General features: G+C 60.5%; 61 protein-coding genes (2 of these 61 only partly in view). 23 read left to right on the forward strand and 38 right to left on the reverse strand.

Annotated elements, in window-relative coordinates; translation table 11 throughout:
* From murJ to MB02_RS02010, 3 genes are all read left to right on the forward strand, one after another.
* Positions 1 to 409, forward strand: the 3' end of a protein-coding gene (murJ, locus tag MB02_RS02000; protein WP_067531711.1) for a murein biosynthesis integral membrane protein MurJ. The gene continues 1,184 nt to the left of window position 1, outside the view; 409 of the gene's 1,593 nt are visible here — the last part of the coding sequence; its start codon lies off the left edge, out of view; its stop codon occupies positions 407 to 409.
* A 5-nt stretch (positions 410 to 414) separates the two neighbouring features.
* Positions 415 to 1,452, forward strand: coding sequence for a tryptophan--tRNA ligase (trpS, locus tag MB02_RS02005; RefSeq protein ID WP_067531713.1), 1,038 nt, complete (start codon positions 415 to 417; stop codon positions 1,450 to 1,452).
* A gap of 135 nt (positions 1,453 to 1,587) precedes the next feature.
* Complete coding sequence (locus tag MB02_RS02010) at positions 1,588 to 2,271, forward strand: DUF4136 domain-containing protein (RefSeq protein ID WP_067531715.1); 684 nt, start codon at positions 1,588 to 1,590, stop codon at positions 2,269 to 2,271.
* Positions 2,272 to 2,367: 96 nt separating this feature from the next.
* Here MB02_RS02010 and sthA read toward each other — a convergent pair whose 3' ends face one another.
* The 3 genes from sthA to MB02_RS02025 form a co-directional block, all read right to left on the reverse strand.
* A complete protein-coding gene (sthA, locus tag MB02_RS02015) occupies positions 2,368 to 3,762 on the reverse strand; it encodes a Si-specific NAD(P)(+) transhydrogenase (RefSeq protein ID WP_170304602.1) in 1,395 nt (464 codons plus the stop codon).
* Positions 3,763 to 3,911: 149 nt separating this feature from the next.
* Complete coding sequence (dut, locus tag MB02_RS02020; RefSeq protein WP_067531717.1) at positions 3,912 to 4,376, reverse strand: dUTP diphosphatase; 465 nt, start codon at positions 4,374 to 4,376, stop codon at positions 3,912 to 3,914.
* Positions 4,363 to 6,015: a bifunctional phosphopantothenoylcysteine decarboxylase/phosphopantothenate synthase gene (locus MB02_RS02025; RefSeq protein ID WP_067531719.1), complete on the reverse strand. Its 1,653-nt coding sequence runs from the start codon at positions 6,013 to 6,015 to the stop codon at positions 4,363 to 4,365. The genes dut and MB02_RS02025 overlap by 14 nt, the downstream gene beginning before the upstream one ends.
* Before the next feature lie 94 nt (positions 6,016 to 6,109).
* On the opposite strand from MB02_RS02025, the gene MB02_RS02030 reads away from it, so the two are divergent.
* Positions 6,110 to 6,508, forward strand: coding sequence for a DUF4345 family protein (locus MB02_RS02030; RefSeq protein ID WP_067531721.1), 399 nt, complete (start codon positions 6,110 to 6,112; stop codon positions 6,506 to 6,508).
* Positions 6,509 to 6,530: 22 nt separating this feature from the next.
* Here MB02_RS02030 and ubiB read toward each other — a convergent pair whose 3' ends face one another.
* From ubiB to MB02_RS02045, 3 genes are read right to left on the reverse strand one after another with little or no spacing between them, the layout of a single operon-like run.
* The gene (gene ubiB, locus MB02_RS02035) at positions 6,531 to 8,084 is read right to left on the reverse strand and encodes a 2-polyprenylphenol 6-hydroxylase (protein ID WP_067531723.1); all 1,554 of its coding nucleotides are present in this window, start codon (positions 8,082 to 8,084) and stop codon (positions 6,531 to 6,533) included.
* Positions 8,085 to 8,133: 49 nt separating this feature from the next.
* Positions 8,134 to 8,865 carry a class I SAM-dependent methyltransferase gene (locus tag MB02_RS02040; RefSeq protein WP_067531725.1) on the reverse strand — a complete coding sequence of 244 codons (732 nt, stop codon included), beginning with the start codon at positions 8,863 to 8,865 and terminating at the stop codon, positions 8,134 to 8,136.
* A gap of 10 nt (positions 8,866 to 8,875) precedes the next feature.
* Positions 8,876 to 9,805: a DMT family transporter gene (locus MB02_RS02045; protein ID WP_067531727.1), complete on the reverse strand. Its 930-nt coding sequence runs from the start codon at positions 9,803 to 9,805 to the stop codon at positions 8,876 to 8,878.
* A gap of 100 nt (positions 9,806 to 9,905) precedes the next feature.
* Here MB02_RS02045 and mutM point away from each other — a divergent pair, with 100 nt between their 5' ends.
* The 4 genes from mutM (at position 9,906) to MB02_RS02070 (ending at position 13,935) form a co-directional block, all read left to right on the forward strand.
* Positions 9,906 to 10,718, forward strand: coding sequence for a bifunctional DNA-formamidopyrimidine glycosylase/DNA-(apurinic or apyrimidinic site) lyase (mutM, locus tag MB02_RS02050; RefSeq protein WP_067532316.1), 813 nt, complete (start codon positions 9,906 to 9,908; stop codon positions 10,716 to 10,718).
* A gap of 142 nt (positions 10,719 to 10,860) precedes the next feature.
* A complete protein-coding gene (gene rpsT / locus MB02_RS02055; protein WP_067532319.1) occupies positions 10,861 to 11,121 on the forward strand; it encodes a 30S ribosomal protein S20 in 261 nt (86 codons plus the stop codon).
* 489 nt (positions 11,122 to 11,610) lie between these two features.
* The gene (gene dnaA / locus MB02_RS02065) at positions 11,611 to 13,053 is read left to right on the forward strand and encodes a chromosomal replication initiator protein DnaA (protein WP_067532321.1); all 1,443 of its coding nucleotides are present in this window, start codon (positions 11,611 to 11,613) and stop codon (positions 13,051 to 13,053) included.
* Positions 13,054 to 13,161: 108 nt separating this feature from the next.
* Positions 13,162 to 13,935, forward strand: a complete 774-nt coding sequence (locus MB02_RS02070) for a HesA/MoeB/ThiF family protein (RefSeq protein ID WP_067531731.1) — start codon at positions 13,162 to 13,164, stop codon at positions 13,933 to 13,935.
* A 30-nt stretch (positions 13,936 to 13,965) separates the two neighbouring features.
* On the opposite strand, the gene MB02_RS02075 is transcribed toward MB02_RS02070, so the two are convergent.
* Entirely contained in the window at positions 13,966 to 14,688 is a 723-nt protein-coding gene (locus MB02_RS02075; RefSeq protein WP_067532323.1) for an NAD-dependent deacylase, read from the reverse strand.
* Between the two features lie 120 nt (positions 14,689 to 14,808).
* On the opposite strand from MB02_RS02075, the gene dapB reads away from it, so the two are divergent.
* From dapB to MB02_RS02090, 3 genes are read left to right on the forward strand one after another with little or no spacing between them, the layout of a single operon-like run.
* A complete protein-coding gene (dapB, locus tag MB02_RS02080; protein WP_067531735.1) occupies positions 14,809 to 15,537 on the forward strand; it encodes a 4-hydroxy-tetrahydrodipicolinate reductase in 729 nt (242 codons plus the stop codon).
* Positions 15,538 to 15,550: 13 nt separating this feature from the next.
* Positions 15,551 to 16,240, forward strand: a complete 690-nt coding sequence (nth, locus tag MB02_RS02085; protein ID WP_067531738.1) for an endonuclease III — start codon at positions 15,551 to 15,553, stop codon at positions 16,238 to 16,240.
* Between the two features lie 29 nt (positions 16,241 to 16,269).
* Positions 16,270 to 16,674, forward strand: a complete 405-nt coding sequence (locus tag MB02_RS02090; RefSeq protein ID WP_067531740.1) for a hypothetical protein — start codon at positions 16,270 to 16,272, stop codon at positions 16,672 to 16,674.
* A gap of 22 nt (positions 16,675 to 16,696) precedes the next feature.
* On the opposite strand, the gene MB02_RS02095 is transcribed toward MB02_RS02090, so the two are convergent.
* From MB02_RS02095 to MB02_RS02140, 11 genes are all read right to left on the reverse strand, one after another.
* The gene (locus tag MB02_RS02095) at positions 16,697 to 18,022 is read right to left on the reverse strand and encodes a dicarboxylate/amino acid:cation symporter (protein WP_082825903.1); all 1,326 of its coding nucleotides are present in this window, start codon (positions 18,020 to 18,022) and stop codon (positions 16,697 to 16,699) included.
* Positions 18,023 to 18,139: 117 nt separating this feature from the next.
* Positions 18,140 to 19,267, reverse strand: coding sequence for a succinyl-diaminopimelate desuccinylase (dapE, locus tag MB02_RS02100; RefSeq protein WP_067531742.1), 1,128 nt, complete (start codon positions 19,265 to 19,267; stop codon positions 18,140 to 18,142).
* Positions 19,264 to 19,935 (reverse strand): glutathione S-transferase family protein, encoded by a 672-nt coding sequence (locus MB02_RS02105; protein ID WP_067531744.1) that lies wholly within the window; start codon positions 19,933 to 19,935, stop codon positions 19,264 to 19,266. The genes dapE and MB02_RS02105 overlap by 4 nt, the downstream gene beginning before the upstream one ends.
* A gap of 57 nt (positions 19,936 to 19,992) precedes the next feature.
* Positions 19,993 to 20,478 (reverse strand): nitroreductase/quinone reductase family protein, encoded by a 486-nt coding sequence (locus tag MB02_RS02110; protein ID WP_067531746.1) that lies wholly within the window; start codon positions 20,476 to 20,478, stop codon positions 19,993 to 19,995.
* A gap of 169 nt (positions 20,479 to 20,647) precedes the next feature.
* Positions 20,648 to 20,818: a general stress protein CsbD gene (locus tag MB02_RS02115; protein ID WP_067531748.1), complete on the reverse strand. Its 171-nt coding sequence runs from the start codon at positions 20,816 to 20,818 to the stop codon at positions 20,648 to 20,650.
* Positions 20,819 to 20,951: 133 nt separating this feature from the next.
* Entirely contained in the window at positions 20,952 to 21,608 is a 657-nt protein-coding gene (gene yihA, locus MB02_RS02120; protein WP_067532327.1) for a ribosome biogenesis GTP-binding protein YihA/YsxC, read from the reverse strand.
* Positions 21,609 to 21,674: 66 nt separating this feature from the next.
* Entirely contained in the window at positions 21,675 to 23,483 is a 1,809-nt protein-coding gene (gene yidC / locus MB02_RS02125; RefSeq protein WP_067531750.1) for a membrane protein insertase YidC, read from the reverse strand.
* Positions 23,484 to 23,537: 54 nt separating this feature from the next.
* Entirely contained in the window at positions 23,538 to 23,747 is a 210-nt protein-coding gene (gene yidD, locus MB02_RS17335; protein ID WP_082825904.1) for a membrane protein insertion efficiency factor YidD, read from the reverse strand.
* A complete protein-coding gene (gene rnpA / locus MB02_RS02130; protein ID WP_067531752.1) occupies positions 23,744 to 24,124 on the reverse strand; it encodes a ribonuclease P protein component in 381 nt (126 codons plus the stop codon). The genes yidD and rnpA overlap by 4 nt, the downstream gene beginning before the upstream one ends.
* A 180-nt stretch (positions 24,125 to 24,304) precedes the next feature.
* Positions 24,305 to 24,439, reverse strand: coding sequence for a 50S ribosomal protein L34 (gene rpmH / locus MB02_RS02135; protein ID WP_067531754.1), 135 nt, complete (start codon positions 24,437 to 24,439; stop codon positions 24,305 to 24,307).
* 98 nt (positions 24,440 to 24,537) lie between these two features.
* On the reverse strand, positions 24,538 to 25,317 hold the full coding sequence (locus MB02_RS02140; protein ID WP_156495383.1) for an alpha/beta hydrolase: 780 nt from the start codon (positions 25,315 to 25,317) through the stop codon (positions 24,538 to 24,540).
* A gap of 135 nt (positions 25,318 to 25,452) precedes the next feature.
* Here MB02_RS02140 and MB02_RS02145 point away from each other — a divergent pair, with 135 nt between their 5' ends.
* Complete coding sequence (locus MB02_RS02145; RefSeq protein ID WP_067531756.1) at positions 25,453 to 26,961, forward strand: YifB family Mg chelatase-like AAA ATPase; 1,509 nt, start codon at positions 25,453 to 25,455, stop codon at positions 26,959 to 26,961.
* A gap of 6 nt (positions 26,962 to 26,967) precedes the next feature.
* Here MB02_RS02145 and MB02_RS02150 read toward each other — a convergent pair whose 3' ends face one another.
* From MB02_RS02150 to galE, 3 genes are all read right to left on the reverse strand, one after another.
* Entirely contained in the window at positions 26,968 to 27,597 is a 630-nt protein-coding gene (locus MB02_RS02150) for an HAD-IA family hydrolase (protein WP_235829391.1), read from the reverse strand.
* A gap of 72 nt (positions 27,598 to 27,669) precedes the next feature.
* Positions 27,670 to 27,795: a type B 50S ribosomal protein L36 gene (gene ykgO, locus MB02_RS02155; RefSeq protein ID WP_004210176.1), complete on the reverse strand. Its 126-nt coding sequence runs from the start codon at positions 27,793 to 27,795 to the stop codon at positions 27,670 to 27,672.
* A gap of 71 nt (positions 27,796 to 27,866) precedes the next feature.
* Positions 27,867 to 28,889: a UDP-glucose 4-epimerase GalE gene (galE, locus tag MB02_RS02160; RefSeq protein WP_067531757.1), complete on the reverse strand. Its 1,023-nt coding sequence runs from the start codon at positions 28,887 to 28,889 to the stop codon at positions 27,867 to 27,869.
* A 145-nt stretch (positions 28,890 to 29,034) separates the two neighbouring features.
* Between galE and MB02_RS02165 the strand changes: the two genes are divergently transcribed.
* Positions 29,035 to 29,634: a DUF4136 domain-containing protein gene (locus MB02_RS02165; protein WP_067532333.1), complete on the forward strand. Its 600-nt coding sequence runs from the start codon at positions 29,035 to 29,037 to the stop codon at positions 29,632 to 29,634.
* Positions 29,631 to 30,779 carry a M14 family metallopeptidase gene (locus tag MB02_RS02170; RefSeq protein ID WP_235829392.1) on the forward strand — a complete coding sequence of 383 codons (1,149 nt, stop codon included), beginning with the start codon at positions 29,631 to 29,633 and terminating at the stop codon, positions 30,777 to 30,779. The genes MB02_RS02165 and MB02_RS02170 overlap by 4 nt, the downstream gene beginning before the upstream one ends.
* Here the strand turns inward: MB02_RS02170 and MB02_RS02175 are convergent.
* Genes MB02_RS02175 through MB02_RS02185 form a run of 3 tightly spaced genes read right to left on the reverse strand, consistent with a single transcriptional unit; the run spans position 30,776 to position 32,404 of the window.
* Complete coding sequence (locus MB02_RS02175; RefSeq protein ID WP_067531759.1) at positions 30,776 to 31,192, reverse strand: cytidine deaminase; 417 nt, start codon at positions 31,190 to 31,192, stop codon at positions 30,776 to 30,778. The two genes, MB02_RS02170 and MB02_RS02175, sit on opposite strands and share 4 nt — an antisense overlap.
* A gap of 13 nt (positions 31,193 to 31,205) precedes the next feature.
* Entirely contained in the window at positions 31,206 to 31,904 is a 699-nt protein-coding gene (locus tag MB02_RS02180; protein WP_067531763.1) for a glycoside hydrolase family 25 protein, read from the reverse strand.
* A gap of 17 nt (positions 31,905 to 31,921) precedes the next feature.
* Positions 31,922 to 32,404: a UPF0262 family protein gene (locus MB02_RS02185; protein ID WP_067532337.1), complete on the reverse strand. Its 483-nt coding sequence runs from the start codon at positions 32,402 to 32,404 to the stop codon at positions 31,922 to 31,924.
* Positions 32,405 to 32,531: 127 nt separating this feature from the next.
* Here MB02_RS02185 and MB02_RS02190 point away from each other — a divergent pair, with 127 nt between their 5' ends.
* Complete coding sequence (locus MB02_RS02190) at positions 32,532 to 34,043, forward strand: replicative DNA helicase (protein WP_067531769.1); 1,512 nt, start codon at positions 32,532 to 32,534, stop codon at positions 34,041 to 34,043.
* Here MB02_RS02190 and MB02_RS02195 read toward each other — a convergent pair.
* Entirely contained in the window at positions 34,034 to 35,227 is a 1,194-nt protein-coding gene (locus MB02_RS02195; protein ID WP_067531771.1) for a phospholipase D-like domain-containing protein, read from the reverse strand. The two genes, MB02_RS02190 and MB02_RS02195, sit on opposite strands and share 10 nt — an antisense overlap.
* A 130-nt stretch (positions 35,228 to 35,357) precedes the next feature.
* Between MB02_RS02195 and rpoZ the strand changes: the two genes are divergently transcribed.
* Entirely contained in the window at positions 35,358 to 35,702 is a 345-nt protein-coding gene (gene rpoZ, locus MB02_RS02200) for a DNA-directed RNA polymerase subunit omega (RefSeq protein ID WP_067531773.1), read from the forward strand.
* A gap of 49 nt (positions 35,703 to 35,751) precedes the next feature.
* On the forward strand, positions 35,752 to 36,546 hold the full coding sequence (locus MB02_RS02205; protein ID WP_067532340.1) for a ParA family protein: 795 nt from the start codon (positions 35,752 to 35,754) through the stop codon (positions 36,544 to 36,546).
* A gap of 88 nt (positions 36,547 to 36,634) precedes the next feature.
* Here MB02_RS02205 and ftsH read toward each other — a convergent pair whose 3' ends face one another.
* From ftsH to MB02_RS02225, 4 genes are all read right to left on the reverse strand, one after another.
* Positions 36,635 to 38,587, reverse strand: coding sequence for an ATP-dependent zinc metalloprotease FtsH (ftsH, locus tag MB02_RS02210; protein WP_067531775.1), 1,953 nt, complete (start codon positions 38,585 to 38,587; stop codon positions 36,635 to 36,637).
* An 83-nt stretch (positions 38,588 to 38,670) separates the two neighbouring features.
* Positions 38,671 to 39,384 (reverse strand): ABC transporter ATP-binding protein, encoded by a 714-nt coding sequence (locus MB02_RS02215; protein WP_067531777.1) that lies wholly within the window; start codon positions 39,382 to 39,384, stop codon positions 38,671 to 38,673.
* Positions 39,381 to 40,631: an ABC transporter permease gene (locus MB02_RS02220; protein WP_067531779.1), complete on the reverse strand. Its 1,251-nt coding sequence runs from the start codon at positions 40,629 to 40,631 to the stop codon at positions 39,381 to 39,383. Before MB02_RS02220 ends, MB02_RS02215 begins: the two co-directional genes overlap by 4 nt.
* A complete protein-coding gene (locus MB02_RS02225; protein ID WP_067531781.1) occupies positions 40,628 to 41,641 on the reverse strand; it encodes an efflux RND transporter periplasmic adaptor subunit in 1,014 nt (337 codons plus the stop codon). Before MB02_RS02225 ends, MB02_RS02220 begins: the two co-directional genes overlap by 4 nt.
* A 71-nt stretch (positions 41,642 to 41,712) precedes the next feature.
* On the opposite strand from MB02_RS02225, the gene MB02_RS02230 reads away from it, so the two are divergent.
* The 3 genes from MB02_RS02230 to MB02_RS02240 are packed head-to-tail and all read left to right on the forward strand — an operon-like array spanning position 41,713 to position 43,091.
* Positions 41,713 to 42,252 carry a nuclear transport factor 2 family protein gene (locus MB02_RS02230; protein WP_235829393.1) on the forward strand — a complete coding sequence of 180 codons (540 nt, stop codon included), beginning with the start codon at positions 41,713 to 41,715 and terminating at the stop codon, positions 42,250 to 42,252.
* Between the two features lie 18 nt (positions 42,253 to 42,270).
* Entirely contained in the window at positions 42,271 to 42,633 is a 363-nt protein-coding gene (locus MB02_RS02235) for an EthD domain-containing protein (RefSeq protein ID WP_067531783.1), read from the forward strand.
* Positions 42,633 to 43,091: a nuclear transport factor 2 family protein gene (locus tag MB02_RS02240; protein WP_067531785.1), complete on the forward strand. Its 459-nt coding sequence runs from the start codon at positions 42,633 to 42,635 to the stop codon at positions 43,089 to 43,091. The genes MB02_RS02235 and MB02_RS02240 overlap by 1 nt, the downstream gene beginning before the upstream one ends.
* 9 nt (positions 43,092 to 43,100) lie before the next feature.
* On the opposite strand, the gene MB02_RS02245 is transcribed toward MB02_RS02240, so the two are convergent.
* Genes MB02_RS02245 through MB02_RS02260 form a run of 4 tightly spaced genes read right to left on the reverse strand, consistent with a single transcriptional unit; the run spans position 43,101 to position 48,442 of the window.
* The gene (locus MB02_RS02245) at positions 43,101 to 44,165 is read right to left on the reverse strand and encodes a phosphotransferase family protein (RefSeq protein WP_067531789.1); all 1,065 of its coding nucleotides are present in this window, start codon (positions 44,163 to 44,165) and stop codon (positions 43,101 to 43,103) included.
* Positions 44,158 to 45,360, reverse strand: coding sequence for an acyl-CoA dehydrogenase family protein (locus tag MB02_RS02250; protein ID WP_067532351.1), 1,203 nt, complete (start codon positions 45,358 to 45,360; stop codon positions 44,158 to 44,160). The genes MB02_RS02245 and MB02_RS02250 overlap by 8 nt, the downstream gene beginning before the upstream one ends.
* Positions 45,361 to 45,368: 8 nt before the next feature.
* Positions 45,369 to 47,450 (reverse strand): 3-hydroxyacyl-CoA dehydrogenase NAD-binding domain-containing protein, encoded by a 2,082-nt coding sequence (locus MB02_RS02255; protein ID WP_067531791.1) that lies wholly within the window; start codon positions 47,448 to 47,450, stop codon positions 45,369 to 45,371.
* The gene (locus MB02_RS02260; protein ID WP_067531793.1) at positions 47,447 to 48,442 is read right to left on the reverse strand and encodes an NADPH:quinone oxidoreductase family protein; all 996 of its coding nucleotides are present in this window, start codon (positions 48,440 to 48,442) and stop codon (positions 47,447 to 47,449) included. Before MB02_RS02260 ends, MB02_RS02255 begins: the two co-directional genes overlap by 4 nt.
* Positions 48,443 to 48,540: 98 nt before the next feature.
* On the opposite strand from MB02_RS02260, the gene MB02_RS02265 reads away from it, so the two are divergent.
* Positions 48,541 to 49,197, forward strand: coding sequence for a TetR/AcrR family transcriptional regulator (locus MB02_RS02265; protein WP_067531796.1), 657 nt, complete (start codon positions 48,541 to 48,543; stop codon positions 49,195 to 49,197).
* A gap of 12 nt (positions 49,198 to 49,209) precedes the next feature.
* Here the strand turns inward: MB02_RS02265 and MB02_RS02270 are convergent, their stop codons facing one another.
* The 5 genes from MB02_RS02270 to MB02_RS02290 form a co-directional block, all read right to left on the reverse strand.
* Positions 49,210 to 50,244 (reverse strand): alpha/beta fold hydrolase, encoded by a 1,035-nt coding sequence (locus MB02_RS02270; RefSeq protein WP_067531798.1) that lies wholly within the window; start codon positions 50,242 to 50,244, stop codon positions 49,210 to 49,212.
* The gene (locus tag MB02_RS02275) at positions 50,241 to 51,107 is read right to left on the reverse strand and encodes a sugar phosphate isomerase/epimerase family protein (protein WP_067531800.1); all 867 of its coding nucleotides are present in this window, start codon (positions 51,105 to 51,107) and stop codon (positions 50,241 to 50,243) included. The genes MB02_RS02270 and MB02_RS02275 overlap by 4 nt, the downstream gene beginning before the upstream one ends.
* 42 nt (positions 51,108 to 51,149) lie before the next feature.
* A complete protein-coding gene (locus MB02_RS02280; RefSeq protein WP_067531802.1) occupies positions 51,150 to 51,581 on the reverse strand; it encodes a PaaI family thioesterase in 432 nt (143 codons plus the stop codon).
* The gene (locus tag MB02_RS02285) at positions 51,581 to 52,795 is read right to left on the reverse strand and encodes an aminotransferase-like domain-containing protein (RefSeq protein WP_067531804.1); all 1,215 of its coding nucleotides are present in this window, start codon (positions 52,793 to 52,795) and stop codon (positions 51,581 to 51,583) included. The genes MB02_RS02280 and MB02_RS02285 overlap by 1 nt, the downstream gene beginning before the upstream one ends.
* Before the next feature lie 240 nt (positions 52,796 to 53,035).
* The gene (locus MB02_RS02290; protein WP_067531806.1) at positions 53,036 to 54,112 is read right to left on the reverse strand and encodes a helix-turn-helix transcriptional regulator; all 1,077 of its coding nucleotides are present in this window, start codon (positions 54,110 to 54,112) and stop codon (positions 53,036 to 53,038) included.
* 125 nt (positions 54,113 to 54,237) lie between these two features.
* Here MB02_RS02290 and MB02_RS02295 point away from each other — a divergent pair, with 125 nt between their 5' ends.
* Positions 54,238 to 54,870, forward strand: coding sequence for a nuclear transport factor 2 family protein (locus MB02_RS02295; protein WP_082825908.1), 633 nt, complete (start codon positions 54,238 to 54,240; stop codon positions 54,868 to 54,870).
* Positions 54,871 to 54,872: 2 nt separating this feature from the next.
* A protein-coding gene (locus MB02_RS02300) for an alkene reductase (RefSeq protein ID WP_082825909.1) crosses the window boundary here: on the forward strand, positions 54,873 to 54,876 show its 5' portion. The gene runs 1,076 nt beyond the window's last position; only the first 4 of its 1,080 coding nucleotides appear in the window; its start codon is at positions 54,873 to 54,875; the stop codon falls past the right edge of the window.

The raw sequence follows: 54,876 nt of genomic DNA on the forward strand, positions 1-54,876 counted from the left end.
CTTCGCCCTGATCGTGAACATCGCGATCAATTTCTACGTCGTCCCCCGATATGGCATTGTCGGCCTGGCGGGCGCGACCGCCTTCACTGCCACGCTCAACGTCATGCTGCTCTATTCGGTATTGCACGTACGCGGATGGTATCACGCCACACCACGGCTGGGGGGAACCGTGCTGCGCCAGATCGTTGCCACGATCGTCATGGGGGCCACGCTTTACCTCGTCATGCCGTTAATGGCCGACCGCTATGGCGGCAACATAATCGAACGTGCCTGGTCGCTGGGCGTGCTTGTTCTGATCGGCCTGGTCACTTTCTTCGTCACGGCATGGTTTACCGGTGCTCTCGACAAAGACCTGATCGCACAGCTACGGCGGCGACGCAGGACCAACACCAATAGCGAAAGCCAGTAATTCTCATGCGTATCGTTTCCGGCATCCAGCCTACGGGCAACCTTCACCTCGGCAATTACCTGGGTGCGATCCGCAACTGGGTCCGGATGCAGGATGCCATGGAGGAAGGCAGCCAGTGCCTGTTCTTCCTCGCCGACCTCCACGCGATTTCCATGCCGCATGTCCCCGCTGACCTTAATGCCGCGACACTGGAAATGGCCGCGGCGCTGGTCGCCTGCGGAATCGACCCGGAACGTTCGATCCTGTTCAATCAGGCGCAGGTTCCCGCCCATTCGGAACTGCAATGGCTGTTGAACGGGACCGCCCGCATGGGCTGGCTGAACCGCATGACGCAGTTCAAGGACAAGTCGGGCAAGAACCGCGAAGGGGCCAGTGCCGCCCTGTTCACTTATCCCGTGCTGCAGGCCGCCGATGTGCTGCTGTATCAGGCAACCCATGTGCCGGTAGGCGAAGACCAGAAGCAGCATCTGGAGCTGGCCCGCGACATCGCACAGAAGTTCAACAACGACTTTGGCGGCCAGGACGGGCTTGCAGGCGAGGAAATCTTCACTCTCCCCGACCCGATTATCCCGCCCGAAGCCGCCCGCATCATGTCTCTGCGTGATGGAACGGCCAAGATGAGCAAGTCTGATCCTTCGGAAATGAGCCGGATCAACCTGTCCGACGATGCCGATACGATCATGCAGAAAGTGCGCAAGGCCAAGACCGATCCCGAACCGCTGCCGTCCGAACCGGCCGGGCTGGAAGGCAGGCCGGAAGCCGCGAATCTCGTCAGCATCTACGCCACCATGGCCGGTGTGAGTGCAGAAGACGTTTTGCGGGATTTTGGTGGCGAGGGCTTCGGCAAGTTCAAGCCGGCCCTGGGCAATGTCCTGGTGGAAACCTTGGGGCCGATCAGCAGCCGCTTCACCGAATTGAAGGCCGACCGGGAAGAACTCGACGCAATCCTCGCACGTGGCGCTCTGGAAGCACGCGAAATCGCCAGGCCCACGCTCGATGCCGCCTACAAGGCCTTGGGGCTGGTGCGCGGATCGGGGATGTAATCCCCTCTTTTAGGGAGGGTCCATTCAACGACCATTCACTCGCAAATCGGTAAAGCGGTGCTATGCATCGACCAGCCGCGTCTTGCGTGCGTGGCAAGGCCAGGTTCTATCGCCTGCGCCGATGGAGAGAAAAACATGGAAAACAACTGGTTGAAACCGGGTCGCTTACTGAAAATGGGTGCTGCTGGCTTGCTGTTGCTGGCCGTGGCGGCCTGTGCCGCGCCTTTCAAAGCCGACGTTTCCCGTTTCCAGTCGCAATTGCCTGCGCCGCAGGGCCAGACTTTCGCCGTCGTCGCGGAAGACCCCGCCTTGGCTGGCGGACTGGAATTTGCGGAATACGCCCATCTGGTCGAAGGTCAGATGGAAAAACTTGGATATCAGCAGGCACAACCGCAGGATGCCACCATGATCGTCCGTTTCGATTATGGAGTGGACAATGGCCGTGACCGTATCCGCTCGAGCAGCATGGGACGGGATCCCTTCTACTCCCCTTGGTACGGCTATCACCCCTATTGGGGCTACCGGCCCTACTACTCCCGCTACGGCGCGTGGAACTATGGCTGGTACGATCCGTGGTTCGACAGTGGTGTGGAAAGCTACACCGTTTACACCAGCGACATCGAGCTGAGGATTGATCGGGCGGTCGATGGAGAACGCCTGTTCGAAGGCCGGGCCGAGGCGGTTTCGACCTCCAACCGCCTGCAATATCTCGTGCCGAACCTTGTCGAAGCGATGTTCACCGATTTCCCGGGCCGCTCCGGCGAAACGGTGCGGATCACCATCGCCCCGGAAAAGACCACGGTGAAGCAGGTCAAATAAGCGTTTTACCGATGAACAGCCAAAGGGCGGGTCCGGCAGCGGGCTCGCCCTTTTCTGTGGCCGTACTGGAAGGCCGCCTCCTCGGCCAGCACGCCGTCAGTGCGGCATGCGGTTCCAGGCATCGAGCGCGGCGATCTTGTAGGCTTCGGCCAGCGTCGGATAATTGAAGGTATTCTCGATGAAATAGTCGACGGTGCCTTTCAGATTGAGCACAGCCTGCCCGATATGGATCAATTCCGTCGCGCCTTCGCCAATGATGTGCACCCCCAGCAACCGGCGCGTCTTGTTGGAAAAGATCATCTTCATCATGCCCTGTTCCAGCCCCATGATGTGCCCGCGCGACGTTTCGCGCAGCCGTGCGATTCCGCATTCGTAATTGATCCCCTTGTCCCGCACCTCCTGCTCGCTCATTCCCACAGTCGAAATCTCGGGGACCGCATAGATCCCATAGGGAAAGTACTGTGGCGCAGGCGGCAACGGCAGGCCGAATGCATGGCAGGCCGCGATCCGCCCCTGCTCCATCGAGGTTGAGGCGAGGCTGGGAAACCCGATCACATCGCCAGCGGCATAGATGTGGGGGACGGATGTCTGGAATGTATCGGGATTGACCGCCAGACGTCCGCGAGTGTCCGTGGTCAGGCCACAGGTATCGAGCCCAAGGCTGGCGGTCGCGCCCATCCGTCCAGCGCAGTAGAGCAGCATTTCCGTTCGAACGGAGCGCCCGTCGGCCATCGTGGTCGCAATCCGTCCGTCAGCTTCCCTCGCCACGGAAGCAACTGCGGATCCCAGGCGGAATGTCACGCCGCGATCACGCAATTGATGGATGAATTCCTCCACCACTTCACGATCGACGAAATCGAGAAAACTCTCCCGTGGCTCGACGATTGTCACCACGACATCCAGCGCACTGAAGATCGTGGCATATTCCAGACCGATCACGCCAGCCCCAACAACAGTCAGACTGCGGGGGAGATGCGGTACGTCCACAATCCCGTCGCTGTCCATTATCGCCGGATCGTAAAAGTCGATATTCGCCGGGCGATGCGGCACGGTGCCTACCGCGATCAGGATGCGGCGGCCTTCCACCACCAGTTCACTTTCGTCAGGAGAAGTGACGGCGACGCGGTTCTCATCCACGAACCGGGCAAACCCGGCCATGGTGTGCACTCCATTGCGCAGGAATTGATGTTCCAGCACATCCACTTCGTAGGCGAGAGTCTTGGAAAGGCGGATCGACAGATCCTCGCTGCCGATTTCCTTCTTTACCCGATAGGAGCGACCGTAAAATCCACGTTCACGCCATCCGGAAAGGTTCAGCGCCGTTTCCCGCAATGTCTTGGACGGAATCGTGCCGGTGTGGACCGAAACACCACCGACTTTCGTGCGCCCCTCCACGACAAGGACGGATTTGCCCAGCTTGGCCGCCTGGATCGCAGCGCGCCGCCCGGACGGCCCGCTTCCGATGACGATGAAATCGTATATCTCCGCCAATGGCACCTCCAGAGAGAGCCCGGAAAACCGGGCCGAACGCTACGTTCCTCTCCAAAAGTCCGGCACGATATTGAGCATGGTGCCCGGCGATAGCAAGGGAAAGCTGTACACCGCCCCAACCATGATTGTGCAGGGTGGGCACATGGTACTCAGAGCTGGGCGTGGCCACCTGTCGAGCCGAAGCCCCCCTCCCCCCGTGCAGTATCGTCGAGGTCGAGCACTTCTTCCCAACCGCCACGCACCACAGGGGCCAGCACCAGCTGCGCGATGCGGTCGCCCCGGCGGATCGCAAACTCGCTATCACCCAGGTTGATCATGATGATCTTGAGTTCACCGCGATAATCGGAATCAATCGTACCTGGGGTGTTCGGCAGGCTGATCCCGTGTTTCAGCGCCAGGCCGGAGCGCGGACGGACCTGGATTTCGTATCCCTCCGGGATCGCCATCGCAAACCCGGTGGCAACGGCATGACGCCCCCCGGGCTGGAGCAGCACGTCTTCGGCGGCGAGCACATCCATGCCCGCGGCGCCATCTGTAGCATAGTGCGGCAGATGCAGCCCTTCCCCATGCGGCAAGCGCTTCACTCTTATCGGCACCACATCATTCAACTTCATCAGCAATCCGTTCCACCAGCAGGCGCGCGACTTCCCCTTTTGGCAAGTCGTCCCAGCTTTCAACCCCTTCCGCCGTCACGAGGTGAACGCGATTATGCGTACCCCCCATCACGTCGCCAGACACATCGTTCGCCACGATCCAGTCAGCGCCTTTCCGCTTGCGCTTGTCCTTGGCGTATTCGATCACGTTATCGGTTTCAGCAGCAAAGCCGACAATCAGCCCGGGACGTTTTCCGCCTGCCGCCAGATTGGCAAGAATATCGGGATTTTCCGTGAGACGCAGCGCGGGCGGCGCCATTTCACGCTTCTTCATTTTCACTTCCGCAATGCGATCCACGCGCCAGTCGGCCACTGCGGCGACCATCACCGCGATATCGACCGGCAAGGTCTTCTTGACCGCCTCCGACATTTCGACCGCAGTCTGCACATCGATCCGATCGACACCGGGCGGCGTGGCAAGCGAAACCGGCCCGGCGACTAACGTCACCCGCGCGCCCAGCGCAGCGGCCCAGCCGGCAATGGCAAAACCCTGCCGCCCGGAAGAACGATTGGCGATATAGCGAACCGGGTCGATCGGTTCATGTGTCGGTCCGGCTGTAATCAGCACATGCTTGCCAGCCAGCGGACGATGGCCGGGATCGACAACAAATTCCTCTTCCCCACCATTTACCGGGGCAGCAGCAAGCTCTCCCGCGAAAGCCTCCGGCGGGGCCTGCATCGGATTGACTTCGTGATTGACCGCTTCCCGGTCCGTAGGCGGGGCACCGGCGGCCTTCCCCTTTCTCGCCAGAAGGGGACTGGCGGCCAAGTCCGGCTCCGGAAGAAACTCCTCTCCCTCGCTCTCTGGCGCCTGAACTTCGTCCGGGTCAGGCTCCGGCCATGCCTCTGCCTGGGGCAAGGGAAGATCCTCGTACCCGTAATCCTCTTCGACCACCGGCTTGCGCGATGTGCTCCGTGGAATGATCGAGGCAAACAGGCCCGCAAGGCCCGATTTATGTTCCGGCTCCTCTTCCACCCAGGGTTCCGGTTCGATCGCTTCCTCGAACACTGGTGGCGGTGGAGCAGGTGCAACCTGCGAAGGGGGCGCAGATGCAGTTTCGAAACCGAGGATGCCACCGATCGCTTGCCAGACCACTTCCGGTTCCGGCAAGCGGCCCGGCCCATATTCGCCGCAGGCCATCGCACCTTCGTCCGGGTCCATCACCGCCACACCCGCCCGGCGCAGCCATTCGACATTGCGCTGAGTCGCCTCATGCTGCCACATCCGCACATTCATCGCGGGAACGGCCAGCACCGGCTTGTCCGTCGCAAGCAGCAGTGTAGTGGCCAGATCGTCGGAAATGCCGGAAGCCATCTTGGCCAGCAAATCGGCAGTTGCCGGGCAGACAACCACCAGGTCGGCCTGTCGGCTAAGCTGGATATGCCCCATTTCGGACTCGTTCTTGAGGTCCCACAGGGTCGTGTGAACGGGGTTTTCGCTTAGCGCGGCGAGGGTCATTGCGGTAATGAACTGCGCGCCGCCATCCGTCAGCACACAGGAAACCGAGCCGCCGCCTTTGCGGATCAGGCGGACGAGCTCGCACGCCTTGTAGGCGGCAATGCCTCCACCGACGATCAAGAGGATGCGTGGCGCTTTCATAGGCGGGTTTTTGCAGTGCATAAGCTTTTGGCGCAACCGCTTTACTTAATCTGGTCAACAGGCGAGAAGATTCCATCCAGAGGAGAGATCAATCATGCGCCTTGCGATCACCGCGCTCGTTTTCCTGAGCGGGCTGTTCTTCATTTTGCTCGGACTGTCATTCCTGTTCCAGCCGTCCGTCACGGTATCGAGCTTCGGCCTTTCCGCGGATGGTCCGGTGGGGCTGGCCACGTTGCGCGCAGACCTCTTCCCGTTCTTCACATTTCTGGGCGTATGCATGATCTGGGGGGCATGGAAACGGCGTGGCGATCTGCTGCTGCTACCTGCCATCGTGCTGCTGCTCGCCTTGATCGGCCGACTGGTAAGCGGCGTACTCGACGGTGCGGGAGACAACTTCATTGGTGCGGCCCTGATCGAAGCCGGCATGGTCGTGCTGCTATTCCTGGCCCGCAGCATCCTGCCGCATCACCGGGTACAGGACGTCGGCGACTGACATTCCAGCCGCGGGTGCCGTTTCACAACCAGCCGGCCAGGGCCGCTGCCCACATCGCACCCGCGCCTGCCAATCCTGCCACAACATAGCCCAGCCATCCGCGCGCCCGCGCGCTGCGCCGGTCCCACATCAATTCGACGTCGGGCAACGGCGGGGCTTCCGGTGCTCCGCCCTTGGCCGGGAAGCGATCTTCGATCCGCCGGACAAGATCGGGAATGCGCAGCAGCGTGGCCGTATCTTCACGCAGGCGGTCGGCCAAGGCCGCTTCCGGTCCCAGTTCGTCCCGCAGCCACCCGCTGACGTAAGGTGCGGAAACATCCCACATGTTGATCTCGGGATCGAGCTGGGTGGCGATACCTTCCACCATCACCATCGTCTTTTGCAGCAGCAGCAGGTGCGGCTGCGTTTGCATATCGAAATCGCGGGTGATGGCGAACAGGCCGTCAAGCATCTGGCCAACGCTCAGTTCGCTTACCGGCTTGCCCCGCATCGGTTCGCCCACCGCGCGCAACGCGGTCGCGAATTCGTCGACTGAATGATAACTGGGCACATACTGCGCCTCAAAATGAATTTCGGCCACGCGGCGATAATTGCCGGTCGTCAGGCCATAGAGAATTTCCGCCAGCCATTGCCGCGCACGCCGGTCAATCCGGCCCATGATACCGAAATCGATGGCCGCGATCGTGCCGTCGGGCCGCACGAACAGGTTCCCCTGATGCATGTCCGCATGGAAGAAGCCTGCGCTGATCGCCTGAGTCAGGAATGCGAGCACGAGCCGCCTGGCAAGGTCAGGCATGTCGTGGCCTGCGGCCTTCAATGCCTGCACGTCGCTGATCTTGATCCCGTCGATCCATTCGACGGTCATCACCCGGCCGTTGGTCCGGTCCCAGTCGATCGCGGGCACCGAGTAACCGGCGAAACCCTTCATCGCCTCGGCCAGTTCGCTTGCCGAAGCCGCTTCCCGTCGCAAGTCAAGTTCGCTGTTGGTCCAGCGCTTGAAATTGGCGATTACCAGCCGTGGGCGGAGGCGAGACGCCTCCCCTCCCAGCGCTTCCAGATGGGCAGCCGCCCATTCATAGGTCTCGATATCACGCGCAAAGCGTTCGCGAATACCGGGGCGCAGAACCTTCACCGCAACTTGCCGGCCACCATCGGTAACAGCCCGATAGACCTGCGCTATCGAGGCAGATCCGACAGGATCTGTTTCGAATTCGGTGAACAAGCTTTCCAGCGGCTGGCCAAAGCTGGCCTCTACCGACTTGCGGATTGCTGCGAATGGAACCGGCGCAAGACTGTCCTGCAAGGTAAGCAGATTGTTCGCCGCCTCTTCCCCGACGAGATCCGGCCGGGTCGCGAGGGTCTGGCCCAGCTTGATCGCAGCCGGGCCGATTTCCTGAAATGCCCCTGCGTAATCCGGCTCACGCGGCTGGAACGTACCGAAACGTGCGACTCGCGCCAACCGCCGAACGGGTGGAGGCGTATTCTCGTCGCGCTCGATCCCGCGCAAGGCACCGTGTCTCGCCAGCGTCCGGCCCCATTTCAGAAGCCGCCAGATATGCACGACGGGGCGAGTCACGCGATAGCGTCCCGATCACAAACAACGGCAGAGGCAGGAGTCGAACGAATCAAATTTTCCACCCCGAATGGATCGCGACCAATCCCCCGAGAATGGGCTCCACTCTCGTGCGTGCGAAGCCGGCCCTCTGAATCATCCGCTCGAATTCGGGCATCGGAGGAAAGCGCCGGATCGATTCGATCAGATAGCGGTAGCTGTCGGCATCTTGCGCAATGGCCTTGCCAAGCTGCGGTACGAGCTTGTGCGAATAGAGGTCATAGACTTCCTTGAAACCCGGCCACTCCGTGGTCGAGAATTCAAGGCAGAAGAAGCGGCCGCCGTATTTGAGCACCCGGTGCGCCTCGGCCAGAGCCCGGTCGATGTGTGTCACATTCCGGATACCGAAAGCGATGGTGTAAGCGTCATAAGTGCGGCTGGGGAGCGTCAGTTCCTCCGCGTTCTGGCGTGACCAGACCAGAGTATCTATGCCGCGCTCCATCGCCCGTTCGATTCCGACATCGAGCATATCCTGGTTGATGTCGGATACGGTAATCTTTGCCCCGCACGCCTCCATCCGGAATGCGATGTCGCCGGTGCCGCCCGCCATATCGAGGATTTCCTCACCTGGCTGCGGCTTTACCCGGCGTACGAATTTGTCCTTCCACAAACGGTGCATGCCGACCGACATGGCATCATTCATGATGTCGTACTTCGCAGCCACGCCTGAAAAGACCTCGCCCACACGGCGCGTCTTCTCTTCCGGGCTGACTTCTTCGTAACCGAAGGAAACGCTCTCGTTCATGGCCCGTCCTCTAGCGACCGCCCTGCCGATGCGCCAGCGAAGTCTTGCCCCGCATGGCCAGCACGCCAAGCCCGATGCCCGCAAGGATGAGAACGATCCCGGCCAGGTGGTAGGCGTGGAGAGTTTCACCGAGCAGCAAGGCTGAAAGGAAAGCTCCGCAGACCGGCATCAAGGTCAACGCCTGCCCTGCTCGTGCAGGCCCCACTTGTGCCGTAGCCCAGTTATAAATGAAGTAAGCCGCCAACGACGGCAGCAGCGCAACATAGAGAAAGGCCCCGATCACTCCCGGTTTCCAGTTGACGGTCAGTCCGGCAAGCCATTCGCCCGCCGCAAGAGGCGCGAGGACGACAACACCTACGGCAAAGGTTGCCGCTACGAAACTGGCCGGGGAGATGGCCGGGCGCAGGCGCAGGAGTACGGTATAGAGCGCCCATGCCGTAACTGCCAAAAGGATCAGCACATCTCCACGGCCGAAGTGCAACTTCATGGCCACTGCGGGATCGCCTTCAAAGACAATCGCCACCACCCCGACCATCGACAGCCAAACGCCGGCGATCTGCCAGCGGTTGTGCCTCGTTCCGAATATTCCCCGGTCGAAAATCATTACCAGGGCCGGCAGCGCCGCCTGCAACAGCAGGGCATTGGTCGCCGTCGTTTCGCGCAGCCCCACATATAACAGCGTGTTGAACGTACCGACGCCTATGATGCCCAGAACGAGAATCGGCTTCCAGCCGCGCAAAATCTCCGCCCGCTCGCGCCATATCGCCGGGCCCGCGAACAGCAGCAAGACCAGCAACGCGCCCGTCCAACGCACAAACGCGAGTGTGAAAGGCGGAATATCGAAGCGCACTGCGCGCCCGACAATGGAATTCCCCGCCCAGAACAGCATCACCAATCCAAGCATGGCAAGGGCGCGTAACTGGGTTCGACTGTCCGGCATGCTGGCCGCTATAAGCAGCCTTTCGCCCGATGGCGAGAAAAGGGCGCACACGCATCGGAAGCCGATGACAGCGCTCTCCACTCGCTATAACGGATTGCCCATGCCTGAACTTCCCGAAGTCGAAACCACAGTGCGCGGTCTCGCCAGAGTGCTGGAGGGCCAGCGCCTGACCCGCGTCCAGACCAACCGGCCAGACTTGCGACGCCCGTTTCCACCCGATCTCGTCCAGACGCTGACCGGGGCCCGTGTCACGTCACTGGGCAGGCGCGCCAAATACGGGCTCATCAACACCGACCGCGATCAGACGGTGATCTTTCACCTGGGGATGAGCGGACGCTGGCGTATCGATCCGGAGATGCCAGACAAGCACGATCACATGCTGTTTGAAACCGAATCGGGCCGCGTGCTGGCACTGAACGATCCGCGCAGGTTCGGCTCCGTCGATCTCATGGCAACCGCAGCGCTTGGCCAGTGGCCCCAGTTCGCCGCGATGGGCCCCGAACCGCTTGGCAGTGAACTGACCGCCGATCATCTCAAAGCCGCACTGGCCGGACGCAAGCAGGCGATCAAACTGCTCCTGCTCGATCAGCGGATCGTGGCCGGGTTAGGTAACATCTATGTGTGCGAGGCCCTTTTCCGGGCGGGCATTTCCCCATCGAAAGCGGGCGGCGCGGTTTCACGACCCGCACTGGAACGTCTCGTGCCCGCGATTCGCGCTGTGCTCGAAGAATCGATTGCCGATGGGGGATCGACTTTGCGCGACTACGCGAGGCCCGACGGGGAGCTGGGCTATTTCGCCACGCATTTCCGTGTCTATGACCGCGAAAGCCAGGCTTGCTCCTGCGGGGGGACGATCCGCAGGTTCGCTCAAGGCGGGCGCAGCACATGGTACTGCCCGAAGTGCCAGAAATGAGCGGTTTGCTTGACGATTCGGCATTGGCTCGCTAAGGGCCGCGCTTCCCGCGGTCAGGTCTGACCTGATTCCGCGATTTTGCAGCAGCTTACACAAACATGAAGCGCTGCGCCGGATGGTGCAGCCGACACGAAGGACAGACATGGCCAATACGCCGCAAGCCCGCAAGCGCATCCGTCGCAATGCCTACCGCGCCGAAGTCAACGGTGCGCGCATGAGCCGCATCCGCAGCTTCGTGAAGAAGGTCGAAGCCGCCATTGCCGGTGGCGACAAGACCGCCGCTTCCGAAGCGCTCAAGGCCGCCCAGCCGGAACTGGCTCGTGGTGTCGCCCGCGGCGTACTTCACAAGAACACTGCCGCGCGGAAGTTCTCGCGCCTGACGAAGCGTGTCGCCTCTCTCTGAGCCGACTCGCTTCCGGGGCTGATTCGCCCCCGCATGAAACACATTTGGGGCTGGCGCAGGCTGCGCTGGCCCTTTGTGCATGTGCAAGGTCTTGTGTGCATGCGCGAAGGATGCCCGGATGGCGGCTCATAAGCCTAGGTCAATCCGCGATTCGCTCATGCTGCATGCGAAAAACCAAGAGAAACAGGGCAGTTAAACGCAGTCGCTCGGCTTGCGGTGAGTCAATCGAAATATTTCAGTTTTTTTTCACCACGCCCCTTGCTCGAAAGCCGTCCCTCTTCGATAAATTGCTGCTCCGGAACGATGACAGTTCCGGTATTCACATGACGGTTGCAGATGCCATTGCCCGGGCCTTGGTCCGGGTGAGAGGAAGTTTTTGCCCAAGCCGGGGAGGGCAGGGACATTTGCGGCCGTCGAACAGGGGGATTGGGATCGGTAATGGTGCGCGGCAAGGCCCAAGGTGACCAGACAACAAACGCCCGGCGGCGAATGGACGACAACGTGGCGGATGACATCGAAGCAGTAAATCTTGCCGCCGACTGGGCGGACATCAGCCAGGGGCTGCGAAAGGATCTCGGACACCAGTTGCACAGCCAGTGGATCAAACCGATTCAGGTCGGAAGTTTCTGCAATGACACCGGCACGCTGGACCTGTTCCTCCCGACCGAGTTTTCGGCAAATTGGGTGGCCGACCGCTTTGCCGACCGCCTTTCGCTGGCGTGGAAGATCGCCCGCGCCGAAGTGAAACATGTGCGCATCTCGGTCCATCCGGGCCGGCGGCAGCTCCCCGAATTGCGCGTCGGCGAAAGCCCCAGCCAATCGTTCGGCGCCTTTGCCGCAAACGACGGCGGGGCCATGGGTGGCGTCGCTCTGTCGGCCGACACGCTCGGCGCGCAGGGTTTCACATCGTCGATCGGACTCGATCCTTCGCTCACTTTCACGGCCTTCGTGACCGGCAAGTCCAATATCCTCGCCTTCAATGCGGCAGAACGCATGGCGAAGGTCGAAACGCCCCAGTTTTCTCCGCTCTATCTCAAAGCCGCGACCGGTCAGGGCAAGACGCACCTGATGCACGCGATCGGGCACGCCTATCTCGCCACGCATCCCCGCGCCCGGATATTCTACTGCTCGGCAGAGCGTTTCATGGTCGAATTCGTCCAGGCCCTGCGCCAGAACGAAATGATCGAGTTCAAGGCCCGCCTGCGCGCGTTTGACCTGCTGCTGGTGGACGATATCCAGTTCATCATCGGCAAGGCTGCCGCACAGGAAGAGCTGCTCTACACGATCGATGCCCTGCTGGCCGAAGGCAAGCGACTGGTCTTCGCCGCCGACCGCGCGCCGCAGGCTCTGGACGGAGTGGAACAGCGCCTGCTCTCGCGCCTGTCGATGGGTTTGGTGGCAGATATCCAGCCTGCCGATATCGACCTCCGCCGGTCGATACTCGAAAGCAAGCTTGGCCGGTTCGCACCGCTGGAAGTGCCCGGCGACGTGATTGAATTCCTCGCCCGCACGATCAACCGCAACATCCGCGAGCTGGTCGGCGGTCTCAACAAGCTTATCGCCTATGCCCAGCTGACCGGGCAGGAAGTCTCTCTGCAACTCGCGGAAGAGCAGTTGACCGACATTCTCTCGGCCAACCGCAAGCGTATCACGATCGACGAAATCCAGCGCACCGTCTGCCAGTTCTATCGCGTCGATCGCTCTGAAATGTCGAGCAAGCGCCGCGCCAGAGCCGTTGTCCGCCCCCGGCAGGTGGCGATGTATCTTGCCAAGGTCCTTACCCCCCGTTCCTACCCCGAAATCGGGCGCAAGTTCGGCGGGCGCGACCATTCCACAGTCATTCACGCCGTGCGCCTGATCGAAGATCTGCGGCAACGTGATTCGGATATGGATGGCGATGTGCGCAGTTTGCTGCGCCAGTTGGAGAGCTGATTGGTTATCCCCACAGTGTGCACAGGCAGTGCACACTGTTTTCCCGTCGATAACCGGTCTTCGACAGCTTTATCGACAGCGCGGCAGGAGCGTGCATAAGGCATGCGCATGCGACTCTCTTCTGACCGCCTCACCCGCTTTGCCCGCCATATCGTGTTGCCGGAAATAGGCGGCGCAGGACAGGCCGCTCTGGCGGGAGCTCATGCGGTAGTGGTCGGGATTGGAGGGATCGGTTCCCCCGCCCTGCAATATCTTGCCGCAGCCGGTATCGGAAAGCTGACCCTGATCGACGACGACCGGGTCGATGCCAGCAACCTTCAGCGGCAAACAATCTTCGGCATGGCCGATGTCGGGGCGTTGAAGGTGGAGCGGGCGGAAAGCTGGCTTGAACGCTTCGATCCCGAGCTTCAGGTTCAGGCGATGGCGCTGCGGATCGACTCAGCCAATGCCGCTGCCCTCATTTCAGACGCAACGGTGGTGCTCGACGGCTGCGACAACTTTGCAACCCGCCTCGCGGTTTCAGACACATGCGTAGCCGCTGGCATACCGCTCGTGAGCGCGGCCGTTGGGCGCTTTCAGGGACAAGTTGCGGCTTTCGCAGGGCATTTGCCCGACCAGAGCTGCTATCGTTGCTTCGTCGGCGACGCCTTCGACGCCGACGACTGCGACACTTGCGCCGATGACGGAATGCTGGGCGCAATGGCCGGATGGACGGCAAGCCTGGGAGCCATGCAGGCCATACGCGTCATCTTGCAAGACGTCAGCACGCTGGGCGATCCGCAGTGGGGGATGCTCCACGTGATGGACGGGCTGGCACCGTCCCTGCGGACGATGCGGATCGCAAAGGATCCGGCATGTCGTACTTGCGGGCTATCCGGCTGATCTCGCCCGACTGACTCTAATCGGTCGTCCCTATCTGGCCATGCCAAGCATTTCATCCACCCATGCGGGCACCAGCAGGCTTGCCGGTCCAAGACGCGTTTCATGGAACCAGGCCGATCCATGGGACGATTCGAGATTGAGTTCGAGCGTTCTGGCACCGCATTCGCGCGCCTCGCGCACGAAGCCTGCGGCCGGATAGACGGCACCGGACGTGCCGATGGAAACGAACAGGTCCGCCTCTCGCAAGGCCGCATAGATTTCATCCATGCGATAGGGCATTTCCCCAAACCAGACGATATCAGGCCGCAGGGCATTGGCTCCGCAGACGGGGCATGGAGGGCCATCGGCGAGCGATGTGGTCCAGCGAGTACGGGCATCGCATGCCGTACACCATGCTGAAAGCCCTTCCCCATGCATGTGTAGCACCCGGGGATCGCCAGCATACATCGCACCGGCCCGTTCGTGCAGATCGTCGATATTCTGCGTGACGAGCAGCAATCCACCCTGCCATTCTGCATCCAGCCGCGCCAATGCCTCATGCGCCGTATTGGGGAGCGTTTCCATGATCGCGACCCGGCGCATGTCATAGAAGCGCTGTACCAGCAGGGGATCACGAGCAAACGCTTCGGGCGTGGCGACATCTTCCACCCGATGATTCTCCCACAGACCATCAGCAGCACGGAAGGTTTCGAGGCCACTTTCGGCGCTTATCCCAGCACCAGTGAGAATCACGATGTTTTCCACTTTGGGCACGGCTTTCCTCTCAGGCGTCATACCGAACTTGTTTCGGTATCCATCGTGCCCCACAGAACAGTTTCCGCTAGAGGCAGGCAAGACTCTGAAGCAGGTTCAGGGCGACGAAAAGGGGCGAACGTGGCACGTATCGGAATTATCGGCAGCGCAGGACGCATGGGGCAGGCAATCGCACGAGTCGTCGATGCCTCGGAACATGATCTGGCCGGCGGTATCGACCAGGGGGACGATCCTGCGGCACTGGCTGTAAAATCCGACGTTCTGGTCGATTTTTCCGCGCCTTCTGCGCTTGCCGCGAACCTGTCAGCCGCACGCTCCGCCGGCATCGCCATTGCGATCGGCACAACCGGGCTGGAAGCGGAACACCACGCCTTGATCGACGAAGCAGCCAATGCGATTCCCATCCTGCAGACTGGCAATACCTCTCTTGGCGTCACGTTACTGGCCCATCTCGTACGCGAAGCCGCGTCGCGCCTTGGCGACGACTGGGACATTGAAATCGTCGAAACCCACCATCGGATGAAAGTCGATGCTCCTTCCGGCACTGCGCTGCTGCTCGGCCAGGCCGCGGCAGACGGACGCGCGATCGATCTGGCACAAAACAGCGAACGCGGTCGCGATGGCATTACGGGCAAGCGCGCAACCGGCGCGATCGGTTTTGCCGCATTGCGTGGCGGTACAGTCGCGGGTGACCATACCGTTCACTTCCTCGGGCAGAATGAGCGCCTCGCCCTTTCCCATCTGGCGGAAGACCGTACGATCTTCGCGCGCGGCGCGGTCAAGGCGGCGGAATGGCTGATCGGGCGGCCAGCGGGCCGCTACACCATGCCGCAAGTCCTTGGATTGTAACGGGGCCCGCGCTTTGAAAAAGGACGATATCTTCGAATTTTTCCGCCTGCTGGCCGAAAACAACCCAGCTCCGGAAACGGAGCTGGAGTTCGATAATACGTACCAGCTTCTGGTCGCCGTGGTGCTGTCCGCTCAAGCTACCGATGTCGGTGTCAACAAGGCCACTCGCAAGCTGTTTCAGGAGGTCCAGACACCCGCCCAGATGGTCGCCTTGGGCGAAGAGGGCCTGAAAGAACACATCAAGACGATCGGCCTGTTCAATTCAAAGGCCAAGAACGTCATCGCCCTGTCCGAAATCCTCGTGCGCGATTTCGATGGAGAGGTGCCGGAAGATCGCGACACTCTGACCACTCTGCCCGGTGTCGGACGCAAGACGGCCAACGTGGTGATGAACTGTGCATTCGGAGCGGAAACCTTCGCAGTGGATACCCACGTGTTCCGCGTCTCCAACCGCACCGGGCTGGCCAAAGGGAAAACGGTCGACAAGGTCGAAGCTTTGCTGGAAAAGCGCGTCCCACAGCCTTTCCGCCGCGATGCACATCACTGGCTGATCCTGCTCGGGCGCTATACCTGCAAGGCTCGCAGCCCCGAATGCTGGCGTTGCCCGGTTGTGGCCCAGTGCGCGTTCAGACAGAAGGTCATGGAACCTCCGGCCAAGGCAAGTGTTTCCAAAACAAGAACGAAAGGCGCAAAGTCAGCCTGATTCGCGCCTTTCCAAACAGGAGGAAGCCGATGAAAGCCCTGACACTGATTGGCATCGCTACTGGTGCACTGGCACTGACTGCCTGTTCCACGAGAATGGAAAACGACAACACCATGTCCAAGGCACCGGCCGCAACGGTGGTCGGCGAGGCCCGCAGCTGCATTCCCGTCAACCAGATTTCCAGCAGCCGGGTACACGATGATCGCACTATTGATTTCAAGGTGGGGCGGCAGACGTATCGCAACACATTGCCGCAGCGATGCTCCGGCCTCGGCTACGACAAGGCGTTCAGCTACAAGACTTCCCTCTCGCAACTGTGCAACACGGATATAATCCGGGTACTACATCAGGTTGCTGGCAGTTATCAGGAAGGCGCGGGATGCGGCTTGGGGCAGTTCGTCCCGATCGAATATGACAAGAGTACAAAGGGGTAAGGATCTCCCCCTTTGTCCCCGCCTACCCGGTTACGGGATGCTCGATTTCATCCCCGCCACTAATCGCGGAAATCACCGTAGCAGCCACGAGATCGCCCACGACGTTGAGCGTCGTGCGGCACATGTCGAGGAACCGGTCCACACCCAAGATCAGCCCGATCCCCTCAGGAGGCACGCCTACGCCACCGAGAATCAGGGCGATAACCGGCAGGGAACCGGCGGGAACGCCCGCTGTCCCAATTCCCGCCAGAATGCAGACCAGCATCACGAAGAACTGATCGGTAAGAGATAGCTCGACACCGAAGAACTGAGCCAGGAACAACACAGTCACGCCCTCGAACATGGCAGTGCCGTTCTGGTTGGCTGTCGCACCGATGGTCAGCACGAACCGTGCAATGCGCGGCGGCAATTTCAGCTCACTGTCCGCGACCCGCAGAGCTGTGGGTAGGGTCGCGTTGGAACTGGCCGTTGAAAAGGCCATCAGGCTCGCTTCCCGCGTCTCACGAAAGAACGCGGCGGGGCTCTTCTTCGCCACGAACTTGAGCAGTAACGAAAACACGCCAAACATCTGCAGTGCCAGAGCAAGCAGGACAACGGCGACATAAGCGGCCAGCTTCACCAGCAGGTCCCAGCCGAACTGCGCCGCGAGATTGAACATGAAACAGAAGATCGCCAGCGGCGCGAGTTGAATCACGAGGCCGATCAGTTTCATCGACACTTCGAATACGCCCTCAATCGCATCTTTCAGTGTCTGGGTCCGCTGCGTCTGGACCAGCAGCAAGCCGATGCCGAAAAACAGGGCAAAGAACATCACCGCAAGAATGTCGTTGTTGCTCATCGCAGAGATGACGTTGGACGGAACCAGCCCGATCACTGCGTCAATGCCGGTCTGCGCCGTGCCCGAACGTTCGATGATGCCTTGCGCACCTTGCTGTCCCTGCGCCAGCAGGTCACGTGCCGCTGCAGGGTCCACGCCCTGGCCGGGGCGCAGAATATTTACAAGTGCGATACTCAGCACCACCGCAATACCGGATACTATGATCGTGTAGACGAGCGTGCGGATACCGACATTCTTGAGGGCGCGAATCTCCCCCATTTCGGCAATGCCGACAACCAGCGCGGAAAACAGCAGCGGCAGAACCAGCATGAACAGCAACCGCAGGAATACCTGCCCGATGGGCCCGGTGACATATGTCACCACTGTTTCCAGCCAGCCTGCATCAGCAGCGAAAGTATAGGCGGCCAATCCTGCCACCAGTCCTGCGACAAAGCCGATCAGGATACGCCATTGCAGTTTGCCGTGGCCGATCGGTGCAGCCCCCTCGGCCATTTCGGCGGCGTCGTTCATCGCTCTATCTCCCGCTTGGTTGATTGGTCCCCGCGAAAGCCCAAAGCCCACGCCTGCTCGAAAAATCACGAAGCCACATGGCTTCTTCCGCTACGCTCGCAATGACGAACGATGTTTTCAACCCTTCAATGCCGCTTCCGTCACTCTGCGATAAATTCGCGCAAGTGCTTCGAGGTCCGCCAAGGCCACGGCTTCGTCACGCTTGTGCATGGTCGCATTGGACAGGCCGAATTCTATCACGGGGCCGAAGTCCTTTAGGAAACGTGCATCGGACGTTCCACCGGTAGTCGACGCCTCGGGCTCAATTCCCGTCTCGGCCTTCACGGCTTCGGCCACGATGGCTGAAAAGCTGCCCGGTTCGGTCAGAAAGGGTTCGCCGGAGATCACGCAGCGGGCCGTTCCACTGTGGCGAAGGGCGATCTCTTCGATGCGGGCGCAAAGGCTGGCTCCGCTATGGCAATCGTTGAACCGGATCGAAATGCGCGCCTTGGCCAGTGCCGGAATGATATTCGTAGTCGGATTACCGACTTCGAGATCGGTTATTTCCAGATTGGAAGGCTGGAACCATTCCGTTCCCTCATCCAGTACCCAGGCGTCGAGTTCCGCCAGCATCGCGACCAGTTTCGGCACCGGATTATCGGCAAGATGCGGATAGGCGACGTGACCCTGTGTTCCTGCCACCTCGAGCCAAGCGTTCAAAGATCCGCGGCGGCCGATCTTCATCATGTCACCCAACCGACCGACACTGGTTGGTTCCCCCACCAGACACAGGTCCGGAATGGCCGACAATTCCCGCATCCGGTCCATCAGCGCGAGCGTGCCGTATCGTGCAGGCCCTTCCTCGTCACCGGTAATGACGAAGCTGATCGTTCCAGCCTCGACCGGTATATCCCGTACCGCCGCGACCATGGCCGCAATCGCACCCTTCATGTCTACAGCCCCACGGCCATAGAGCAGATCGCCCTTTCGCTCCGGTGCGAAGGGCGCGCTGGTCCACCCATCACCAGGCGGAACGACATCAAGGTGCCCGGCAAAGGCGAAATGGCGGCTGCCTTCCGGCCCACGCCGGATCGCAAAGAGATTCTCCACCGGGCCATCCGGCGGCTCACCCGAGATCCGCCGGTCCACTTCGAAACCAAGCGGACGGAGCATGTCTTCGAGGCAGTCGAATACCAATCCTTCCGCAGGCGTTACACTGGGGCAGGCAATCAGCGCCTCGGCAATGTCGGCGGTAGTCGCATTCATATCTGCTGCGGCCCCTCTTCCCACTGCGCAATGACCCACTGTTCTTCTTCGGCGGCATGGACCCATTGCTGCATCCAGTCATGTTCCCACATGGCCTGCATGTAGGCTTGCGCGAAGCCGGGCACGGTCACCTTGTAAGTCAGAAATCGACTGACGATCGGGGCATAGAAGATGTCTGCCGCTCCGAACGTACCGAACAGGAACGGGCCACCCTTGCCATGCCGCGCCCGCGCTTCTGCCCAGAGGCCCAGAATACGGACGATGTCCGCTTGTATCTCATCCTTGAGAGTCAGGCCGTCGAACTGTTTGCGCACATTCATGGGCAGGCCCCGTCTGAGAGGCAGGTAGGAACTGTGCATTTCCGCAACCATCGACCGGGCCATTCCCCTGGCCGCATCCTCCTTCGGCCAGAAACGATCACGCCCGACCTTGTCGGCCAGATAATCGAGAATGGCGAGACTGTCCCAGATGACGGCGTCCTCATCCCACAGGATCGGCACTTTGCCCGACGAAGGCTGAATATCGCCGCGCTGACGTTTCGCCGCCTCCCAATCCTCGCCATAGAGGCTGACAGTGATTTCCTCGAAATGAAGGCCCGACTGCTTGCAGGCCAACCAGCCGCGCAGGGACCAACTGGAATAATTCTTGTTGCCGATGATCAGTTTCATAGAGCTCAGGGGCCTAGCGGTTCATCGAGATGGTGTCGAGAATGAACGGCAACGCGCTTATTCGGCGAATACAGGGATTTCCTCGCGCAGGAGAATCATCACCAGGGGGATCTCACGCGATGTCATCGCACGGTATTTCGCGTAATAAGGGCTCACTCCGTCCATGTAGGCCCATACGGCCGCCCGCTCTTCCCCTTGGGGCTCACGCCACCCGGCAGAAAACGCCTGCGTCGCGACCTGAACTGCCAGATCGCCGTTCGCGGCGAGATTGAGATACCAGGCAGGATCGACATCGGCGCCACCAAAGGACGCAGCGACCACGATCTCACCGCCATAATTCCCATACATCAGCGGAGTGACGAAATACCTGCCACTCTTGCAACCCTTGCTCCGCAACAGGAGCATCGGATTGAAACGAACACCATCGCGCAGGGGCTCTCCATCCATAAGATGCCCGCGAATGCCGCCCGAACTGATATAGGATTGACGATGTGCGGCGAGATTGTTGCGCACTGCAGTTTCGTGGGCGCTCTCATCCGTCATTCTGCATCCCTCCTGCGCGCCGGTTCATCCGGCTGGAATGATGACTAACGATGTGGGGGTATCTTGTCATGCCAATCCGCGAGCATGGCCGACAGGGTCCGCGAGAGGATCCCAACGAAAAAGGCTCCGCACGGGGCGGAGCCTTTTTCTTCACCGAAGCGTCTGCATATTAGATATCGTCGCCCAGCTTACCCTGGACTTCACCTTTCAACTGCTGGGCCTTGCCCTTCAGTTCCTGCTTCACGCCTTCCGCCTTGGTATCGGCATCGTCGCTCTTCTGTTTGCCCTTGCCGATCGCTTCGTTGATGTTGCCCTTTACCTTTTCGGTGAGCTCACCCATAAAAATTCTCCTGTAATGCTCAGGCTTTATTGCCTGGATATACAGTCAACGGGTCAGCTTGGCATTCGATCCGAAAGAATAGCCCGCGCATCGCAGCCAAGATGCAACTCGCCGCTTAATCGCCAATCCACATTCAGATTTCAGCATCAGCCAGAACTGCTGCGCGCAGCTCTTCAATTCCCATCTTCTTTTCGGAGGAGGTAACGTGGATTACCGGATAGGCAGCAGGGTGCTTTCTGGCTTCAGCCAAGGTCGCGTCGAGCACTTTCTGCAACTCGCTGGCCTTGATCTTGTCCGCCTTGGTCAACACAACGCGATATCCGACCGCAGCCTCATCAAGCATGCGCATCATCTCGCGATCGACGTCCTTCACACCGTGGCGTGAATCGATCAGCAGCAGCGTCCGCTTGAGCGGCACGCGTCCCCGCAGGAAGCTGCGTACCAGCCCACGCCAATTTTCGACGACCTTGGGCGGGGCTTTGGCGAACCCATAACCTGGCATATCGACCAGGCGAAACAACGTCGGTTCCCCCACTTCAAAGAAGTTCAGCTCCTGCGTGCGGCCTGGCGTGACAGAAGTCCGTGCGATCGACTTGCGCCCAGTCAGCGCATTGAGCAACGAACTCTTGCCAACATTGGAGCGACCGCAAAAGGCTATCTCGGGATAGTCCGGATCAGGAATGAACTTGAGCGAGGGAGCGGATTTCAGGAATTCCACACGCCCTGAAAACAGCCGTCCTGCGCGTGCGGCAAGTTCCGCCTCTTTTGCGCCCGCTTCATCATCCGTCATTGTGAACCACCCGCCGCAGCGTTGCCGCCGAGCGGCCCGCTGCACACACGGGAAAGGCCGACCACCTCATGCCCCCTTCTTGTCGCGGGCATGTTTTCTGGCCATGTCCACCTTATCTTTCGCAGCCTGCTCCTTCAATTGCGGATGGCGGCTGTAGAGGAACTGTTGCTGCGCGATGGTCAGCACGTTCGACGTGATCCAGTAAAGCAGCAAACCGGCCGCAAAAGGCGCCATCACGAACATCATAACCCAGGGCATGATTGCAAACATCTGCTGCTGGATCGGATCCATCGCCGCCGGATTAAGCCGGAACTGGAAGAACATCGTCACGCCCAGCAGGAGAGCCAGCGGCCCGATTGCAAGGAAGCTCGGCGGATCGAAAGGCAACGTACCGAACAGATTCAGGATATGCAGCGGATCGGGGGCCGACAAATCCCTGATCCACAGCACGAAAGGCTGATGACGCATTTCGATCGTCAGGATCAGAGTCTTGTAGAGCGCAAAGAAGATCGGAATCTGGATCAGGATCGGCAAGCAGCCAGCCAGCGGATTGACGCCTTCTTCCTTGTATAGCGCCATCGTCTCCTGCTGGAGCTTCGGCTTGTCGTCCTTATACCGTTCCTGCAGCGCCTTCATCTTGGGCTGAATGGCTCGCATCGAAGCCATGCTCGCGAATTGCTTCTGCGCAATCGGGAACATGACACCGCGAATAATCAGCGTCAGCAGAATGATCGCCAGGCCGAAATTGCCGACCAGGCTGAACAGCTTGTCCAGCAGCAGGAAGATCGGACGTTCGAACCAGCGGAACCATCCCCAATCGATGGCGAGGCCGAAATTGGTAATCCCCTGATCTTCATACTTGTCGAGAACCGCACTTTCCTTCGCCCCGGCAAACAGGCGCGTCGTGCGGGTGACTTGTTTTCCAGGAGCAACCGTTACCGGCTGATAGATCAGGTCGGCACGATAAAGGTTCTTGCCCAGCGAACGAAAATCGCTGTCCGGCTTGGTTCCCTTGTCCGGCACCAGCGCGGACAGCCAGTAGATATCGGTAAAACCGATCCAGTCGGCACGCCCGCTGGGGGTGACAGTGCCGCCCTTCACGACATCCTTGTAGTTGTTTCCGAAATCAACCGAACCGTCGAATGCGCCGATCGGGCCGGAATGGACATTCCACGTGTCAGTGCTGGCCGTCTTGTCCGTGCGGTTGATCAAGGCGAATGGGCGCGCAAGAAGCGAACCGGCACCGGTATTCACGACCGTCTGCTTCGCAGTGATCAGGTAATCCCGGTCAATTTCAAACCGAATCGCAAAATCCTGCCCTTCCCCGTTCGACCAGCGCAGTGTCACGGGGCTATCAGGCGCCAGACGATCGCCTTCCACCTGCCAGCGCGTGTCGATACCGGGCAATTTCGCCGGATCGACACCGTCACCACCGACCCAGCCAAATTGAGCGAAGTACTGCGCGGGCGTACCAGCGGGAGAAAAGAGCCGGACAGGACCGCTGTCTTTTTCGACAGTCTGTCTGAAATCGTTGAGCGTCAAATCGTCGATCACCGCCCCGGTAAGATTGATCGAGCCGGTCAGACTGGGGGCAGCGATGGGGACACGCGCCGGCGAAGCAAGATCCGTGGCCAGTTCACGTTGTTCCGCCGCGATATCGGCGGCGCTCTGCAGACCGCCTTCGCGAGTGCGCTTCGCAGGTGTGGCCTCCGTTTGGTCTCCGCCCTGGGCAGTCGTATCGAGCTTGTCCGCGACCTGTTGTTCCGCGACCGGTTTGGGGGAATGCGGGAAGAACCAGCTCATCGCATATTCCCAGCCGAGCAGCAGCAGCATGGACAGAGCCACTGCCAGTACGATGTTACGCTGGTTGCTCACTTGTTATCCCTGTTTCCGATTCCGAATCGCCCGCCGGGCCAAGCATTTCTTGCCTCAGGGCACCGGATCATACCCGTGCCCTCCCCATGGGTGGCAGCGCAATAGACGCTTAAGGGCAAGCCATCCACCCTTGATTGCACCGTGCTTCCTCAACGCCTGAATCGCGTATTCACTGCATGACGGTGCATAACGGCAGGTCGGGGGCAATATCCGCGAGGGGCCCAGTTGCCAGGCGCGAGCAATCAGAATGAAGATGTACTTCATTTCCCGCGCCCCTTCGCCCGTATTCGGCGAGGGGGATCGCCCTTTCCCGCCGCCGCGCGCGCAAGTGCAACACCCAGTTCTTCGCGCAGCAGGGCGAAGTCCCGTTCGATCCCACCTTCACGTCCGATCAACACGTGGTCGTGATCGGCCAGGCCCTCCAACGGGAGCTTTTCGCGCAGCAGCGCACGAAACCGGCGTTTCATCCGGTTGCGGACCACGGCATTGCCGATCCGCTTCGTCACCGTGATGCCAAAGCGCTTGCCCATACTGTCATTGGGCCGCGCCAGCAGAACGAAGCCGGGCCGTGCAATGCGCAGCCCCTTGTTGGCGGAGAGAAAATCCGCGCGGCGAGTAAGAACCTTCAGTTCCGGCGGCATGGGATCTGGTTATCCGGCGAACTGAGCGGAGTCGAGCGCAACTGTCGGTGGACGCTGCAAACAAGACCAGCCCGCTTCTCCATCCACTTTCCGTTCAGGCCGTACCTGACAGAACCGGATGGAGAAGCGGGCTGGAAACCTTGTGCGAATCAGGCCAAGCCCGATTCGTCCGGCTTGCGATCAGGCCGAAAGCTTGGTGCGACCGCGAGCGCGGCGGGCACGCAGAACCTTGCGGCCACCAACAGTTGCCTTGCGGGCGCGAAAACCGTGACGCCGCTTGCGCACGAGATTGCTAGGCTGAAAAGTGCGCTTCATCGTGAAACCCTCGATTATTCCAAATGGCACCGGACTTAAACCGGCGCGAATAAAAAAGCCGCCCGTTACAGACGGCCTCATGATTACGGAGCGGGCGGTTAATTGAGCCCGGCGCTTAAGTCAAGATAGGGCAGCTGGAGATATGCAAGCCGAGGCATTGCCTCCGGTTCGGGTTGCGGCGGTGAAAGGGGGATCTCCTGCCCCAGCCACCGCCGCATCTCGCCAGCGCCGAACCAATGCGCACCGCCATAGGGTACGGAGTTGGTCATGGCGTAAAAGGCCTGCGCCGTAGGCGCATCCATCCCCATTTCCTTATAATATATGAGATACTTCCGATTCTCAGGTGCGGTGGCTGCGTAATCCGTCGCCTCCATGCCATCCTCATCGGCCCAGGCATGCACAGCAAATTCCGCCCCGTCATCCACCTGGCGATGGGCACCGGCGAGGAACAGTTCCACTCCACCGGAACGAACCGAGCCTCCACGCGGCACGTGCGTAGCAAGGCCTGCGGCGCGAATCATTCGCCCCAGCCGCAAATTGGCCCGGTCGTCATATGTGCCGGGGCAATCGAGCAGTTCGAGCACCGTCAGCCCTGGATAGTCGCGAAGCATGGCAGCGAATTGGGCAGGTGAATGTTCATCGGTCACATCGACCAAAGCAGCGTGCGCCGGATCGACCACACGGAAGGGGCCATATACCGCAATACCCGCCGGAATGGGTGCGGGCGGCGCATGGACAAAACGCTCGGCGACCACGCTATTGGCATATCCCGCCTCGCTTGCATGTCCCCCAGCCGGCACCAGCAGCAACGCTGCAAGGGCGGGAAGAAAGGCGAGACCGACGCGCATGGTGGTGGCTTGCGCCCCAACCGCCTGCATCTTTCCCAACGGAAAAGGTTGCCGGGAAATTCACCCTGATTTTGCGCCAAAACGGACCCAACCGCTCGCGCCTCTCGACACGGCAAGCCGTAGCGCTATCCTTTGGAGGTTCAAAGACTTGGGGAATTCCTGCCAGTGGTGGCATTTGTATCGACCGTGGCCTATCTCGGGCTGGAGGCGCGCGCCGTCGAAGTGCAATGCCAGGTAGCCCCCGGCATGCCACGTTTTGCGATCGTCGGGTTGCCGGACAAGGCCGTGGGAGAAAGCCGCGAACGCGTGCAGGCTGCGCTCGCCGCGATGGGCCTGTCCCTTCCGCCAAAGCGGATCACGATCAATCTCTCGCCCGCCGACCTGCCCAAGGAAGGATCACATTACGATCTCCCGATCGCACTGGCTCTGCTGGCAGCAATGGGCGTGACCGACGCAGAACAAATTGCGGACTGGATCGCCGTGGGGGAATTGGCGCTCGATGGCAGAATCGTGCCCTCACCCGGCGTGCTGTTGGCCGCGCTCCACGCCAGCGAACAGGACAAGGGACTGATCTGCCCGGCAGCCCAGGGAACCGAAGCCCGCTGGGCCAGTGGCATCCCGATCTGCGCCGCACCCGATCTGATCAGTTTGCTGAATCATCTGAAAGGCACACAACGCTTACCTGATCCACCACCCGGCGATGCCCAGCCCGCAGCCATCGGCCCCGACCTGAGGCAGGTCAAGGGACAGGAAAGCGCCAAACGCGCTCTCGAAATCGCAGCGGCGGGCGGGCACAACCTGTTGATGATCGGCCCGCCCGGTTCGGGCAAGAGCCTGATGGCATCCTGCCTGCCCGGCATTCTCCCACCACTGACACCTGTCGAAGCGCTGGAGGTTTCGATGGTGGCTTCCGTAGCAGGTACTCTGGAAGGCGGGCGGATCAGTCGTTCCCGCCCCTTTCGTGCCCCACACCATTCTGCATCCATGGCAGCCTTGACGGGCGGAGGGTTACGAGTACGACCGGGCGAGGTTTCCATGGCCCATCTCGGTGTGCTGTTTCTCGACGAATTGCCCGAATTCCAGCGCGCAGTGCTCGATTCGCTGCGGCAGCCGCTGGAAACCGGCAAAGTCGATGTCGCGCGCGCCAATGCTCATGTCACTTACCCGGCACGGGTCCAGTTGATCGCCGCAATGAATCCATGCCGTTGCGGCCATTTGGGTGATCCTGCACTTGCCTGTTCACGCGCGCCCCGCTGTGCTGCGGACTATCAATCGAAAGTCAGTGGCCCACTGCTGGACAGGATCGATCTGCATGTAGAAGTGGAAGCTGTCAGCGCCCCCGACCTTGCTCTCCCCCCCTCTTCCGAAGGATCGGCGGATGTCGCCGAACGCGTGGCAGCAGCCAGGACAGTCCAGATCGAGCGCCTGAAAGGCACTGCAATGCGGTCAAACGCCGAACTGGACGGGGACATGTTGGTAACGCACGCTACACCTGACAATGCGGGACAAGCCCTGCTGACGCAGGCTGCGGAAGCAATGCGGCTGTCAGCCAGGGGTTATACCAGGATGCTGCGTGTCGCCCGGACCATTGCCGACCTGGCGCAGTCCACACAGATCAGCCGCATCCATATTGCCGAGGCACTGAGCTATCGCCGCCAACCTCCGAGAGCCTGAAGCCTGTTATTGGCCAAGCAGCCCGCGTGTCGCGAGATCGGCTTCCAATGCCTGCGCTCCGGTAAAGTGATGCACCTGCCATCCCAGACGCTGTGCCGCCTCGATATTGGGCAGGCTGTCATCTATGAAAAGCATCTCACAGGCGCGATATCCGAAACGCTGCTCCGCCAGCCGGTAGATGGCTGAGCCCGGTTTTGCGAGCTTCTCTTTCCCGGATACGACGATGTCGCGGAAGTGATCGAACAACGGTTCGGTGGGGCGAAATTCCGACCAGAATTTGTCAGCAAAATTGGTGATCGCGAACAAGGGAACACCGCAGGCCGCCAACCGCGCCACCAGATCGGAAGTGCCGGGGACCAATCCCGGAATTGAGTCGGCAAAATTCACCGCATATGCGTCGATCGCAGCGGCGAAATCAGGAAAAGCCCGCTTACGCTCTGCCACCATCTCGTCGAGATCACGGCCCGCGTCATGCTGGGCATGCCACGCTTCGCTCACGACATTGGCGAAAGCCCACTGAACGCATGCCTCATCATCATAGACCTTGCGGAGCAGAAGCCGCAGATCCCATTCCACGAGCACACGTCCGACATCGAAGACAACCGCGCGAACCAGTTCCGCAGGTCGATCAGACACAACAAAAGCCCCCGCTTCCGCAGGGGCTTCTGATCTCATCGCAACCGCGCAACATGCGCGGCGCGGCAGGCATCAACCCTGGCGCGCCTTGAAACGGCGGTTGGTCTTGTTGATCACATACGTGCGGCCACGACGGCGGATCACACGATTGTCGCGGTGGCGACCTTTGAGCGACTTGAGGCTGTTGCGAATCTTCATGGCTATCTCTTTTTGCGGGTTCACCCGCTCGAAATTGGAAGCCGGGCCGTTACGGGTGAAGGCTGCCCAAGTCAAGCTTCACCGCGGATTTCAGTCAATTTCCGTTCCCAGGCCAACGCATGAGTAACGATCTGGTCGAGATCGGCATGTTTGGGCACCCATGGCAGGGTCTCCCTGATCCGGCGATTATCCGAAATCAGCGAATCGGGGTCGCCCGCGCGCCGTGGCCCCATGAAGCGCTCGATCTTGCGGTTCGTCACCCGATCCACAGCATCAAGCACTTCGAGTACCGAAAAGCCCCTGCCATAACCACAGTTCATGGTCAGTGACTGGCCAGGGCGACGAATCAGTTCCTCCAAGGCGAGCACATGGGCATCCGCCAGATCGGACACATGGATATAGTCACGCACGCCTGTGCCGTCGGGCGTATCATAGTCCGTTCCGAACACGGATACGCTGCTCCTTTTGCCCAATGCCGCTTCGACCGCCACCTTGATGAGGTGTGTCGCCCCGGCGGTCGACTGGCCACTGCGCGCCCTGGGATCTGCGCCTGCGACATTGAAATAACGCAACGCGCAGTAGTTCAAAGGATGGGCCCTGGCCGTATCCGCCAGCATGATCTCCGTCATCAGCTTGGACATGCCGTAGGGATTGATGGGCTGTTTCGGGCTGTCCTCGCTGACAGGCGAAACTTTCGGAATACCGTAGGTCGCCGCCGTCGAACTGAAGATGAAATGCTTCACACCGCCGTTCACCGCCGCTTCCAGCAGCGCACGGCTCTTCGCGGTATTGTTGTGATAGTATTTGAGCGGGTTCTCCACCGATTCCGGCACGATGATCGACCCGGCGAAATGCATCACCGCGCCAATGCCCTGTTCGTCAAATATCCGGGCCAGCAGAGCGGCATCCTCGATATCGCCTTCGTACAGCGGCACATGATCAGGTACGGCGAAACGAAAGCCGGTCGACAAGTTGTCGATCACCGCAACCTGCCAACCGGCATCAAGGAGGGCCAGAACTGCATGGCTGCCGATATAGCCCGCCCCGCCGGTCACGAGCACGGGACATTTAGCGCAAGAAGGATTGTCATTCATGCGGATGGTCCTAGCAGCATAAAGCCGAGCGTTCGGTTAATTTCGTCGCAACGGCGGCACGCGTAGCCTCATCTTCCAGCGGGCTTGCATGACGGCACACACCGCCGCACAGTCTGCGCATGACAAGAGAGAGGAAACACCCGCGATGAAACCGGCCCCGTTTGCCGCAGCCCTGATCGGGCTCACCGCATTGACAGGTTGCGTCGCCCCTATCGGGCCAGTCGAAGTCACACGGTTTCACGAGCCGAGCGCTGACAATCTTCTCTTTGAACGTGGCACGATCGCCGTGGAAGCCGCACCTGGCGCCAATCCTGACTCGCTCGAATTTCGCAGCTTCCAGATGGCTGTCGCCCGTCAGCTCACCGCACTCGGGTTTCGCGAGGCAACAACCGGCGACAGCGCGCAGGTGGCGTTGGTACGTGTCGAACGGACTTCCTTCCGCCCGGGAAGGGATGGAGGCCCCGTCAGTGTCGGCGTGGGCGGCAGCACCGGCAGCTACGGTTCGGGAGTCGGCATGGGCATTGGAATTGACCTGTCCGGCCCTCCACCGGAACAAGTCACAACGGAATTGTGGGTACAAATCCGCAACCGCGCCAGCGGAAGCGCCGTGTGGGAAGGCCGCGCGCGTTTCACGGTCAGGAGCGACTCCCCACTCGCCGGAACGCAACTCGGGGCCCCCAAGCTCGCTGAGGCATTGTTCCGCAATTTTCCCGGCGTGTCAGGTCAAACGGTAGAAGTGAAGTGAACGATCCAGTGAGAAATGGCGACATCCAGATCAACGCAGCCTTCGACAGCGGTAATATAGAGATCGTGTCGATCAGCGGCGCTGAAGCAAAACTCACGATCCGCAAGGACAAGGAATCCGATTTTTACCAATGGTTCCACTTTCGCGTTTCCGGCGCGGCCGGGCGTGAACTGGAATTGCATCTTACCGGTCTGGCGTCCGCCGCCTATCCAGCGGGATGGCCGGATTACCAGGCCTGTGTTTCGGAAGATCGCGAATGGTGGGGCCGCGCAGACACGATCTGGAACAAGGAAAGAGACGGCGGCACGCTGACAATTCGATACCGGCCGGGGAGCGATATTGTCTGGTTTGCCTATTTCGCCCCCTATTCGATCGAACGGCATCATGATCTGGTCGCGCAAAGCGCGGCATGTGAAGGCGTGACCTATCGCTGCCTTGGAACCAGCATCGATGGTCAACCGATCGACTGCCTCGAAATGGGCAGCGGTCCGTTGCAAGTGTGGCTCTATGCCCGCCAGCACCCAGGTGAAAGCATGGCCGAATGGTGGATGGAAGGCGCCCTGGAATGCCTGACCGATACAGCCGATCCAGTAGGCCGCGTACTGCGGGAAAAGTGCACCTTGCATCTCGTGCCTAATGCCAATCCGGACGGATCCTGCCGAGGCCACCTGCGAACCAACGCAAAAGGCGTCAACCTCAACCGTGAATGGCACGAACCCAGTGCTGAACAATCGCCCGAAGTGCTGGCAATCCGCAACGCAATGGACGAGACCGGTGTCGATTTTGCCATGGATGTGCATGGCGACGAGGCAATTCCCGCAGTTTTCCTCGCCGGCTTTGAAGGCATTCCGTCATGGAAAGACGAGCAGGGTAAACGATTCTATCGCTACCAGTCGATCCTTGCCCGGCGCACGCCGGATTTCCAGACTGCTCTGGGCTACCCAAAGTCGGCACCCGGCCGGGCCAATCTGACGATGTCGACCAATCAGGTGGCAGAACGATTCGGTGCCTGCGCGATGACATTGGAAATGCCGTTCAAGGACAACCGTGACTTGCCTGACCCTGCGCAGGGCTGGAGCCCGGAACGCAGCAAGATCCTTGGCCGGGAATGCCTGGCCGCGCTGGTGGAATGGCTTGAAGACTAGCTCAGGCTATCCGGCCCGAAAGCCTGGGGCAACAACGCAGAAAGACGGGTTGCGACGACATCACTATCGTTGGCGCACCATACGATCGGGTCCGTATCGCCCAGTGCCGCCAGTTCATTCAACACCTGACGACATCGTCCGCAGGGCGTCACCGGCTTCGCTGCAGCGGCAAAGACCGCCACCGCCTGCAATCCGCCACGATGCCCTTCGCCCATGGCCTTCGCGACAGCGACCGTTTCCGCACATAGCGAGAGCCCATAGCTGGCGTTCTCGACATTGCTGCCCGTAACCACAGTGCCATCCGCGAAAGACAGCGCCGCGCCGACCCCCAACCCTGAATAGGGGGCATAGGCGTCTTCCTGCGCATGTCTCGCCGCAACTACCAGTTCGTCGCGATCCGAATCGTCACTCATGACTGTTGCTCCGTCAAAGCTGCACCACCACCCAGCGTACAGGCTCGCTGCCCGCTTCCGTATGCAGCATCGTATTGGCCGTCCACAAAGTCCACGGACGGCCGCCATAATCGGGTTGGAAATACGTCCGGGTAAGCCAGAGATTGCGCTCCAGCCGCGGGGCAAGATGATATGCCTGCTCAAACGCAGGTGAAACCTTGAGCAGTGCGGGTTTGCCCACATGCCCTTCCACCTGGTTGAGAAAGGTCATCAACTCGCTTTCGACTGCGGCCTCGCTCACCCTTGTCGGGCAGTTTTCCGCCGTCCGTTCAAGAGCGATGGCGGGCGGAAGCAATTCCGGATCGCGTGCCACCACAGTCACGAAATTGGCTGACTGCCGTTCAGCCGGGATGCAGGGATCGTAATCATGAACTGCCCCCACCTGCAGCCCGGCGGCCCGCGCGGCGGCAAAATAGCGAATGAAATCCGGGTCGCGGCTCTTTTCCCCTTCGCTCGCCTCGATATAGGCGAAATCGGCACCAATCGCGCGAAGTGCCCGGAAATCGACCGCACCATCCCCCGCTTCCACCAGTACGCCCTGCATGGGGAATGCCTCTCGCGATGGTGTCCAGTGGATCAATCGCCACCAGCCTGCCACGGCGGCTATCAACAAAACGAACAGCAATGCCGCAGGCCAGCGCAGCCGGGCGGCAAGGCTCCGTTTCCTGCCCATGATCGCGTGCCCCCTTCCTAACCCTTGATGTGCAGGACGCAGATCAGGGTGAAAAGCCGTCGAGCAGTCGAGAAATCGGTGTCCACTTTACCATCCAGCCGTTCCAGCAGCAGCCGTGCGGCATCGTCGTGAATCGCGCGCCGGGCCATGTCTATGGTTTCGATCTCCTGCGCGCTCGCCTTGCGAATCGCCTGATAATACGAATCGCAAATCGCGAAATATTCGCGGATCGGCCGACGAAATCGTGCCAGTCCGAGCAGCAGGGTTTCGATCGGGTCATCCACCTCGTTACGGATTTCCATTACTAGTCGCCCATCCGTAACCGAAAGGAACAACCGCCACGGCCCGGCATGCCCGGCCTCTGCCGCACGCAACGGCTTGAAACTGTTTTCCTCGATCAGGTCGAAGATGGCGATCCGTCGTTCCTGCTCGATATCGGCATTGCGCCAGATGATGGTCGCATCGTCGAGTTCGATGTGGGAGATTCGATGATCGGGCATGATATGGAGCCTGCTTTCGCAGATGGGCACCATATGGGGCAAGAGGGATCATCCATCCCCGATATCCACAAGCCATTCGTCCCCCGCACACCTTGCGCGGAACCTGTGCGAAGCGCATGGCGGGCCGATGGCTGACGAAGACCTCCTGATCCGTTCCGACAATGCCCCCTCGATGCGTGCCTTGCCATCCAACATAGAGGCGGAAGCCGCCTTTCTGGGCGCGGTGTTGATCGACAATCGCGTGATAGAGGATTTGCGCACTCCTCTGCGGGCCGACCATTTCTTCGAGCCGCTTCATGCCCGGATCTACGAGCGCATCCTAACACTGGTCGACCGCCAGGCCGTAGTGACACCGGTTACCCTGAAACCCTACTTCGAAGGCGATGAAGCGCTCAAGGAACTGGGCGGTATCACATATCTCGCCCGCCTGACCGCAGACGGCCAGGGGTTGCTTGCCGCTCGCGAACTGGCGGAACAGATCTACGATCTCGCGTTACTGCGGGAACTGGTCTCTGTCGGGCGGAACCTGGTCGAAGGGGCCCTGGACACATCCGACGAAGTCGCTCCACTGGAACAGGTCGAAAAAGCCGAAGCAGCGCTCTATTCTGTTGCCGAAGGTGCCTCTTCCGGAAACGAGGCTCAAAGTTTCGGCACCGCGACCTACAAGGCGCTCGGAATGATCGAAACCGCGATCAATTCCGGTGGCCACGTCTCCGGCACGACGACCGGCCTTACCAGTGTGAATGAGAAAATCGGTGGACTTCACAATTCCGACCTCGTGATACTTGCCGGGCGCCCGGGCATGGGCAAGACGTCGTTGGCCACCAATATCGCCTTCAACGCCGCAGACCGCCTGTTGCGCGACCGGCAGGACGGCATCGTGGAAAAGGAATCGATCGGCGCGGCAGTCGCTTTCTTCAGCCTGGAAATGAGCGCGGACCAGCTAGCCACGCGTATTCTCGCGGAGCAGGCCGGAATCAGCGGCGAATCGCTGCGCATGGGGAAAATCAGCCGCGACGATTTTCAGCAGCTTTCGTATGCCAGCCAGCGTCTGGCCGAATTGCCGCTCTATATCGACGACACTCCTGCCCTTTCGATTGCGGCCCTGCGCGCGCGGGCGCGGCGGCTGAAGCGGCGGCACGATATCGGCCTGATCGTGGTCGATTACCTGCAACTCCTGCAAGGCAGCGGGCGGGCGACAGACAATCGCGTGAACGAAATTTCCGAAATCAGTCGTGGCCTGAAAACACTGGCCAAGGAACTCGACGTGCCAGTAATCGCGCTGTCACAGCTCTCTCGTGCGGTCGAACAGCGGGACGACAAACGCCCCCAGCTGTCCGATTTGCGCGAATCCGGTTCTATCGAACAAGACGCGGACATGGTCTGGTTCGTCTATCGCGAGGACTATTACGTTGCCGCCAAGGAGCCCAAGGTTCCACAAGGTGACGACGACGCCAAGGCGCATGAGGCACACAACAGCTGGGCCGCCGAAATGGAGCGGGTTCACGGGCTGGCGGAACTGATCGTTGCCAAGCAGCGTCACGGTTCGACCGGCAAAGTGCGGCTACGCTTCGAAGCGAAGATCACGCGCTTCAGTGACCTGGCGGACGATTCCTATGCCGCACAAGCCTATGATTGATGGTCTTCCCTCGGCAAAAGGGCCGATCCCAGCCCGAGATTGAGCCGCCGGGTTATCGAGTAATCGAGCACTGTCACAAGGAACCAGCTCAGTCGCCAGCGAAGCCGGTTGAACAGCGTCCGGCGCGAACGGTCGACGGCCAGCGTAATATGCTCTGACGCGGGAAGATGCAGGCTGACATAGTCACGCATTTTTTCCGCAAGCGCCGCGTCTTCGATCCTGAGCATGAGTTCGAGATTGAGATAGAGACTGCGCATGTCGAAGTTGCCGCTGCCGATGTAGACGGCATCGTCCACCACAATCAGCTTGGTGTGCAGCTTGCAGGGGCTGAATTCCCATATTCCGGCACCATGCTTCAGCAACCGGCGATAAAGTGATCGGGATGCTCCGATCGTCGCTCCGTTGTCCGACTTGCATGGCAACAGGAGGCGTACTTCCCCACCTTCCGCCAACCGTGCAATGCGGCCGAGCATGAACGGTGCAGGTGAGAAATACGCCATGATCATGTCCAGCCTGCGGGCTCGGGAAATATCCTTGCTCACATGCCGCGCCCAGGTGCTGGGTACCCGGGTGGGGCCACCGATAAGCCAGCGCAGCGGGCCATCGCCTGGCCGCCATTCCCGCACCATGCGCCGGATAGCGCGGAATTGTGCCTTGGGTTCCGCCGTCCATGCGGCAAGCTGATCGAACCAGAGCTCAAGCCCCTCAACAGCATCTCCGACCAAGCGCATTCCCAGATCGTGCCAACCATTTTCCTCTGGCGGGGCAAAGTAATCGTCCTGCACATTGAAACCGCCGATCATCGCCCGCTCCCCATCGGCAATGACGATCTTCTGGTGATTCCGAATAAGATAGCGGCGCGACCAGCGCGGACTGAAAAAATGGAAGCGGCCCCCCGCCTCCACCAGAGGGACAAAGAAGGCTTCCCTCGCATCCGAACCGAAACGGTCGACAATCAATGTGACATCGACTCCCCTTCGTGCGGCTTCTGCCAATGCATCACGGACGAGACGTCCGCATTTGTCCTCTTCGAAAACGTAGAAGCAGAGCTTGAGCGTTCGCGTCGCTCTGCCGATCAATTTCAGTAGAGCCTCGAGCCGGTCGCTTCCTGCCGGATAGAAGGTCAGTTCATGCCCGTGAGATTCGACTGAAAAGGGAGCAGGATCGCTGTAGATGGCATCCATGCGCGCTGTCCGTCTCCACTTCCCGTAACAATACCGGTCCCACCCATCATAGCCGAAAACCTTGACTTTGGGCCGTCATCCCCGTAGTGAACCGGCTTTCCCGCAAGGTCCAACTTTTTCCGGAGTGCCCATGGCGCGCGTTACTGTCGAAGATTGCGTCGACAAGGTTCCCAACCGTTTCGATCTCGTCCTTCTGGCCGCCCAGCGTGCACGGGAGATTTCCGGCGGTACCGAGCTCACTGTTGATCGCGACCGGGACAAGAATCCGGTCGTGGCCCTGCGTGAAATCGCCGAACAGACGATTCGGCCGAAGAACCTGCAGGAAAGCCTCACCCAATCGCTGCAGCGCGTTCTGCCCGATGACGAGGATGAAGCAGACGAAATCGGTTCGCTGAGCCAGTCTGCGGAAGCTCTGCGGATCACTGCATCGGCGCCGGTACGCAACACTTCGATCGGCGGCGATTACGAAGGCTGAGCAGGCACCTAACGGTCCATTGACGAAAGCATCGCGAACCCTGCCCCGGATTCCCGGGGCCCCTAAACCGCCCAAGCAAAGCGGCGGCGGAAAATCGGGCGCGACAATCGCGATTTACAGCGTGAAAGGTGGCGTCGGCAAAACCACGCTGGCCGCCAACCTCGCATGGAACTCCGCCGTCACTTCCGGCCGCCGGACTCTCTTGTGGGATCTCGACGCGGCAAGCGGAGCCGGTTTCCTGCTAGGGATCGATCCCGATGCCGGTAAAGCAGCGGAAACGGTCTTTTCGAAAGAGCGTGATCCGGCGAAGCTGATCCACCACACCGCCTATCCCCAGCTCGATATCCTGCCCGCCGACGAAAGCTTGCGGGCTCTCGACACGCAATTGCTCAATATCGGCAAACGGCGGCGTCTGGCGAAACTGACCGAAAATCTCGGCAAGGACTATGATCGCATTCTGCTCGATTGTCCGCCGGTATTGAATGAAGTCAGCGCTCAGGTATTGCGTGCGGCGGATCTGGTCATTGTTCCCTTGCCTCCTTCCCCCTTGTCCGCGCGCGCTCTGGAACTTGTGGTGGCACAGGTGCAGGCTGACGGGAAAGGCCACCCGCCTATCTTGCCGGTGCATTCCATGCTCGACATGCGGCGCACCCTTCACCGTCAGGCGCGCGACGCCAATCCCGATTGGCCCGCGATCCCGTATGCCAGTGCGGTAGAACAATGCGCCGTACGGCAATGCCCGGTAGGGGCATTCGCACCCAATAGCCCGGCCGGGGCCGGTTTCTCGAAGCTATGGCTGGCTATCGAACAGAAGCTGGCCAAGGTATCGAAAGCAAAAGGCTGAGGTGCAAATCGGACCGGGCGCGTACCCGATCCGATTTGCTTTCCCGTAATTACCCGCTTCCCAGAAGAAGAGGCCGTGATGCTTCGCTTCAGACACCCTGAGGTGCCGCGCCTCCGGGCCCACCACTGAAACGCTTGCCCGCTTTGGGAATGGCGGAACCGTGGACGGGGCGAATTGCAGCCGGCCCCTTGGGCTCTTCAGGCCGGTCGATTTTGCCGCTCTTGAGCAGCTCGTCGATCTCCTCGCCGTTCAGCGTCTCATACTCCAGCAAAGCCTGTGCAAGCAGGTGCAGCTTGTCTTCCTGACTTTTCAGGATTTCGGTCGCTTGGGCGTGAGCCGTATCGACCAGCCCGCGGATTTCCGAATCGATCAGCTTGTTCGTTTCATCCGATGCCATCAGACGCTGCGAACCACCCATGCCGAGATAGCCTTCCTGATGCTCCTCATACTGCAGAGGGCCAAGCTTGTCCGACATGCCCCACTTGGTGACCATGTTGCGGGCAAGGCCAGTAGCATACTGGATATCTGAAGACGCGCCCGACGAAACCTTGTCATGGCCGAAGATGATCTCTTCCGCCACGCGCCCGCCCATGCTGACGGCGAGATTCGCAAGCATCTTGTCCCGGTGGTACGAATAATTGTCACGTTCCGGCAGGCGCATGACCATGCCCAATGCACGACCGCGCGGGATGATCGTCGCCTTGTGGATCGGATCAGATGCAGGCTCATTGATCGAGACCAGCGCATGCCCCGCCTCGTGATAAGCGGTCATCTTCTTCTCATCATCGGTCATGACCATGGAGCGACGCTCCGCCCCCATCATGACCTTGTCCTTCGCGTCTTCGAATTCCTGCATCGCAACAAGTCGCTTGTTGCGCCGCGCGGCCAGCAGAGCCGCCTCGTTGACGAGATTGGCGAGGTCGGCACCGGAGAACCCCGGCGTGCCGCGCGCGATGGTGCGCGCATTGACATCCGGCGCCAGCGGAACCTTCTTCATGTGAACGGTCAGGATCTGCTCGCGCCCGTCAATATCGGGCACCGGCACCACGACCTGCCGGTCGAACCGGCCCGGACGCAGCAATGCAGGGTCCAGCACATCGGGACGGTTCGTCGCGGCGATGATGATGATGCCCTCGTTCGCTTCGAACCCGTCCATTTCAACCAGAAGCTGGTTCAAGGTTTGTTCGCGTTCATCGTTGGAGTTGCCGAGACCATGGCCACGATGGCGGCCCACCGCGTCGATTTCGTCGATAAAGACGATGCACGGCGCATTCTTCTTGGCCTGTTCGAACATATCGCGGACGCGTGAAGCACCCACGCCGACGAACATTTCAACGAAGTCCGAACCGGAAATGGTGAAGAACGGCACGCCTGCCTCACCCGCGATCGCGCGGGCGAGCAAGGTCTTGCCCGTGCCCGGGCTACCCACCAGCAAGGCACCCTTCGGTATTTGCCCACCCAACTTTGAAAAGCGGTGTGGGTCGCGCAGGAATTCGACGATTTCCTGCAGTTCCTCACGCGCTTCGTCGATGCCTGCGACATCCGCGAACGTAACCCGGCCCTGCCGTTCGGTCAGCAGCTTGGCCTTCGACTTGCCGAAACCCATCGCACCGGACCCGCCACCTTTCTGAACGTGACGGAGCGCAAAGAAAGCCACGCCGAGAATCAGCAGGAAGGGCAGCGACTGGACGAGAATGTAGAGCAGGAGGTTAGGCTGTTCGGTGGCCTTGCCTTCAAACTGGACATCGTTGTCTTCCAGCAATTTCGGCAGGCTGGTATCGCCCGGAACGGGAACAGTCGTGAACGGCTGGTCGTTCTTGAGCATGCCGGTGATGCGGTCTTCCCCGATTTCAACCTTGCTCACGCTGCCTTCGGCAACCTTCTCACGGAAGTCGGAATAGGGGATCTGTACGCCGCTGGGCTGGCTTCCCGCCCCGAACATCGAAACGATAAGCAGCAAGGCAAGGAAAATCCCGCCCCATACCAGAAGGCTTTTTGCCCAAGGATTCGGGTTGCCGTTAGGCTCTTGCCTGTCACTCATGTTCGCCGTCCTAGATAATGTCCCGCCAATGTAGGGATGGCGGGATGAATGGCAAGTTGCCGCTGGCGCAGATTCGTAACAGTTTACGCGTTTGGTGCCCTGCCCGTATCTCGATTGTCGACGATCCGTTCCACCCTCCCGTCGAGCATTTCGATTCTGATGTCCGCCCGCTCCGCAATATCGAGATCGTGCGTCACGCAGGCAATCGCGCGCCCTTCCTCATGAGCGAGAGCAAGGAGAGTTTCGACTACGCGAGCACTGTTGTGGCTATCGAGATTACCAGTCGGTTCATCGCCAAGAATGAGCACCGGATCATTGGCCAGGGCGCGCGCAATCGCCACCCGCTGACGCTCTCCGCCAGACAGCTTGTCAGGCGTCTTGCCCTCTTTCCCTTCCAGCCCCATCTCCGCCAGCAAGGCCAGTGCTCTGGCCTTCGTTTCCTCGCCATCCAGCCGACCCAGCCGCCGCATCGGGATCATGACGTTTTCCAGCGCGGTGAATTCAGGTAACAGGAAGTGGAATTGGAAGACGAAACCGAAGCGCTCGAGGCGGACACGCGCTCGCTCGTCACCGGATAACCCGCTCATTTCCCGCCCTTCGAACAGCAGTTCGCCCTCAGTCGGCCGGTCCAGCAGACCCAGCAGATACAGCAACGACGACTTGCCGCAGCCCGAAGGCCCGACAATCGCCGTAAAACAACCGGGCTCGATCGCGAGGTCGACTCCCTTCACCAGCGTGATCGGCCGTTCGCCCGGCAAAGTACGCCCGAGACCGCGAGCCTCGAGGATGCCGGTCATACCGCACCTCGCAGGATATCGACCGGGTCCACCCGCGAAGCCTTGCGGGCGGGCAACCAGGCGGCGACCACACCGGCAAGAAACGATGCCCCCGCCGCAATCGCATATTGGCGTGGTCCACGGTCGAGCGGGATGCTTTCTTCTTCCCCTGCAATGGGAAAGCGCAGAGAGCCCAGTATCTCCATCAGGAGATAGCCAAGCATCCAGCCCGCCACCACACCGATTGCGGCCAGCACTATTCCTTCGATCACGAAGATCAGTTGCAGGTCACGTTCGGAAAAGCCGATGGACCGCATGATGGCAATATCCCGCTGCTTGTCCGAAACACTGTTCGAAACAACTGTATAGATACCAAAGCTCGCCACCAGCAGGATCGCTGAAACGACCGAATACATGATCACGTTACGCGTTACGAGCAGCGACAGGAATTCGGACGACCGCTCCTGCCAGCTCTCTGCCTTGTATCCGAACCGCTGCTCCAGCCGCGCAGCGACACGTTCTGCCGCATAGGGGTCCGACAGGTGGATACCGATACGATTGATGATGAACGGACGGCCCAACATCGACTGCGCCTCGCGCAGAAGAACGTAGCCACTGTTGGAGGAAAGCTGCGCCTGTCCTTTCTTGAACAGGCCAACGACCCGCATCGACCGCGCTTTCGAAGTCGATGTGCTGGCAGCGACGATATCACCGACATTGACGCCCAGACGCGAGGCCAGTTCTTCCCCGATGATAATCCCGCCCTGAACCTTCTCCAGGTCCCGCAGGCGTCCGACACGCAGCTGATCCTCGATCGTGCTGATCTGCGTTTCGATCTCAGGCTCGACGCCGACTATCGCCAAGGCTTCTTCATGGCCACCCAGCCGCAATGTGACACCGCCAGTCAGACTGGGCGAGGCGAGCGCTCCGGGGATGGCGTCAGCCGCCGCCACGATCGCCGACCAGTCCTTGATCCCTCGCACTTCAGTGCGAACTTTATAACCGTGCAAGTCCACCGCACCGTCACCAAAGACCCTCGCTCCAGGCTGGGGAGATGGACTGCGCAGTTCATCGGACACGATGATATGCGGTGCGGACTCGATCAACTGATCCACGAAATCGTTCTGGCTGCCGACCATCAGTGCCGAAACGGCAAGAAAAAACCCCACGCCTACCGCAACGCCACTGACAGCGACTACCGTCTGTCGGCGTCGGCGCAAAAGATGGCGCAAAGCGATAGAAACGAGAAAGACGAAGCGCCCGATCATGGGCGAACCCTGTCACCATCCTCCAGCCCATCGGGCGGATTGACGACAACCCTGTCCCCCACGGCAAGGCCGGACAGGATCTCAACCTTTTCCGCACCTTCTATGCCGATGCCGACTTTACGCGCCACGGCACGGCCATCCTTTACCAGCCACACCTGCCCACTATCGACCGCCCCGACCGGGACCAGCAGGGCCTTGTCGTGGCGCCCGGTGACAATATTGACTTCCAGCGTAAGCCCGAACGGTAGCGCCGATGCGTCATCCAATCCGATCCGCACACGAAAGGCACGCTGGGTCGGATCACCACCCGGCGTGATTTCCGTCACCTGCCCCCGGATCACCTTACCGGGCATGGCATCAGTCGACATGAGTACATTCTGGCCGACCTGAACGCGCGGAATGTCGCGTTCGTCCACTGTGGCAGTCACCCGCGCGCTGCCGGGATCGCCCAACTGCATCAATTCCTTGCCCGGCGTCGCCAGATCGCCCGGTTCGACATCGCGTTTAAGCACTACGCCGGAAATTCCCGCACGCACGGTCGTCTGATCCAGACGGGCACGCAGAGCGGCGGCAGAAGCGCGCGCGGCCTGGCCCGCTGCCACGGCCTCGTCACGCGCGGCTCGCGTCACCCAGCCTTGCCGGAACAGGCTGACAGCCCGCTGTTCGGCCAAGGTTGCCCCGCGCGCCTGCGCTTCGGACTGCGCCAACAGGCCACGTTGTTCTGCATCGTCGAGCAGGATGAGCGCCTGCCCCTTGTTCACGCGAGCCCCTTCTTCGGCCAGAACCTGCCGGACGGGTGCGGTCAGCCGCGCCGAAACGGATACCGGACGGCGCGCCTCGACATAACCCGTGGCATAGACCAGCTCGACCGCCGGGCCCTGTTCCACCTCCGCGGTTTCGACAGCAGTGGCCCCGGCGCCCAGCACCAGCCAGGCAGCAAGAGCAAACACGATCAACCCTGCGGCGATCACCCAAGGAAGCCGCCTCCGGAACGCTTTCGTCAAAGCCATGTCGGCACATCCTTGTGCAAGTGCAAACCGATCCTTTCGCCCACGAAGGCGTGCGTCAAGGCGCTAGAACAATGGACAGCAGGTTCATTGGCCCATATCAAACCCGCAAGAACGTGCTGGTCGCACCGAACGCGGCCAAAGCCATATATTCGGAGAGGACAGCGATGGACAGGCTCGACAAGCTCGAAGCGGTGGAGGAAATCCGCGCACTCAAGGCGCGCTATTTCCGTTGCATGGACATGAAGGACTGGGCCGGCCTGGAAGCCGTGTTCGCACCCGATCTGGTGGCCGATTTCCGCGCGGCAACTGGCGGCAACGACGACAGCCAGTTGACGCACGGTGCCGCAGCCTACGTGGCGAAACTCGCACCGATCCTGCAGGATGTCGTGACTGTCCATCACGGGCATATGCCGGAAATCACTGTGGAATCGCCGGATACAGCGCACGGGGTTTGGGCGATGGAGGACAAGCTGTGGCCTGCCGAAAATTCCTCCCTCCCGTTCCGCAGGATGCACGGATATGGCCATTATCATGAACGCTATATGCGACTTGAAGGCGAATGGCGCATCGCCGAAATCCGGCTTACGCGTCTCCGCGTTGATGCCGAATAGACCACGGAGAGTGAAACCATGATCAAATGCATAGCTCTGCTGAAGCGGAAGCCCGATCTTACGCGTGAGCAGTTCATCGAATATTACGAGAAGAACCACGCTCCGCTGATTTTGAGCCTTTTGCCCGACATCATCGAATACCGCCGTAACTTCTTTCAGGAGGAGGGCGCATTCACTGCCGCGAACGGCACAGCATCGGATGTCGATGTCGTCACGGAGATCTGCCTCAAGGACAAGGAAGCACACCAGCGCTTCCTCGCCCGTTCCGCCGAACCGGACGTGGCGGCCAGGATTGCGGCCGACGAAGAAAACTTTCTGGATCGCGGCGCGACCCGGATGTTCGTCGTCGATGTCCACGCCAGCAAAGTGGAGCCGGCATAATGGACCAGACACTGCAAGCCCTGCTGGACGAACGCGAAATTACGCGCGGTCTTTCCCGTTTCGCGCGAATTCTCGACACCAAGAGCTGGGACGATCTCGGCGATGTCTTCGCGCACGACCTCACTTTCGATTATGGCACCGGCGGGGAACAGCAAGGAATAGAAACCTTGCGCACTCTGATGAGGAGCTTTCTCGACAAGTGCGGCGGGACCCAGCACCTGCTCGGCAGCATCCTGATCGACGTTGACGGTGACCGTGCGACCAGTCGCGCCTACGTGCAGGCCCGGCATCAGCGCGTGGACGATCACACCGGGCCAGTTGTCGATTCCAACGGGGAATATGTCGATCAATGGATGCGCCGCCCGGAAGGCTGGCGCATCGTCCGGCGCGATTCCCTTTGGGCCACCCATTCAGGTGACCCGGCCATCATCGGCGCCGGACCCGACGACCTGCGCTAGCCCACCGGGCTACTCTGCCTGGAGATGAGCATTGTCATCTCCGCAGGCGATCCGCCAGCCGAGAGCGGCGATTTCCGCCGCTCTCGCACCGTGAACCTTGGCTGCATCGCTGGATGCGTTCCCTTCAAGGGCACGTTTATAGACACCCTGGCGGATGCCGGCATTGCGGAACATCGCGAAGGCCAGGGCATAACGCCAATGATCGGGGTCTATCGGCGGGCCGCCCGTGTGCTGCCGGTAAAGCCCCAGATATGCATTCTCTTCCGGGATGCCCAAGGCGGGCAAATCGGAATCTGCCAGGCCCCGATATCCCTCGGCCGTCACGCGCCAGGCCATGACATGCTGAGCCAGGTCGGCGAGCGGATGCCCCAGCGTCGACAATTCCCAATCGAGTACAGCAATCACTTCCGGCCGCTCTGCATGGAAAATCAGGTTGTCGTTGCGAAAATCGCCATGGACGATCCGGCTTTCCTCCAGCCCTGGATCGTTGGCGGGGAGCCATTCGATCAGGCGATCCATCGCTTCAATCGTTTGCGTCTCGGTCGCGCGGTATTGTCTGGTCCAGCGGGCCACCTGACGGGCAAAATAGTTGCCCGGCTTGCCGAAATCGCTCAACCCGACTGCTACCGGATCGACCGCATGGAGCGTCGCAAGCACACGGATCATCTCCGCGTAAATCGCCCCACGGTCACGTTGGGTCATACCGGGCAGGCGGGCATCCCAGAAATTTCTGCCTGCGGCATGTTCCATGACGAAGAACGGCGTTCCGACCACTTCCGGGTCTTCACACAGCGCCAGCGGCTTCGCGACCGGCACACCAGTCCCGGCAAGAGCGGCCGTTACGCGATATTCGCGCTCCACTGCGTGCGCCGAAGGCAGCAGCACGCCAGGCGGCTTTTTGCGCAAGACCATTCGTGGGTGGCCATCGACCAGAATCGCGTAAGTCGGGTTGGATTGCCCGCCATCGAACTTGCGCGCTTCCATAGTGCCCGCCAGTTCCGGAAAACGTTCACGCAACCAGGGAGCCAGGCGCGTAAGATCCAGCCGGAACCGGTCGGGCGTCTCGTCAGCCATGCTTGGCGAGCTCCAGACGGCCGATCTGGAACCGGTGCACTTCATCCGGACCATCGGCGAAACGGATCTTGCGCGCGTGGGCATAGTATTCGGCCAGGAAGAAATCCTGGCTGATACCCGCAGCGCCATGAGCCTGAATCGCCCAGTCGATAACCCGGCAGGCCATATTGGGGGCCGCCACCTTGATCATTCCGATTTCCGCCTTGGCGGCCTTGTTCCCCACGGTGTCCATGCGATGCGCAGCGTGGAGAGTCAGCAGTCGTGCCTGATCGATCAAAATGCGCGATTCCGCGATGCGTTCGATAATCACGCCCTGTTCCGCCAGCGGCTTGCCGAATGCAACGCGGCCCTTCACCCGCTTGCACATCGCTTCCAAGGCACGTTCGGCCATACCGATCATGCGCATGCAGTGATGGATGCGCCCCGGCCCGAGGCGGCCCTGAGCGATTTCGAACCCGCGGCCTTCGCCCAGCAGCATGTTGGAGGCGGGCACGCGAACATTGTCGAACACCATCTCCATGTGACCATGCGGCGCATCGTCATAGCCGAACACGCTCATCGGGCGCAGCACCGTAATTCCCGGCGTATCGCGCGGTATCAGGATCATCGATTGCTGCTTGTGCTTCTCGGCAGTCGGGTCGGTCTTGCCCATGAAGATGAGCAATTCGCAATTGTGTTCTCCGATACCGGAAATCCACCATTTGCGTCCGTTGATGACATATTCGTCGCCATCACGGACAATCGAGCTTTGGATATTGGTCGCGTCCGATGATGCCACGGCGGGTTCCGTCATCACGAAGGCGGAACGGATCTTGCCGTCCAGCAACGGTTCCAGCCACCGCTTCTTGTGTTCTTCGGTGCCGAACCGTTCCAGCGTTTCCATGTTGCCGGTGTCAGGCGCGGCACAGTTGAACACGACCGGCGAGAAATGAACCCGCCCCATTTCTTCACACAACGGGGCATATTCCAGATTGGTGAGACCCGCACCCAGCTCGGATTCGGGCAGGAACAGGTTCCACAGCCCGGCTGCGCGCGCTTTCTCCTTCAATTCGTCGATCAGGGGGATGTGACCCCAGCGATCTCCCTCGTTGAGCTGCTCGTAATAGAGCTTCTCGTTCGGGTAGATATGCTCGTCCATGAAGGCACGCAGCCGCGCCAGCAGGTCGGCCGTCCGCGGGCTGTGGTCGAAACCGATATTGCCGCTCATGCGTAAAACCCCTTCGCTTCTTTCGCCCGCTCAACCAGCAGCGGCGCAGGTGTCCAATACTCGTCGCCCTGTTCGGCGCGGAATTTCTCAATCGTGGCCAGCACCTTATCCAAGCCGATCTGATCGGCCCAGAACATCGGCCCTCCGGTCGTTGCGGGAAAACCCAGACCATTGATCATCGCCACATCGATTTCATGCGGACGCGGCGCGACCCCTTCGCCCAGGATTTTTGCCCCTTCGTTGACCATGGCGTAGATCAGGCGCTGGAGGATTTCCTCCTCTCCGATCTCGCGCAACTTCAGTCCGTGCTTTTCGGCATGGGCCGCGATCATCTTGTCCGTTTCCGGGTTATGGCTGGCCTTCCGGTTCTCGTCATAGACGTACCAGCCCGATCCGGTTTTCTGCCCCAGGTTTCCGGCGGCAACCATCTGTTCCACGAAGTCGGCCCGCAATTCGCGCGCAGACGCAGTAGCCGCGCGCGATTTGCGAGCAGCGGCCTGCACGTCAAGCCCGGCAAGATCGCCCAGGGCAAAGGGCCCCATCGGGAAACCAAACGACAGGACGACCTTGTCGATCGCCTCCGGCGATGCGCCTTCCTCAACCAGGAAGAAGCCTTCGCGCGACCGCTTGGACAGCATCCGGTTGACGATGAAGCCATCGCATACGCCCGAAAGAACCGGCAACTTCTTGATCCGCTTGCCGAAATTCATGATGGTTGCAACCACATCGGGGGCGGTTCGCGCGGTCCGCACATTTTCCAGCAACCGCATGACATGCGCCGGATTGAAGAAGTGCATGCCGCACACATCCTCGGCACGGCCCGAAGCATCAGCCAGCGTGTCGATGTTGAGGAAAGACGTGTTGCTGGCAAGGATAGCGCCCGGTCTGGTGACCTTGCCCAATTCAGCGAACACCACCTTCTTGATGTCGATATCTTCGGTCACCGCCTCGATCACGAGGTCGACGTCCGCAAGATCCGCCGGATTGGTGCTGCGTGTAATCAGCGCCATCTGGCGATCCATCTGTTCCTGGCTCATCCGGCCTTTCTTGACCGACGAACCCCACATCTTCTCGATCGCGCCCATCGCCTTAGCAAGATGCTCTTCATCGAGAGCGACTGCAGTCACCGGGATCCCTGCACCCGCAATCGCCATGGTGATTCCACGGCCCATGGCTCCCAGACCGATAACACCTGCCTTATCGACCTTGCGCGGTTCGATATCGGCTGCCAGGCCGGGTACCTTCGCCACTTGGCGCTCCGCCGCGAACACATGGCGCAGCGCCTTGGATTCCGGAGAAGAAATCGCCTCCAGGCACATTGCATATTCGCGTTCCAGAGCCTGCGCGAAGGGCATGTCATAGCCAAGCCGAATGGCTTCCAGCGCCAGTAGCGGCGCTGGCTGGCCACGCATTTTCCTCGCAATGGTCTTGCGGGATTCCTCGAACAGCGCCGGATCATCCTCAGGCATCGGCAAAGTCCCGGCGCTGCGCGCAGGGGCGTTCGATTCCGCCAGTTCCTTCGCATAGGCCCGGGCCGCCTCTGCCAAATCGCCTTCCGCGATCCGATCGACCAGTCCACTATCCAACGCCTTTCTGGCGTTGATCTGCTTCCCTGTCGTGACAAGGTCGATAGTGGTAGCAAGGCCCGCGAGGCGCGGCGTACGTTGCGTACCGCCCGCTCCGGGCAAAAGGCCCAGCTTGACCTCCGGAAAGCCGAATCGCGTGGCCGGATCGGCAATGCGATAATGGCAGGCAAGCGCCAGTTCGAAACCACCGCCCAGCGTCGTGCCATGCACCGCCGCGACGGTCGGCTTTTCGAGAGCGTCAAGCATTTCGATAACCTTGGTCAGATTGGGCCCGACCATTGGTTTGCCGAATTCCTTGATGTCGGCGCCCGCGACGAAAGTACGCCCTTCGCAACGCACGATCATTACTTTCAGGGCCGGATCGCCTGCAAAACGCTCAATCGCATCGGCCAGCCCCTGACGCACCCCCGCAGAAGTCGCGTTGACTGGTGGATTGTCGATTACGGCCTCCGCAATCGCTCCGTCCGTGCGGAATGTGACCATCTCGCTCATTTATTCTCTCCTTCGGCTTTCACGGACAGGATCACCTTGCCTCGCGCACGCCGCTCCATGACATGATTGATTGCTTCGATTGCCTGATCGAACGGAAATACCGCATCGATGGCCGGGCAAATCTTTCCTTCGGCCAGCCACTCCATCAGCTGAGCGATGTTCCCGGCGTGGTGCACAGGATCCGCACGCAGTGAATTGCCCCACAAAACCCCCACTGCTGCCGCGCTTTTCAGCAGCAGCATATTGGCTGGAATCTGAGGAATGTCGCCCGCAGCGAAGCCGATCACGAGGTGCCGCCCGCCCCAGGCCAGCGCCTTGATCGCAGGCACCGTCATATCGCCGCCGACCGGATCGTAGACGACATCCACGCCCTTGCCTCCGGTCAGTTCCTTTATCCGGCCCCGCAAATCCTCGTTTGCATAGTCAATCGTTTCGGCCGCGCCATATTCGCGCGCCAGTGCCAGCTTTTCAGGCGTCGATGCGGCGGCGATCACCCGTGCGCCCATCAGCGCGCCCAGTTCCACCGCAGCGAGCCCTACGCCCCCTGCCGCACCGAGAACCAGTAAAGTCTCGCCAGCCTGCAACCCGGCCCGGTCCTTGAGCGCGTGATATGAGGTGCCATAGGTGATGAGGATGCCGGATGCGGTCACCACATCAGCCTTTTCAGGCAGAGCGAAAACCTGTGCGGCCGGGACGGCCGCCAGTTCCGCAAAGCCGCCGATGCCGCTGAAAGCCGCGACGCGGGTTCCAGGGGTAATTCCACGCACGTCCGCACCCACGGCTTTCACAATCCCGGCCAGTTCGCTGCCCGGGACGAAGGGCAGGTCCGGTTTCGTCTGATATTTTCCCTGCACCATCAGGCCGTCGGGGAAATTGACCCCGGCGGCACTGACTTCGATCAGCACATCGCCTGCGCCAGGCTCCGGCGCGGCAAATTCACCAATATCCAACTCTTCGACGGGAGCGAAGCTCCGGCAGATTACAGCCTTCATTATTATCCCCAACACTCGTATCAAACACTTGTTTGAGATTTATCCGAGTCGTGTCAACCTCTGATGGCAATGCTAGGGCTACGAGATGGGCGAATGCCATGAATGAAAACAAAGCGGCAAAACGCAGCCGCCAGCCGGACAGCCCGCCTGCGGAGGCAAATGCCCGCACGCGCATATTCCTTGCGGCGGAAGCACTTGTGGCCGAGCGGGGGTTTGACGCCGTATCCTCACGCGACATCACCGCGCGGGCCGGAGTCAATCTTGGCGCAATCAACTATCACTATCGCTCCAAGCACGAGTTGCTGCTGGAAATCTTTCGCACCCGCGCAGGAGAGTTGAATCGGGAACGGCAGGCGATGTTGCGTGCCGCATTGGCGCAAAAACCCGTCAGCGCCCGCACGATCCTCCGCGCCCTGATCGAACCGCCAACGCTGTGGAGCAGCGACGAACGGCGAACCGCATTGACTTACCTCAACCGTGCCCGCCGCGAGGGCCCTTCCGAAGTCCGCGAAATCATCCGCGCCGATGTCCGCCATCTGCGGCGTTTCGCCACCGCTCTGGAAAGCGCACTTCCCGAAGTGAGCCGCGAGGAAATCCTCTGGCGGCTCCATTTCACCCTCGGCGTGCTGCACCACAACAGCGCGGCCGATTATGAACGGCTCGCGCTGTTGTCCGATGGGCAATGCGCGCCCGATGACCGCGAAGCATTGCTTGCAAGGCTGCTCGCCTTCATCACCGCGGGGTTCGGGGTCTGACCCAGCCGCCTGTTACAATGTGGCGAGGAAATCCAGCAGGGCCCGGGTGGTTTCTTTCGGACGCTCCATCTGCACGAAGTGGCCAGCCCCCTCGATCAGCGCCACACCGCGCAAATCCGGCACACGACGGCGCATGATATCGAGTGCGTCAGGCGCAATCATCTTGAGCACGATATCGTCCGCCCCGGAAATGAACAACGCAGGCACTTCGATATCGGCATCCGCCCACGGTTCGCCCAGTTCCCAGTTGCGATCTGCCATCCGGTAAGAATTAAGCCCACCGATGAATGACAGCTCCGGCGTCAGACGCGTGAATTCATCAACGTAGTATTGAAAGTCGGCCTCGCTCATCCAGTCCCATGGCAAATCGGGCGCAGGCGACAGAACGTCCAGATACCCGGTCCCTTCGGACGGATGATTGACGTAATCCTTGTAATCGCCGCCGCCGCTCAGCGCCCAGAACAACCGCTTGAGGATTTCGGCGGGCTGTGCGCCCAGTTCCCGCTCGGCCGGGCCAATGGCCTGGAAATAATGGAGGTGCAGGAAATGCTCCTTCGCCGCCAGGGCGAAAGCCTCGCTCGGGCGCATTCCGCCGCCCCATTCCATGCCCCGATCTTCGGCAGAGGCTGCACTGCCCTGCCCGGCCCGGCCCGCCAGATCGAAATCATACGGACATGCCATGATGACGACCCCGGCCACCCGGTCACTATGCCGAACGGCCAGATTGCAAACCTGCTGCGCACCGAAGTCGTGGCCGACGAAAACTGCCTTTTCCTCGCCCAGCGCATCGAGCAGGCCGAGCATATCGTCCATTACCTTGTTCGCATCGTATTCGATCGGCTCCACTGGCCGATCCGATTGGCCATAGCCTCGCTGATCGACAGCAATGGCCCGAAAGCCCGCTTCGGCGACGGGAGCCATCTGATGCCGCCAGCTGTACCAGAGCCCGGGAAAGCCATGACAGAACACCACCGGCAACCCTTCACCCATGCTGGCCACATGCAGCTTGATGCCGTTCGTCTCGATCATCTGGTGAGTAATCGTCATGCGTATTTTTCCTCCAATGCCTTGTCGATCGCCCGCAGGTTCGCAACGAGGTTTTCCTCACCCGCCGCGCTATCCTCTGCGGTCAGCAGCTCGATTTCGACCAATCCGGTGTAGCCATGATCGGCAATCGCGCTGAATATCGGTTCCCAATCGAGCTCGCCCGCGCCCGGCTCCACTCGCCCGGGCACATCGGCCACCTGTATGCCGCCAATGATGTCCCAATGCGCGACCATGGCCGGTACGATTTCTTCGCCCATCATGGCGAGATGCCCGACATCGAACAGCAGGCGCACCGCAGGACTGTCCACCGCACGGACAATAGCCGCGCCATCGGCCAGATTGTCCACCAGCAGGCCTGGTATCCATTGTGGCGCAACCGGTTCGATCATCAGCATCAGGCCCGCATCGCCGGCAAGCGTTGCCACAGCGCGCAGGTTGGCGATCATCGTTTCGATCTGCGTCTCTCTCGGGCAGTCGGAATCGATGCCGGTCACACAGACCGCCATGCCGCCGCCCACACGTCCGGCGGCAGCGGTACTGCTCTCTATGCTGGCGCGAATGAGTTCTTTCGCCTCTGCATCGTCACGACTCCATAGCGGCTGATCCCAGTGGGCGAGATCGTTGTTGAATGTGCCTGCTGAGAGGCCCAGATCCGCCATTCGCGCACCAAGCTCCGTCTGTTCTTCAGCCGACCGCAGCTTGAGGAAGACATCGAATGCCCCGGCAAACCCCGTTTCCGCGAGATAATCGAGTTGATCAAGCGGCGCACGCGAACGGGCGCTGTGGGCGAACAGCGGGCCATCGGGGCTGCGCAGGCCGAGATGCCCCGCCAGGCGCAAGCGGCAATTGATCGGCTTTGCCATCGATCTTCCTTCGGTTCCGTTCCACGATCGTCGAGGTGCGATCTATTTCCGCCCCACAATACTTTTCGTAATACGCGCGTATGTGACAGCCTTGCCGCCGACGGAGGCCGTAACCTCCGTCCACGCCATCGACTTGCCCTTGCGCAGCACTCTGCCTTCCAGGGCATAATCCGCATCGCCCGGCATCGGACGGACATGCTGAATGAAAATGTCGCTGGTAACGGGCAACTCGTGCTCGGCCAGTTCCGTCACAAGGGCGACGAACGAGGGTATCTCGACAATGCTGTTCATCACCGAACCGTTGAGCGTCTGCCACGGCGTGAGCATTTCTTCACGCGGCCGGAACGCCAGGCGGGCATGACCGGGCCCCAATTCCTCCACGGTGACACCGCACCACGCGGAATAACCGGATGTCAGCGCCGTATCGAGAAATTGCTGCTGCGCAGAGGTAAGAGTGAAAGCACCATCATTCATCACGCACATTCCTTCAAAATCTGGCCCAGACGGGCAATGCCGCTGGCAATGACATCCTCGCCCACATGGCTGTAGGCGAGCCGCAGAAACTGCCGGTCATCGTTCCCCGTCGTGAACCGTTCACCGGGGCGGAAGAAGATGCCTTCCTTTGCCGCCAGCGTGGCGGCGCGTTCCCAATCGATCCTGTCGTCGATTTCGAGCCAGAGATAGAAAGATCCCTGCGGCTCGCTAAACCGTACGAAGTCGCCGCAATGTTCGCGAACCGCATCAACCGCCACTCTTGCCTTGGACCGGTAAACCGCATTGGCGCGTTCCAGATGTGGATCGAGCAAACCCTGACTCAGGAATTCCGCCAGAATACGCGCAGTCCACTGCGAGACGCCGAGATCCTGCCGCACTGCCGCGAGCGCCGCGATTGCACGCGGATCCCCCGCCATCCAGCCCATCCGCAGTGCCGGGGCCACGATCTTGCTGAAGCTGCCACACTGTATGACCCGCCCGGTATCGTCCATGCTCAACAGGGTCGGCAATGGCTCCCCCGCAAAACGCAGGTCGCCATAAACGTTATCCTCGACAAGAATGAAATCATGCCGCCGCAGCAAGTCCATCAGATGTTTACGCCGGGGAAGCGACATTTCGCTGTTGGTGGGCGTCTGAAACGTCGGGATGGTGTAAACCATCTTCACCGTTCGCCCTTCGCTCTCAGCTTCTGCGATCATCCGTTCGAGCACGGCAGTGTCCATGCCCTGATCGTCCACCGGCACGGCCCGTACCTCTGCCCCGGCCATGTCCATGTAGCGCAGCGCGTAAGGGAAAGACGCCCCTTCCACGAACACCACATCCCCCCGGTTCACGAACCCGTTGACGGCCAGCGCAATGCCCTGGACCGACCCGGAGGCGAGGATAATCCCCTCTGCCCCCAGCACTGGTCCCTGCGTTGCAGCGATCCGTTCCGAGAGCCGTTCCCGCAGACGCCGGTATCCGAACACCAGTTCCTCATAACCGGTGTCGGGATCGAAATAATCCAGCGCATCCGCGCCGTCCCGGTCGAGCACCAGCCGGGCAATCCGCAGCAAATCCTCGCGCGGGAAAGTTTCGGGCGCAGCCAGCCCTTGATCGAAATTGAAAACCGCCGGCACTTCCGGGTCCGGAAAGAACAGCGGAGGGCCGTCCTGCGCCAGTTGCGAATGGAGCGCTTCTATCGTCTTGTCCATTTCAGTCTCCCACCAGCGCGAAACCTGGCCTTTTGGCCACAGTCATGTTCGAGTCTCGCTGGCACCCACGCGGCTATCTCATTCCCAAGTCTCGGCCTCGTCATCGCGGGCCGCTTCATCTGCCCCGCTTGTCAGGTCGTTTGCCTTTCGACGCAACCCCTGAATGCGTCGTCAAACAGGAAAGGTGTTGCGCATCCATGGCAAGGAAGCCAGGCCTGCCCCAAAAATCAGTTACCAAAGTCAGTGCTGAATGGAGATATCCGGCACCATCCGGGTTCGCCCACGCCATGCTCCGGGCGAATGCCCCGTCCACTGACGGAAAGCCCGGCTGAATGTCGCTGAATCGCTGAACCCGACCCGTTGAGCAATATCGCCCACCGTCAGCCCACCATCATCGAGCAGGGCCCTCGCCAGATCACCCCGGCAAGCGTTCTTGATATCGAGCAGCGTCAAACCCTCTTCCGCAAGCCGCCGCTTGAGTGTGGCCGTACTGAGATGGAATTGACGGGCAATGGCTGCCCCTGTCGGCAAGGTCTGCCCTGCCGCCAGCGCAGAGTGCAATACCACCCGGACCCGTTCGGACAGCGGAGCTTCCTTGGAAAGGATCTGTTCCAGATCGAACGGAAATCTCTCCAGCAGACGTTCAAGTTCGGCCGATGTGCGCATAACCGGCCGTTCGAGGAAGTGGGCCGGGAAACGAAACATGTTTTCCGCCGCGTTATGGATTACCGGATGGAGCATCAGACGTGCCGCACACTCCCGACTGACCAACGGCGAATAGCGAAAGCCCACGGCAAGCAGGCGAATATCCTCCCCGATCAGCCAGCTGAACAGGCGATGGTGCGTCGAAAGGCCGGTCAGGTCGGAAACGTACGAACTGATGTTCCGGATCGTGCGAAAGGTCGCCATGCGGAATTCCGCCACATCGCCATCCTGAACCAGTTCCAGCATACCCATGCGCGGATTGAGCATGGCTTCGAATGTCGTTGCCCGCCCGATGACGTCACGCAAGGTACGGCAGCTGATCAGGCACTGACAAAACAGATCGAATTCCGGCTTGGTCAGCGGTGGCCGCCCCTCCTGCCGCGCGGCATGCGCATCGAGCACCCATACCGCCTCGGCATAGAGCGCGGAAAATTCGAGACGTGACAACTGGCCCGTCCACAGCGGATCGAGCAATGCCTTCGCCGGATGAGACAGGCCCGCACGGCGTACCAGTGCTTCGGGGTCGTCGCCGTTCCGCTGGACATACCACAGCAATTCCCGTGCAACGGCAATCGAAGCGAGACGAGGAGCGGGAATGGAAAGATGCTTCATACTTGATCCTGATTGCCATCTTCTTTGAGCCATTCCGCCATTCAAAGCAATCGCAGAGCAAGGGCAAGAATAGCCAATGAGAGCGGCGCCGGGCGTGGTCCCGCCGCTCCGGAATGGAGAGGGTAATGAGTTCAACGGAAGACTTGCTGAAACGGATAGACAGGCTTGAATCGCTCGATGCGATTCGTCAGCTGGCGGCGAAATATTCTCTGGCGCTCGACATGCGCGACTCCGATGCCTGGGTGAACCTGTTCCCCGAAGACGTGCGCGTGGGCGGCGGCAAATCCGGGCGCAAGGACCTGCGCGACTGGTTCGACGAAACCCATTCCATGCAGTTCGATGGCACGTCACACCACATCGGCGGACACATTATCGACTTCGACGATCCCGACCATGCGCAGGGCGTCGTCTATTCGAAGAACGAGCATGAATGCGGGCCGGAATGGGTCATCATGCAGATGATGTACTTCGACAAGTACGAACGGATCGACGGACGCTGGTATTTCCGTCGTCGCCTGCCGCTCTACTGGTACGCAACCGATCTCAACAAGCCGCCTGTCGGCGATCGCAAAATGCGCTGGCCCGGGGAGCAGCCTTACCACGGTAGTTTCCACGATCTCTTTCCCAGCTGGAAGGAATACTGGGACCGTGATGGCCAGGCACACGATGCGCCCGTCGCGGAGCCGGCACCCCTTGAAAAGTTCATTGAAACGATGCGCCGGGGCCATCCCCTGCCCAAGCCCCGCGTCAGGACCTGAGCGTGA

The organism is Croceicoccus estronivorus, from assembly GCF_001625325.1.
GTDB lineage: Bacteria > Pseudomonadota > Alphaproteobacteria > Sphingomonadales > Sphingomonadaceae > Caenibius > Caenibius estronivorus.

What these genes read in the sequence shown, in the direction of transcription:
- MB02_RS02025 (WP_067531719.1), bottom strand. Translation starts at nt 6,015, where the DNA reads ATGAAAGCGCCACGCATCCTCTTGATCGTCGGTGGAGGCATTGCCGCC.
- dnaA (WP_067532321.1), top strand. Translation starts at nt 11,611, where the DNA reads ATGGACGACAACGTGGCGGATGACATCGAAGCAGTAAATCTTGCCGCC.
- galE (WP_067531757.1), bottom strand. Translation starts at nt 28,889, where the DNA reads ATGAATGACAATCCTTCTTGCGCTAAATGTCCCGTGCTCGTGACCGGC.
- MB02_RS02190 (WP_067531769.1), top strand. Translation starts at nt 32,532, where the DNA reads ATGGCTGACGAAGACCTCCTGATCCGTTCCGACAATGCCCCCTCGATG.
- ftsH (WP_067531775.1), bottom strand. Translation starts at nt 38,587, where the DNA reads ATGAGTGACAGGCAAGAGCCTAACGGCAACCCGAATCCTTGGGCAAAA.
- MB02_RS02195 (WP_067531771.1), bottom strand. Translation starts at nt 35,227, where the DNA reads ATGGATGCCATCTACAGCGATCCTGCTCCCTTTTCAGTCGAATCTCAC.
- MB02_RS02285 (WP_067531804.1), bottom strand. Translation starts at nt 52,795, where the DNA reads ATGGACAAGACGATAGAAGCGCTCCATTCGCAACTGGCGCAGGACGGC.
- MB02_RS02265 (WP_067531796.1), top strand. Translation starts at nt 48,541, where the DNA reads ATGAATGAAAACAAAGCGGCAAAACGCAGCCGCCAGCCGGACAGCCCG.
- MB02_RS02270 (WP_067531798.1), bottom strand. Translation starts at nt 50,244, where the DNA reads ATGACGATTACTCACCAGATGATCGAGACGAACGGCATCAAGCTGCAT.
- MB02_RS02260 (WP_067531793.1), bottom strand. Translation starts at nt 48,442, where the DNA reads ATGAAGGCTGTAATCTGCCGGAGCTTCGCTCCCGTCGAAGAGTTGGAT.
- MB02_RS02010 (WP_067531715.1), top strand. Translation starts at nt 1,588, where the DNA reads ATGGAAAACAACTGGTTGAAACCGGGTCGCTTACTGAAAATGGGTGCT.
- yihA (WP_067532327.1), bottom strand. Translation starts at nt 21,608, where the DNA reads ATGACGGATGATGAAGCGGGCGCAAAAGAGGCGGAACTTGCCGCACGC.
- MB02_RS02070 (WP_067531731.1), top strand. Translation starts at nt 13,162, where the DNA reads ATGCGACTCTCTTCTGACCGCCTCACCCGCTTTGCCCGCCATATCGTG.
- MB02_RS02045 (WP_067531727.1), bottom strand. Translation starts at nt 9,805, where the DNA reads ATGCCGGACAGTCGAACCCAGTTACGCGCCCTTGCCATGCTTGGATTG.
- rpmH (WP_067531754.1), bottom strand. Translation starts at nt 24,439, where the DNA reads ATGAAGCGCACTTTTCAGCCTAGCAATCTCGTGCGCAAGCGGCGTCAC.
- MB02_RS02110 (WP_067531746.1), bottom strand. Translation starts at nt 20,478, where the DNA reads ATGACGGATGAGAGCGCCCACGAAACTGCAGTGCGCAACAATCTCGCC.
- MB02_RS02215 (WP_067531777.1), bottom strand. Translation starts at nt 39,384, where the DNA reads ATGACCGGCATCCTCGAGGCTCGCGGTCTCGGGCGTACTTTGCCGGGC.
- MB02_RS02180 (WP_067531763.1), bottom strand. Translation starts at nt 31,904, where the DNA reads ATGGGCAGGAAACGGAGCCTTGCCGCCCGGCTGCGCTGGCCTGCGGCA.
- rnpA (WP_067531752.1), bottom strand. Translation starts at nt 24,124, where the DNA reads ATGCCGCCGGAACTGAAGGTTCTTACTCGCCGCGCGGATTTTCTCTCC.
- dapE (WP_067531742.1), bottom strand. Translation starts at nt 19,267, where the DNA reads ATGAATGCGACTACCGCCGACATTGCCGAGGCGCTGATTGCCTGCCCC.
- MB02_RS02230 (WP_235829393.1), top strand. Translation starts at nt 41,713, where the DNA reads ATGGACAGCAGGTTCATTGGCCCATATCAAACCCGCAAGAACGTGCTG.
- MB02_RS02275 (WP_067531800.1), bottom strand. Translation starts at nt 51,107, where the DNA reads ATGGCAAAGCCGATCAATTGCCGCTTGCGCCTGGCGGGGCATCTCGGC.
- MB02_RS02090 (WP_067531740.1), top strand. Translation starts at nt 16,270, where the DNA reads ATGAAAGCCCTGACACTGATTGGCATCGCTACTGGTGCACTGGCACTG.
- MB02_RS02030 (WP_067531721.1), top strand. Translation starts at nt 6,110, where the DNA reads ATGCGCCTTGCGATCACCGCGCTCGTTTTCCTGAGCGGGCTGTTCTTC.
- MB02_RS02175 (WP_067531759.1), bottom strand. Translation starts at nt 31,192, where the DNA reads ATGAGTGACGATTCGGATCGCGACGAACTGGTAGTTGCGGCGAGACAT.
- MB02_RS02165 (WP_067532333.1), top strand. Translation starts at nt 29,035, where the DNA reads ATGAAACCGGCCCCGTTTGCCGCAGCCCTGATCGGGCTCACCGCATTG.
- MB02_RS02140 (WP_156495383.1), bottom strand. Translation starts at nt 25,317, where the DNA reads ATGCAGGCGGTTGGGGCGCAAGCCACCACCATGCGCGTCGGTCTCGCC.
- MB02_RS02220 (WP_067531779.1), bottom strand. Translation starts at nt 40,631, where the DNA reads ATGATCGGGCGCTTCGTCTTTCTCGTTTCTATCGCTTTGCGCCATCTT.
- MB02_RS02225 (WP_067531781.1), bottom strand. Translation starts at nt 41,641, where the DNA reads ATGGCTTTGACGAAAGCGTTCCGGAGGCGGCTTCCTTGGGTGATCGCC.
- MB02_RS02240 (WP_067531785.1), top strand. Translation starts at nt 42,633, where the DNA reads ATGGACCAGACACTGCAAGCCCTGCTGGACGAACGCGAAATTACGCGC.
- MB02_RS02115 (WP_067531748.1), bottom strand. Translation starts at nt 20,818, where the DNA reads ATGGGTGAGCTCACCGAAAAGGTAAAGGGCAACATCAACGAAGCGATC.
- mutM (WP_067532316.1), top strand. Translation starts at nt 9,906, where the DNA reads ATGCCTGAACTTCCCGAAGTCGAAACCACAGTGCGCGGTCTCGCCAGA.
- trpS (WP_067531713.1), top strand. Translation starts at nt 415, where the DNA reads ATGCGTATCGTTTCCGGCATCCAGCCTACGGGCAACCTTCACCTCGGC.
- dut (WP_067531717.1), bottom strand. Translation starts at nt 4,376, where the DNA reads ATGAAGTTGAATGATGTGGTGCCGATAAGAGTGAAGCGCTTGCCGCAT.
- MB02_RS02255 (WP_067531791.1), bottom strand. Translation starts at nt 47,450, where the DNA reads ATGAGCGAGATGGTCACATTCCGCACGGACGGAGCGATTGCGGAGGCC.
- MB02_RS02290 (WP_067531806.1), bottom strand. Translation starts at nt 54,112, where the DNA reads ATGAAGCATCTTTCCATTCCCGCTCCTCGTCTCGCTTCGATTGCCGTT.
- MB02_RS02040 (WP_067531725.1), bottom strand. Translation starts at nt 8,865, where the DNA reads ATGAACGAGAGCGTTTCCTTCGGTTACGAAGAAGTCAGCCCGGAAGAG.
- MB02_RS02245 (WP_067531789.1), bottom strand. Translation starts at nt 44,165, where the DNA reads ATGGCTGACGAGACGCCCGACCGGTTCCGGCTGGATCTTACGCGCCTG.
- MB02_RS02295 (WP_082825908.1), top strand. Translation starts at nt 54,238, where the DNA reads ATGAGTTCAACGGAAGACTTGCTGAAACGGATAGACAGGCTTGAATCG.
- rpsT (WP_067532319.1), top strand. Translation starts at nt 10,861, where the DNA reads ATGGCCAATACGCCGCAAGCCCGCAAGCGCATCCGTCGCAATGCCTAC.
- MB02_RS02280 (WP_067531802.1), bottom strand. Translation starts at nt 51,581, where the DNA reads ATGAATGATGGTGCTTTCACTCTTACCTCTGCGCAGCAGCAATTTCTC.
- rpoZ (WP_067531773.1), top strand. Translation starts at nt 35,358, where the DNA reads ATGGCGCGCGTTACTGTCGAAGATTGCGTCGACAAGGTTCCCAACCGT.
- MB02_RS02105 (WP_067531744.1), bottom strand. Translation starts at nt 19,935, where the DNA reads ATGAAACTGATCATCGGCAACAAGAATTATTCCAGTTGGTCCCTGCGC.
- yidD (WP_082825904.1), bottom strand. Translation starts at nt 23,747, where the DNA reads ATGAAGTACATCTTCATTCTGATTGCTCGCGCCTGGCAACTGGGCCCC.
- MB02_RS02235 (WP_067531783.1), top strand. Translation starts at nt 42,271, where the DNA reads ATGATCAAATGCATAGCTCTGCTGAAGCGGAAGCCCGATCTTACGCGT.
- MB02_RS02185 (WP_067532337.1), bottom strand. Translation starts at nt 32,404, where the DNA reads ATGCCCGATCATCGAATCTCCCACATCGAACTCGACGATGCGACCATC.
- MB02_RS02095 (WP_082825903.1), bottom strand. Translation starts at nt 18,022, where the DNA reads ATGAACGACGCCGCCGAAATGGCCGAGGGGGCTGCACCGATCGGCCAC.
- ykgO (WP_004210176.1), bottom strand. Translation starts at nt 27,795, where the DNA reads ATGAAGATTCGCAACAGCCTCAAGTCGCTCAAAGGTCGCCACCGCGAC.